The 52995-nt window shown below is 30.3% G+C and carries 51 protein-coding genes and 1 riboswitch; of the genes, 1 reads left to right on the top strand and 50 read right to left on the bottom strand.

What is annotated here, in order from left to right:
* The coding region (locus ACRDBA_RS06150) for a CHAP domain-containing protein (RefSeq protein ID WP_438572050.1) at positions 1-407 on the top strand (407 nt) is incomplete at its 5' end.
* A 71-nt stretch (positions 408-478) separates the two neighbouring features.
* Here ACRDBA_RS06150 and smpB read toward each other — a convergent pair.
* The 50 genes from smpB to eutA all read right to left on the bottom strand — a co-directional run.
* Complete coding sequence (gene smpB / locus ACRDBA_RS06145) at positions 479-949, bottom strand: SsrA-binding protein SmpB (protein ID WP_438572049.1); 471 nt, start codon at positions 947-949, stop codon at positions 479-481.
* A 132-nt stretch (positions 950-1081) separates the two neighbouring features.
* Positions 1082-3400: a ribonuclease R gene (gene rnr / locus ACRDBA_RS06140; protein ID WP_438572048.1), complete on the bottom strand. Its 2319-nt coding sequence runs from the start codon at positions 3398-3400 to the stop codon at positions 1082-1084.
* Between the two features lie 204 nt (positions 3401-3604).
* Entirely contained in the window at positions 3605-3982 is a 378-nt protein-coding gene (locus ACRDBA_RS06135) for a PH domain-containing protein (RefSeq protein ID WP_438572047.1), read from the bottom strand.
* Between the two features lie 104 nt (positions 3983-4086).
* The gene (secG, locus tag ACRDBA_RS06130; RefSeq protein ID WP_438572046.1) at positions 4087-4317 is read right to left on the bottom strand and encodes a preprotein translocase subunit SecG; all 231 of its coding nucleotides are present in this window, start codon (positions 4315-4317) and stop codon (positions 4087-4089) included.
* A gap of 206 nt (positions 4318-4523) precedes the next feature.
* Positions 4524-5819: a phosphopyruvate hydratase gene (gene eno / locus ACRDBA_RS06125; protein ID WP_438572045.1), complete on the bottom strand. Its 1296-nt coding sequence runs from the start codon at positions 5817-5819 to the stop codon at positions 4524-4526.
* Positions 5820-6037: 218 nt separating this feature from the next.
* Entirely contained in the window at positions 6038-6628 is a 591-nt protein-coding gene (locus ACRDBA_RS06120) for a protein kinase (RefSeq protein WP_438572044.1), read from the bottom strand.
* 311 nt (positions 6629-6939) lie between these two features.
* A complete protein-coding gene (locus ACRDBA_RS06115) occupies positions 6940-7995 on the bottom strand; it encodes a LacI family DNA-binding transcriptional regulator (RefSeq protein WP_438572043.1) in 1056 nt (351 codons plus the stop codon).
* A gap of 59 nt (positions 7996-8054) precedes the next feature.
* Complete coding sequence (locus ACRDBA_RS06110) at positions 8055-10079, bottom strand: heparinase II/III family protein (protein WP_438572042.1); 2025 nt, start codon at positions 10077-10079, stop codon at positions 8055-8057.
* Between the two features lie 138 nt (positions 10080-10217).
* On the bottom strand, positions 10218-11234 hold the full coding sequence (locus tag ACRDBA_RS06105) for a sugar kinase (protein WP_438572041.1): 1017 nt from the start codon (positions 11232-11234) through the stop codon (positions 10218-10220).
* Positions 11235-11244: 10 nt separating this feature from the next.
* The gene (locus tag ACRDBA_RS06100) at positions 11245-11877 is read right to left on the bottom strand and encodes a bifunctional 2-keto-4-hydroxyglutarate aldolase/2-keto-3-deoxy-6-phosphogluconate aldolase (RefSeq protein WP_438572040.1); all 633 of its coding nucleotides are present in this window, start codon (positions 11875-11877) and stop codon (positions 11245-11247) included.
* Positions 11878-12651 (bottom strand): 2-dehydro-3-deoxy-D-gluconate 5-dehydrogenase KduD, encoded by a 774-nt coding sequence (gene kduD / locus ACRDBA_RS06095; protein WP_438572039.1) that lies wholly within the window; start codon positions 12649-12651, stop codon positions 11878-11880.
* Positions 12652-12667: 16 nt separating this feature from the next.
* Entirely contained in the window at positions 12668-12943 is a 276-nt protein-coding gene (locus tag ACRDBA_RS06090) for a preprotein translocase subunit YajC (protein WP_438572038.1), read from the bottom strand.
* A gap of 4 nt (positions 12944-12947) precedes the next feature.
* On the bottom strand, positions 12948-13361 hold the full coding sequence (locus ACRDBA_RS06085; protein WP_438572037.1) for a PTS sugar transporter subunit IIA: 414 nt from the start codon (positions 13359-13361) through the stop codon (positions 12948-12950).
* Positions 13362-13495: 134 nt separating this feature from the next.
* Positions 13496-14326, bottom strand: coding sequence for a PTS system mannose/fructose/sorbose family transporter subunit IID (locus ACRDBA_RS06080; protein WP_438572036.1), 831 nt, complete (start codon positions 14324-14326; stop codon positions 13496-13498).
* Complete coding sequence (locus ACRDBA_RS06075; protein WP_438572035.1) at positions 14316-15119, bottom strand: PTS mannose/fructose/sorbose/N-acetylgalactosamine transporter subunit IIC; 804 nt, start codon at positions 15117-15119, stop codon at positions 14316-14318. Before ACRDBA_RS06075 ends, ACRDBA_RS06080 begins: the two co-directional genes overlap by 11 nt.
* A 65-nt stretch (positions 15120-15184) precedes the next feature.
* Entirely contained in the window at positions 15185-15679 is a 495-nt protein-coding gene (locus ACRDBA_RS06070) for a PTS sugar transporter subunit IIB (protein ID WP_438572034.1), read from the bottom strand.
* A gap of 20 nt (positions 15680-15699) precedes the next feature.
* A complete protein-coding gene (locus tag ACRDBA_RS06065) occupies positions 15700-16890 on the bottom strand; it encodes a glycoside hydrolase family 88 protein (protein ID WP_438572033.1) in 1191 nt (396 codons plus the stop codon).
* 17 nt (positions 16891-16907) lie between these two features.
* Positions 16908-17738, bottom strand: a complete 831-nt coding sequence (kduI, locus tag ACRDBA_RS06060; protein WP_438572032.1) for a 5-dehydro-4-deoxy-D-glucuronate isomerase — start codon at positions 17736-17738, stop codon at positions 16908-16910.
* Positions 17739-18062: 324 nt separating this feature from the next.
* A complete protein-coding gene (locus ACRDBA_RS06055; RefSeq protein WP_438572031.1) occupies positions 18063-18929 on the bottom strand; it encodes a DegV family protein in 867 nt (288 codons plus the stop codon).
* A 220-nt stretch (positions 18930-19149) separates the two neighbouring features.
* Positions 19150-19527 (bottom strand): VOC family protein, encoded by a 378-nt coding sequence (locus ACRDBA_RS06050; protein ID WP_438572030.1) that lies wholly within the window; start codon positions 19525-19527, stop codon positions 19150-19152.
* Between the two features lie 290 nt (positions 19528-19817).
* Positions 19818-21356, bottom strand: a complete 1539-nt coding sequence (gpmI, locus tag ACRDBA_RS06045; RefSeq protein WP_438572029.1) for a 2,3-bisphosphoglycerate-independent phosphoglycerate mutase — start codon at positions 21354-21356, stop codon at positions 19818-19820.
* Positions 21357-21694: 338 nt separating this feature from the next.
* Positions 21695-22441 (bottom strand): triose-phosphate isomerase, encoded by a 747-nt coding sequence (gene tpiA, locus ACRDBA_RS06040; protein WP_438572028.1) that lies wholly within the window; start codon positions 22439-22441, stop codon positions 21695-21697.
* A gap of 122 nt (positions 22442-22563) precedes the next feature.
* On the bottom strand, positions 22564-23742 hold the full coding sequence (locus ACRDBA_RS06035) for a phosphoglycerate kinase (RefSeq protein WP_438572027.1): 1179 nt from the start codon (positions 23740-23742) through the stop codon (positions 22564-22566).
* A 120-nt stretch (positions 23743-23862) separates the two neighbouring features.
* Positions 23863-24861, bottom strand: coding sequence for a type I glyceraldehyde-3-phosphate dehydrogenase (gap, locus tag ACRDBA_RS06030; protein WP_438572026.1), 999 nt, complete (start codon positions 24859-24861; stop codon positions 23863-23865).
* A gap of 50 nt (positions 24862-24911) precedes the next feature.
* Positions 24912-25949 carry a sugar-binding transcriptional regulator gene (locus tag ACRDBA_RS06025; protein WP_438572025.1) on the bottom strand — a complete coding sequence of 346 codons (1038 nt, stop codon included), beginning with the start codon at positions 25947-25949 and terminating at the stop codon, positions 24912-24914.
* A 311-nt stretch (positions 25950-26260) separates the two neighbouring features.
* Entirely contained in the window at positions 26261-31477 is a 5217-nt protein-coding gene (locus tag ACRDBA_RS06020; RefSeq protein ID WP_438572024.1) for a glycoside hydrolase family 2 TIM barrel-domain containing protein, read from the bottom strand.
* A gap of 159 nt (positions 31478-31636) precedes the next feature.
* Positions 31637-32473: a DegV family protein gene (locus tag ACRDBA_RS06015; protein ID WP_438572023.1), complete on the bottom strand. Its 837-nt coding sequence runs from the start codon at positions 32471-32473 to the stop codon at positions 31637-31639.
* Between the two features lie 20 nt (positions 32474-32493).
* Positions 32494-32955, bottom strand: coding sequence for a tRNA (cytidine(34)-2'-O)-methyltransferase (locus ACRDBA_RS06010; protein ID WP_438572022.1), 462 nt, complete (start codon positions 32953-32955; stop codon positions 32494-32496).
* Positions 32956-33083: 128 nt separating this feature from the next.
* Positions 33084-34091, bottom strand: coding sequence for a spore photoproduct lyase (gene splB, locus ACRDBA_RS06005; RefSeq protein ID WP_438572021.1), 1008 nt, complete (start codon positions 34089-34091; stop codon positions 33084-33086).
* Between the two features lie 48 nt (positions 34092-34139).
* Entirely contained in the window at positions 34140-34979 is an 840-nt protein-coding gene (locus tag ACRDBA_RS06000; RefSeq protein WP_438572020.1) for a Cof-type HAD-IIB family hydrolase, read from the bottom strand.
* 156 nt (positions 34980-35135) lie between these two features.
* Positions 35136-36521, bottom strand: coding sequence for a VanW family protein (locus ACRDBA_RS05995; protein WP_438572019.1), 1386 nt, complete (start codon positions 36519-36521; stop codon positions 35136-35138).
* A gap of 177 nt (positions 36522-36698) precedes the next feature.
* Positions 36699-37640, bottom strand: coding sequence for a GH25 family lysozyme (locus tag ACRDBA_RS05990; protein ID WP_438572018.1), 942 nt, complete (start codon positions 37638-37640; stop codon positions 36699-36701).
* A 62-nt stretch (positions 37641-37702) separates the two neighbouring features.
* Positions 37703-39274 (bottom strand): ATP-binding protein, encoded by a 1572-nt coding sequence (locus ACRDBA_RS05985; RefSeq protein WP_438572017.1) that lies wholly within the window; start codon positions 39272-39274, stop codon positions 37703-37705.
* Positions 39264-39980 (bottom strand): response regulator transcription factor, encoded by a 717-nt coding sequence (locus ACRDBA_RS05980; protein WP_438572016.1) that lies wholly within the window; start codon positions 39978-39980, stop codon positions 39264-39266. Before ACRDBA_RS05980 ends, ACRDBA_RS05985 begins: the two co-directional genes overlap by 11 nt.
* Before the next feature lie 202 nt (positions 39981-40182).
* Positions 40183-40701: a hypothetical protein gene (locus ACRDBA_RS05975; protein WP_438572015.1), complete on the bottom strand. Its 519-nt coding sequence runs from the start codon at positions 40699-40701 to the stop codon at positions 40183-40185.
* 1 nt (position 40702) lies between these two features.
* Positions 40703-41101, bottom strand: coding sequence for a DUF4430 domain-containing protein (locus ACRDBA_RS05970; protein ID WP_438572014.1), 399 nt, complete (start codon positions 41099-41101; stop codon positions 40703-40705).
* Between the two features lie 271 nt (positions 41102-41372).
* Positions 41373-41535: riboswitch (cobalamin riboswitch) on the bottom strand.
* A gap of 51 nt (positions 41536-41586) precedes the next feature.
* Entirely contained in the window at positions 41587-42063 is a 477-nt protein-coding gene (locus ACRDBA_RS05965; RefSeq protein WP_438572013.1) for a cupin domain-containing protein, read from the bottom strand.
* A 1-nt stretch (position 42064) separates the two neighbouring features.
* Positions 42065-43156, bottom strand: coding sequence for an ethanolamine utilization protein EutH (gene eutH, locus ACRDBA_RS05960; RefSeq protein WP_438572012.1), 1092 nt, complete (start codon positions 43154-43156; stop codon positions 42065-42067).
* A gap of 18 nt (positions 43157-43174) precedes the next feature.
* Positions 43175-43720 (bottom strand): BMC domain-containing protein, encoded by a 546-nt coding sequence (locus ACRDBA_RS05955; RefSeq protein ID WP_438572011.1) that lies wholly within the window; start codon positions 43718-43720, stop codon positions 43175-43177.
* Positions 43713-43985 (bottom strand): EutN/CcmL family microcompartment protein, encoded by a 273-nt coding sequence (locus ACRDBA_RS05950; protein ID WP_438572010.1) that lies wholly within the window; start codon positions 43983-43985, stop codon positions 43713-43715. The genes ACRDBA_RS05955 and ACRDBA_RS05950 overlap by 8 nt, the downstream gene beginning before the upstream one ends.
* Positions 43986-43998: 13 nt before the next feature.
* Positions 43999-44664 (bottom strand): TIGR02536 family ethanolamine utilization protein, encoded by a 666-nt coding sequence (locus ACRDBA_RS05945; RefSeq protein WP_438572009.1) that lies wholly within the window; start codon positions 44662-44664, stop codon positions 43999-44001.
* A gap of 18 nt (positions 44665-44682) precedes the next feature.
* Positions 44683-45309 carry an ethanolamine utilization phosphate acetyltransferase EutD gene (eutD, locus tag ACRDBA_RS05940; protein WP_438572008.1) on the bottom strand — a complete coding sequence of 209 codons (627 nt, stop codon included), beginning with the start codon at positions 45307-45309 and terminating at the stop codon, positions 44683-44685.
* A 12-nt stretch (positions 45310-45321) separates the two neighbouring features.
* Positions 45322-46080 (bottom strand): cobalamin adenosyltransferase, encoded by a 759-nt coding sequence (locus ACRDBA_RS05935; protein WP_438572007.1) that lies wholly within the window; start codon positions 46078-46080, stop codon positions 45322-45324.
* A gap of 69 nt (positions 46081-46149) precedes the next feature.
* Complete coding sequence (gene eutM / locus ACRDBA_RS05930; RefSeq protein WP_438572006.1) at positions 46150-46434, bottom strand: ethanolamine utilization microcompartment protein EutM; 285 nt, start codon at positions 46432-46434, stop codon at positions 46150-46152.
* 69 nt (positions 46435-46503) lie between these two features.
* Positions 46504-47991, bottom strand: a complete 1488-nt coding sequence (locus ACRDBA_RS05925) for an acetaldehyde dehydrogenase (acetylating) (RefSeq protein ID WP_438572005.1) — start codon at positions 47989-47991, stop codon at positions 46504-46506.
* Positions 47991-48626, bottom strand: coding sequence for a BMC domain-containing protein (locus ACRDBA_RS05920; protein WP_438572004.1), 636 nt, complete (start codon positions 48624-48626; stop codon positions 47991-47993). The genes ACRDBA_RS05925 and ACRDBA_RS05920 overlap by 1 nt, the downstream gene beginning before the upstream one ends.
* A 14-nt stretch (positions 48627-48640) precedes the next feature.
* Entirely contained in the window at positions 48641-49294 is a 654-nt protein-coding gene (gene eutL / locus ACRDBA_RS05915; protein ID WP_438572003.1) for an ethanolamine utilization microcompartment protein EutL, read from the bottom strand.
* Positions 49295-49306: 12 nt separating this feature from the next.
* The gene (gene eutC, locus ACRDBA_RS05910) at positions 49307-50194 is read right to left on the bottom strand and encodes an ethanolamine ammonia-lyase subunit EutC (protein ID WP_438572002.1); all 888 of its coding nucleotides are present in this window, start codon (positions 50192-50194) and stop codon (positions 49307-49309) included.
* A 13-nt stretch (positions 50195-50207) separates the two neighbouring features.
* Complete coding sequence (locus tag ACRDBA_RS05905; RefSeq protein WP_438572001.1) at positions 50208-51572, bottom strand: ethanolamine ammonia-lyase subunit EutB; 1365 nt, start codon at positions 51570-51572, stop codon at positions 50208-50210.
* Positions 51573-51588: 16 nt separating this feature from the next.
* On the bottom strand, positions 51589-52995 hold a 1407-nt coding region (eutA, locus tag ACRDBA_RS05900; RefSeq protein ID WP_438572000.1), incomplete at its 5' end, for an ethanolamine ammonia-lyase reactivating factor EutA.

The raw sequence follows: 52995 nt of genomic DNA, 5'->3' as shown, positions 1-52995 counted from the left end.
AAAATTATAGTAATGATGGATATTACTATGGCTATAAGTGGCAATGCGTCGAATTTGTTAAAAGATTTTATTATGATGCAAAAAATCATAAAATGCCAGATTTATATGGAAATGCTAAAGACTTTATCGATTCTAATTTGAAACAAGGTGAATTAAATAAAAGCAGAGGTTTAGTTCAATATTATAATGGTGGTGATACAAAACCTAAAGTTGATGATTTACTTGTCTTTACTGATTCTGAATATGGTCATGTTGCAATTATAACTAAGGTTTCTGATAACTACATAGAAGTAATCCAACAAAATGTCTTAGGTTATCCTCGCCAAAGATTTTCTCTTACTGAAAAGAATGGAGACTACTTTATTGGTGATGATAAATCTCCTGCTGGTTGGCTTAGAAAAGAGTAGAAAAAAAGCATGCAATATAAACTGCATGCTTTTTATAATAAACTTTAAAACATAATTAACTAAAATTAGTACTAATATCTTCCTGAATTTTTCATTTGTCTTTCTATATCTCTTTTGTGAGCCTTTTCTAACATAGAGTCTCTCTTATCATAATTCTTTTTACCTCTACAAAGACCTAAAGCTACCTTTACTTTTCCTTCTTTAAGATATAGTGATAATGGTACTAAAGTATAACCTTGTTGTGCTACTAATCCTGCAAATCTAGCTATTTGTTCTCTGTGTAACAATAACTTTCTTTCTCTTAATGGATCAACATTAAATATATTTCCTTGCTCATAAGGACTAATATGCATGTTTTTTATAAATATTTCTCCATTATATATGTCTGCGTAACACTCTTTTAAGTTACACTTACCACCTCTAATAGACTTAACTTCTGTACCAACTAAAGCTATTCCTGCTTCCATTGTCTCTTCAACAAAGTAGTCATGTCTAGCCTTTCTATTTTCAGCTAATGTATTACTATTCTTTTTTCTTACCATATATTTCACCACTCATTTTCTATCGTTTTATAAATTACTATAAGTATATCATAGTATAATCTAGCTATGCCACTTTTTAATATAATAAAGCTAAAATAACCACTTCAAAAGAATGAAATGGTTATTTTATATCTATTCTTCTGTATTTTTTACTTCTTCTGCATACTCTTGCTTAGTTCCATAAGTTTCTTTTATTTCTTCTAAGATATTTTTACTATTATCTATTTCTACTTCTGATTCTGAATCTTCACTATAATTAGTTTTCATATCTTCTTTTAATTCTGGTAACTTATCTACTAATTCTTGACTAGCCTTTATTTCTTCTTTACTATATTCATCTTCTACTAAGTCAAAGAATATTTCTCTATTATCTATATCTACTCTACTACATTTAACTTTAACTTCATCACCTAATTTATATACTTTCTTTTTTCTTTCTCCAATTAAGCAAAGATGCGCTTCATCATAAACATAGTAATCATCATCTAAAGCTGTTATGTGAATAAGTCCTTCTATTGTATTAGGAAGCTCTGCAAATAATCCAAATGATGTTACAGATGAAATTATTCCATCGAATTCTTCTCCAATTCTATCTAACATATATTCAGCTTTCTTTAAATCATCAACTTCTCTTTCAGCTTCTTGAGCTAATCTTTCCATTTCTGATGATTGCTTTGATGCTACATCAACTATATTAGTTAATTTTCCTATTCTCTTTTCATCTATCTTTCCATTAATTTGTTCTTTTATTATTCTGTGTATTTGAAGGTCTGGATATCTTCTTATTGGTGAAGTAAAGTGACAATAGTATTTAGCTGCTAACCCAAAGTGTCCTACACATTCTGGTGAATACTTTGCTTGCATCATTGAACGTAATAATAATGTACTTACTACTGTTTCTTCCTTTTTGCCCTTTACTTTTTCTAAGATATCTTGCAGAGCTCTTGGATGTGATTCTTGACCCCACTTTACAACAAATCCTAAGTTATAAACAAATTCCTTGAATTTTTCTAGTTTTTCTTCATCTGGCTCTTCATGTATTCTATATACAAATGGAAGATTAGTCCAGAACATATGCTCAGCAATGGTTTCATTACATACAAGCATAAATTCTTCAATTACTCTGTTAGCTATTTTTCTTTCATAAGGCTTAATATCTACTGGTTTACCTAACTCATTAAGAATAATCTTTGATTCTTCAAAGTTAAAATCAATAGCTCCCCTTTTTAATCTTTTGTTTCTAAGAATCTTACAAAGCTCTTCCATAGCTTTAAAATCATCTACTAAGTAATCATATCTTTTTATTAATTCTTCATCATTATCTTCAAGTATTTTACTTACATCTGTATAAGTCATTCTTTCATCTGTTTTTATAATAGTTTCTTCTATTTCATGACTTAAAACTGTTCCTTTATCGTTTATTACCATAAAACAGCTTAATGCTAATCTATCTACATGAGGATTTAATGAACAAATTCCATTTGAAAGCTTTTTAGGAAGCATTGGTATAACTCTATCTATTAAATAAACTGATGTTGCTCTTTTTAAAGCTTCCTTATCTAAAGGATTTTTTTCTCTAACATAATGAGAAACGTCTGCTATATGAACACCTAATTTATACTTATTATCATCTAATCTTTCTATAGATACAGCATCATCTAAGTCCTTTGCATCTTCCCCATCTATAGTTACCATTCTTACATTTCTTATATCTTTTCTTCTTTTATACTCTTTTTCTTCAATTTCCTCGGAAATATTTTCAGCATAATTTAAGACTTTTTCTGGGAATTCCTCTGGTAATCCATGCTTTTTAATTATTGTAAGTATATCTAAACCTCTTTCTCCCTTTTGTCCTAATACTTCTGTAACTATTCCTTCTGGACTTCTTCTCTTATCAGCCCATTTTATTATTTCACAAACAACTAAATCACCATCATTTGCACCATTTTTATCTTTCTTTGATATAAATATATCTTGATTTAATCTTGAATCTTCTGGAACTACAAAACCAAAGTTACGGCTGCTTTCATAAACACCAATAACCTTATTGTTAGTTCTCTCTAATACATCCCTAACTTCCCCTTCTCTCTTCTTTCCATTTGCATCTTCTCTAGTTACTTGAACTAGTACCTTATCTCCATTCATAGCTCCACCCATAGCTGAGCTTGGGATAAATACATCTTTTTCTCCCTCTGTTTCAGGAATAAGGAATCCAAACCCTTTTTGATGTACTTGAAGCTTTCCTATTATTAATCCCATTCTTTCTGGAAGAGCAAATTGATCCTTTTTAGTTCTAACTATTAATCCTTCTCTTTCCATTGTTTTTAAAGCTTTTTTAAATGGCTTATATTCATCTGGACTAATATCAAATACGGATACTAACTCTTGTATCCCCATTGGTCTATAAGCTTCTTCTCTCATGAAGCTTAGTAATGTTTGTTTTATTCCCATATATATTAAATTCCTCCAAAGTATTATTTCCTATTATAAAGTGTATCCATAATTTTCTTAAGATACTCAATATATAGTAACATATACACTATATTCTATACAATTAATTGCAATAATATATGTAATTTCTAAATTAAATTTATATTATAAAAAAAAGTAGACATGAGTAATTTCTTTTAACCCATGCCCTTAATTTTATATTTTTTATTTTAAGCAGTATTCAGCTAAAACAGCTTGTAACTCATATATGTTTAAGCTACTGTTAAACTGCTTTTGGATAGGCATAGCTACCCCTGATATCCATATTTTTAATTCAGCATCTAAATCAAAGTGACCTGAAGTCTCGATTTTAAAATTAGTTATTGCTCTATATGGAATTGAGTGATATTCTGTTTTCTTTCCTGTTAACCCTTGCTTATCTACTAATATAAGTCTTTTATTTGTAAATATAAACATATCTCTTATTAGCTTATATGCTCTTTCTACGTTTTCTGATGGTGCTAATATTTTCCCATACTCTTTTTGTACATCTTCAAGTTTTACTTCTGAAGCATTTCCCATTAATCCATTAAATAATCCCATTTTTAAATTTCCTCTCTTTATATCTATTTTTTTATTTTTAACTATTAAATGATTTTCAATATATAAACAAAGCTACTATACATTGTATAGCAGCCTTAATCAACTTATACTAAATTTAAAACAACAGTGTTTATAGCAAATAAAAGTGATGATATAACAGTTAATCTTATAAGCATTGATTCTTTAGTTCTTGCCTTGTTTTTAGCAAAGAAAGTTTCTTGCTTACTTCCTTGAATTAATCCACTTAATGCGTCAGCTTTACTAGGTTGTAATAAAACTGATACTATTACTGTTACCCCTAAAATTGCTTCTAAAACTAATAAAAAAGTATTCATAGTTTACCTCCCACGATATCTTCAAACGGTCACATTTACATAAGTCAATATTATCATATCAAGGGCTAAAAAACAAGTGTTTTAATTACAATAATAGCCAAATAGAAATCAATTTGTTGAATATATAGAAATTTCTTGAAATCTATTGCAAATAAAATGTCGATTATGACTAAAACTCATAATCGACACCTAGTATTTATATAAAATTATTTTTTTATGTTAAAGAATGCTTTTTTACCTCTGTATTCAGCAACATCATCTAATTCTTCTTCTATTCTAATTAATTGATTATATTTAGCAACTCTTTCTGATCTTGCTGGAGCTCCAGTTTTAATTTGCCCAGCATTAACAGCAACAACTAAGTCAGCAATAGTTGTATCTTCTGTTTCCCCTGATCTATGTGAAATTACTGCAGTATATCCTGCTCTATTTGCCATTTCTATAGCATTTAAAGTTTCAGTTAAAGTACCTATTTGGTTTAACTTAATAAGAATTGAGTTACCAACACCCATGTCGATTCCTCTTTCTAATCTTTCTGTATTAGTTACAAATAAATCATCTCCAACTAATTGTACTTTTTTACCTAATCTTTCAGTAATCAGCTTCCAACCTTCCCAGTCTTCTTCTGCCATACCATCTTCAATAGATATAATTGGATATTTATTTACCCAATCTTCAAAGAAATCAACCATTTCTGCTGGTGTTAAAGTCTTTCCTTCGTTTTCTAATACATATTTACCATCTTTATAGTATTCTGAAGATGCTGCATCAATGGCAATAAATACATCTTCTCCAGCTTTATATCCTGCATTAGTTATAGCTTCTATAATTACATCAATTGCTTCTGCATTTGATTTTAAGTTTGGTGCAAATCCACCTTCATCTCCAATTGCTGTTGAATATCCTTTATCATGTAAAGTTTTCTTTAATGTATGATAAACTTCTGCACACATTCTTAATGCTTCGCTAAAGCTTGATGCTCCAACTGGCATAACCATAAATTCTTGTAAATCTACAGAGTTATCAGCATGTGATCCACCATTAATTATATTCATCATAGGTACAGGTAACACTTTTGCATTTACTCCACCTACATATTGATATAAAGGCATGCCTAATGAATTAGCTGCTGCATTTGCAACTGCTAATGATACTCCTAAAATTGCATTTGCACCTAACTTACCTTTATTAGGTGTTCCATCTAATTCTAAAAGTAATTTATCTATATATGGTTGATCATAAACATTACATCCAATTAATTCTTCTGCAATTGTATCATTCACATTTTGAACTGCTTTTAATACACCTTTTCCTAAGTATTTATCCTTTTCACCATCTCTTAATTCTACTGCTTCATACATACCAGTTGAAGCTCCTGATGGAACTGCTGCTCTTCCCATTGTACCATCCTCTAAGTAAACCTCTACCTCAACAGTTGGAAAACATCTTGAATCAATAATTTGTCTTGCAACAATATCTACTATTTCGCAATAATCTTTCATTTTTGTTCCTCCTTTATATTTAAAGCATTACGCATAATACTTTTTTATTATTTTCAAATTAAAGTAATTATATTATTAGTAATCACTTCCTTCTTTATTTATTGTTTCCCTGTAAAAACAAATTATTCATAAAAATTCTATGTATAATAGCCAAAAAATATGCTTTTTTAATTAATTTTTTCTCCTTAAAAGTTAAAAAAGACACCTATTTGGTGCCTTTAATTTAAATCCTCATTATAAAAGTATTGTCTTATTTTCTTTTCCCATTCAATCCCTGTTTTTTCATCTACTTTTTTTACTTTTTCTATAAACTCTTCTAGTACATTGATTTTTTCTAACCCTTTCATTAAATGTCTAGGATAATTCACCTTTCTTTTATAACATTCCTTAGGGTCTATAATTCTAACTCTTTCATCTTCTATTACATATATGTCTCTACATCTTGCATCTAGCTTAGTAAATTTTAATTTTTTAAATTCTTTAATTAAATAATATATGTTTTTTACTAACCTTTCGCTTAGTCCATTATCTTTTATGTAATGGTCAAGCCTTCTTCCTTCCACAACATCTCTAACTATATAATAATCTCCATTGCTATATAATCTTGGAAAGTATTTTGATTTTTCTACTTTTTTTAATATTTCCCACTCTTCTCTGCAACATTTACTTTCTTGAAAAATTTTTACTGCCTTTTTTTCTGGTAGCTCGTACACTATTCCATTATGCCCTTCCCCTAAAAAAACTGCATTCCTAAATAAAGCTTCTGTTTTTTTATCAAAATCTGCAGAGTAAGCATATGTTCTTACCATATCCAAAACCTCACATATAATTCTATTATTATATACTATTCACTAATAACTTATTTAATGATTTTATAGGGCTTTTATTATAATAAAAATAAAAAATAGGAAGTTAAGATTAAATCTTAACTTCCTATTCTAGCTATTTTAACTTATTCTAGAAATAAACAGAATCCTTAGCTTCAGGTAGAGTTAAAACTCCACCTGAAGGTTAGACGTCGTTATCTAGGGGCGTATCAGTTGTTAGCTCCCTCCTAAAGAAACAGAAGTTTTACAACTGATAGCCATCAGATAAAATCTAAAATAAACGGTGGTAAACTTTAAAAATTAAATTTTCTTTCTATTAAATCTTCATTATTAATATTTGTAGATTCAGCCCAATTTATACTACAATTTACTATTGCAGATTCTTCCACTTCTCTACCTTCTATCATTTCTATTAATATTTCAGCTGCGTGCTTTCCTTCATCATAGGTAGGCTGATCAATAGTAGTCACTGATGGGCTTGCATATATTGTCCAATCCCAATTATCAAAACCTATTATCCCTACTTCATTTGGAACATTCCATTCCTTAGTTTTTGATGCCATAAATACCTTTTGTAGAGTTTTACCATTAATTGCAAATATAAGAGTCTTTTTAAAGATTTTCTTATTTTCCTCTACTTTATCCTTTAAAATTTCTGAAAGCTCTAAATAGTCTATATCATCTTCTACAATAATTGTTGTAGCTCCTATATTACTATCTTTTAAGGCATCTTCAAATCCTCTTTTTCTTTCTGTTCTAGCCATTAGTAGCTCTGGATCACTTGTTACTAATATAAATTCCTCATAACCCTTTTCTACTAATTTTTTCATTGCTTCATAAGTAACTTCATAGTTGTTAGTTTTAACCCATTTTCCTTTAAAGTCATTGCTAACACTATCTAAAAATACTAATTTCTTTCCTCTTTCTTCTATCTTACTTACTATATTATTAAATTTAAGAGTTGGCTGAACTATAAATCCATCTACTCCCATATCTAGCATACTATCTATATATTTTTCTTCATTTATATAATTAAAATTACTACTCCCAATAAGTATTTGGTAACCTGCACTTTTAACAACTTCCTCTATCCCTTTTACTACATTATTACTAAATGGGTTAGTTATATCTGCAACAACTACTCCTATAAGACTTGATTTTTTTAACTTTAAACTTCTTGCCATTATACTAGGACTATAATTAGTTTCTTCAATAGCCTGCTCAATTCTCCTTTTAGTATCTGGCGACATCTTTTCAAATTTACCATTTAAATAAAAAGATACAGTTGTTTTAGAAGTATTGGCTTTTTCAGCTATATCATTTATTGTTACTTTACTATTCTTTCTCATTTATAAATTGCCTCGTCTTTCAAACCTTTATTATCAACCTAATCATATCTAAACTAAAATTATCCTCTTAATCTTATAACCTTTTGATTTCCTTCTTTTTTATGAATTACAACTACTTTTCCGTACACAGCTGTTTCTTCACAAGAGTATATTTTAGCTCCTTTATATGTTTCTTCATTAAATATAATTATAGTATAGCTTTCATTTTCTCCTATATTAATAGTTTTTACTATTACCTTATCTTTATTAACTTTATCTAAACTATTAAACTGATTTATTCCACTATCTTTAATAACTATATCTTCGTTAGTATTCTCTCCAATAATTATATCATAATTTCTAATTAAATCTTTAAAGTTAGTCTTAGTTTCTATTCTTTTACTATTATTAATTTCATTATAATTTTTAGATATATATGAATTTTTAATTTCTATTTCATCTATATTGTAATTATATAACCTTAATTTGCTATTTTCGTTTTCTAATGATAGATACTCACTATTTTCTTTAACCTTAACATCTGAATCTAAATTGTAATAATTTGTAATAGAGTGATTTCCATTACATCTAATATCATTTACTATTACCCATATATTAGGTGATATAAATAATACCCTTCTTACCGCTATATAACTACTTCCATCATTAAGCTTTGCTATATATGGTGTTTCAGCATAACTTATATTTTCCTTACATGAGAAATAGTTTTTTAATGTATCTGGGAATTTTTCATACCCCCAAGACTTTACCGGAACTCCAAATGGATCATTATCTATTACTGAAACATTATGAGCCTTAGCTGATTTAAAATATTCTCTCATTTTATCATCTTCTACATAAGTATATCTTCCACTATCAACAAAAAAAGGCTTTCCATCAAAATACAATGAAAAATGTCCTAAGTCAATATGGCCATGTCCACTTCCTAATGTTCCATTCTTTACATATGTAAAGCTAGATTTTTCATTAAAGTCACTTCTCATATAAATATTTCCTGAGTCATCAAAGGATTTATTTATTTCTTTTGGCTTTTCACCTTCTATATTAATAAATACATCATATCCTTTTTTACCATGCATAAATATACTATTTAAATCAAGATTATCAAATGCAGCCCATTTAAGTTCTTTATCTTTAAATAATATTACTGCCTTTACTAAAACATCTCTTATATCTGTTCTATCACTATCAGCTTGTGCTTCTTGAGTCCATTTAGGTGCTGCACAATACATTAGGTATTTTGCCATAGATAATACCTTTGATTTATATTCTTCTTTTAAATCAAAACCTAATTTTTCACATGTAGAAATTACTTTCATTGAGCAATTTAATACTTCTACATGATACATTGCTGATTGTTCCCAATGTGACCCATCATCAAAAACTTGTAATTCTATTTGTGCATAAGTTTGTGCTAGTGCCCACTCAAAAAGTTCACTATCATCAATAAATTCTCTAAGCCATAAAAGGCAAGAAATTATTGATGTTGTTTGTAACACCCCCCAATTGCTTAATATATACTTATCTGTATATGAGTTTTTAAGATAATATATTTGCTCTTTTATACTATTTATAATTTTTAGTAAATCCTTATCATCTATCTTATCTATTGCAATTAAGTGTATTAATCCATTTAACCAACTTTGACATCTAATACCTGTATCAATAGTTCTTATAGTTTTTCCACCCTTAAGAGTTATTTTATTTTTTTCTATCCAATCTAATACTAACCCTTTCCACTTTTCTATATAAATATCTTTTTCTTCTAAATAATAGGCTAATATTAATTTATTTAAATATTCATGTCTATTTAACATAAATATCCACTCTTCATCTCCATTAGGAGTAAAATTCCAATCTACTGGATTATTTACATATGGAACCCTACATTGCTCCATATCCCAAGTTTCATCAAAAATAAAGGAGTTATTTAATAAAAGGTTTGCTCCAAGGAGCTTAGTTCTATATTCCTTACTACACTCACCTTTAATGTAATTTTTAACAAAATCAATATCATATGTTTTAATATACTCTTTTACTCGCTCTTTTAATAATGCTAATTCACCATTTAGTATATGATCCATACTATCAACCCCTTCAATATTCAATTACTAATAATAGATATTTTGTATGTGAAATATCTATTATTAATAATCAATAATCTAAAATGTTTATAGAAACTATTTGAATATAAAATGTCAAATAGCTTCTATATTTATATATTATCTATTTACACTTCCTAGATTTTTATTATCCATTAAACCATATACATCTTCAACAGTAGATAAACTTACATCTCCAACTTGAGTTTGCTTTAATACTGCACTTGCTGTTCCAAATTCGATTATATTTTGCATATCATTTTCATTTGTAAGTAATCCTCTTATTACTCCAGCTGCAAAGGCATCTCCGCCACCAATTCTTGAAATCATACTAAATTCATATTTATATGATCTATATAGCTTATCTCCATCAAATAACACACCTGCTAATGAATGATAATTATAAGGTGACCCTGTTCTTAAAGTAGTTGATACATTTTTTACATTTAAGTCTTCTGTCATATACTTAAATTCATTAATTAGTCTTTCATCAGTTATTTCTTCTACAGAAGCATCTAAAACCTTAAAATTTTCAACATCTCTGCTTAACCAACCAAAGCATAAATAACTATCTTTAACTATTGGCATTAGCCTTTCAACAAACTCTCCATAACTATTAAATAGCTTAGCTCTATAATTTAAGTCTACACTTATTTTTATTCCTCTAGATTTAGCTTCATTTATAATTCTTGTTGCTACTTCTCTTATTTCATCAGTTAAACCAAATGTTATTCCTGACACATGTAATAATGTAACATCTTCTAAAGCTTTATCCAAATCAATATCTTCATATCTTAGTTCATTTATTGAAGAATATTTTCTGTCATAAACTACATTAGCCTTTCTTGCTGAACAGCCTTCTTCGTAGTAATATAATCCTAGTCTTTCACCCTTTGACACAATGCTATCACAATCAACACCATGTGATCTTAAAAAAGTTTTAGCAGCATTTCCTATTTCATTTGGAGGTAAGCTTGTTATAATTCTAGTATTAACACCTAAGTTACTTAACCCAACTGCAACATTTGCTTCAGCTCCCCCAAAACAAACATCAAATCTGCTTGTTTGGCCTATTTTTAAATTATCTGGTGGAGTTAATCTTAATAATACTTCTCCTAATACTAAAACCTTACTCATATTTACCTCGCTATTTTAAAATTTCTTTTACTCTATCTATATATTTTCTAGTTTCTTCTTGAATAACTACTGGATCTTTTAAATTAACAATAGCGCTACCAATGCTTACAACATCGCAACCATTCTTAAACCATTCACCCATATTGTCAAAGCTTACTCCTCCAGAAACCATAACTCCAATTCCTTTAATAGGAGCTTTGATATCTTTTATAATTGAAGGTTTAAATGCTGAACCTGGGAATAGTTTCACAACATCTACTCCTGATTCTCTAGCTTCAACAATTTCTCTTATAGTAAAACATCCTGGTATATACGGAACTCCATATCTATTACAAAGTATTGCCGTATCCTTATTAAAGCTTGGACTAACTATAAACTCAGCTCCAGCAAGAATTGCGGCTCTTGCTGTTTCTGAATCTAAAACTGTTCCTGCTCCAATAAGTACATCACTTTTCTTGTCCTTGCAAAGATCTGAAATTACTCCAGTAGCATTTGGAATTGTAAATGTAACCTCAATAACATTACATCCACCATTTATTGCTGCATTTGCTACTGTAACGCCCTCTTCTTTTGTATCAGTTCTTAATACTAATACAAATGCATCTTTTTCAATTCTTTTTAAAGTTTCTACTTTATTTATCATCTATCTTACTAACCATCCTCCATCAACAGCTAAAACGTGGCCATTGATATAGTCTGATGCACTACTTGATAAGAATACTACTGCTCCCATTAAATCTGAAGTTTTACCCCATCTTTCAGCTGGAATTCTTGATAAGATTTCCTTGTTTCTATTTTCGTCAGCTCTTATAGGAGCTGTGTTAGCTGTTTCTATATATCCAGGTGCTATAGCATTAATTTGAACATTGTGAAGTGCTAATTCATTAGCAAATGCCTTTGTAATCCCAACTACACCATGCTTACTAGCTGTATAAGGAGGAACGAACTTTCCACCTTGGAATGATAACATTGATGCAATGTTTATGATCTTACCGCTTTTTTGCTCAACCATTATTTTTGCAACTTTTTGTGATAAATAATAAACTGCATTTAAGTTTATGTTCATTACAGCTTCCCAATCTTGATCTGGGTATTCTAATAAAGGATTTCTTCTTATAGTTCCTGCATTATTAACTAATATATCTATCTTTCCAAACTCTTTCATACAAGTATCTACTACTTCATCTCTAAAGTCAGCTTTAGTTAAATCACCTTTAACAAAAACTATTTTCTTTCCTGCTGCTTCAACCTTTTCTTTAACCTCTTGTACATTGTCATCAAAAGTTGTTACTAATATATCTGCTCCTGCTGCTGATAAAGCTTCTGCATAAGCCATACCTATTCCAGTGTTACCTCCAGTTACGATTGCAACCTTACCTTCTAAATTAAAAAAATCTAATGAAAAATTCTTGTTCATATTATACACTCCTTCTCTATTTTATTGTTCCGATTATACTTTCTTTAGCTACTTCGATTTCTAAGCCTTTTGCTATTTCTAATTTAACTATATTTTCTTCTATGCCCTTTATGTTTCCATAAATTCCTGACATAGTAACTACTTTATTGTTTACTTTAAGAGTTTTTAGATACTCATCTCTTAAAGCTTCTTGTTTTTTCATTTTGTTTTTGTTTAGTATAGGCATAAATAGCATTAACACTACTGGATATGATGCTAAACAAAGTATTATCCACATCATTGTCTTGTCCATAATATTAACCCATTATATCCTTTCTACACATAACTGATGCCATATCAGGTAATGAAGATATTGCTGTATCAATTATCTTTCTAGTTCCTTCTTCTGAACCAATAACTAAAGTATTCATTACTACTTCTAAGATACAAGCTACTGAAACTCCACCTATTACATATTGATCTTCTGAGTTTTCATTTAATAATATTTCTCTTGATGATATTTGGAATGGTGCTCCACCTGTTATATCTGCAAATACGATTAATTCCTTGTTTTCTGCTACGTACTTTTGAAGCATAACTGTAAAATCATCATGAGTAAGTTCATTATTAAGATTTATAGCATCTATATTTTCATCTACTCCAGTTAATAATTTCACCGTTGATTTTATTCCTGTTGCATATTCACCATGTCCTACTATTAATATTTTCATATCTTTCATCCCCTTGTTAATGTTAAACTTTTAAAAAATAATGACCCCCTATACTTAGATTAGTAATAAGGATCATTATTTTTTATCTTTATTGCTTTATTAATCTATTACTTATTGTTTGACTTATCTTTTTACTAAACTAAAATTCCTAAAACTGATCCGATTATACCTATTATAATTGTTAATATTACAAGTTGGTAAGTTGTCCATTTACGTTTCTTTATTAAATAGAATACTCCAATTGTATATAATGCTGGTAATAATGCTGGTGCTATTTTATCTAGCATTTCTTGTACTGATACAACTTTTTCAGCGCCATCTGGCATTGAAGCAACATATTGAATTCCTATTTTAATTTTAACGAATGATACTGCTAATCCTGAGATTACAGTTACACCAATCATACTTGCAACTGATGATATTTGAGACATTTTTTCACTTAATGTTTCAATTATGCTTGTTCCTAATTTATAACCATATATACCTGTTAATAATTTTATTGTTAATAATATTGCATTCATTGCTACGAAGAATAATATTGGTCCTGCAATCATACCATCTTGTGCTAAACTTGCAGCAATTGTTGATAATAATGGAGCTAAACAGAATTGAGCTAATGAATCTCCAATTCCTGATAAAGGTCCCATTAAAGCTAATTTAATTGAACGAGCTTCTTGTAATGAACTTCCTGAATCAAGCATTACTAAGTTCATGCTTGTTATAAATGGTAGGAAGTGAGGGTTTGAGTTAAAGAACTCAAGGTTTGATGTTAATGCTTCTTGTAATCCATCTTCATCATTTTTATAGATCTTTTTTAATGATGGATATAAAATATTTGCATATCCTATCCCTTGATAATTTCCGTAGTTGAATCCATTTTGTAAGTAATAAGCTCTTAGTGACGCTTTTACGTAATCACTTTTTTCTAAAACTGGTTGACGTTTTGTTAAATTATTAGATTCCATCTTCGAACACTACCTCCTCACTATCATCATTACCGTTATCTGAACTATTCTTGTTTCCGTTTCCTTTAATAAAGAATACTAGTAAAGCAAATGCTGTTCCTACAAAAGCTACTCCCATTACTGGTAATCCTAAATATCCAATACAAATATATCCTATTAATACGAATGGAATTAATTCTACCTTAGCCATTACTGATAATATCATTGCGAAACCAATTGCTGGTAACATTGTACCTGCTACTGTAAATCCTGTAATTAACCATTGTGGTATGTATGAAATAACTGTTTCTAATCCTGTTGTACTTATTGCTCCTGCAAAACCTATTAAGAAACCTACTATAGCAAATATCCATACAGTTGCATTTGCACCAATTTTAAATTTAAAATAATTTCTTTCTTTTATTCCTTTAGTAGCATATTGACTTAATCCTGTTGCAAAAGTATAAGTTGCAGTGATTAAGAATTGGAATGCTACTGCAAATGGGAATGATAAAGCTAAAGCTGACTCTGGAGTCATACCTTGATTTTTCATTGTTATTGCCATTAACGTACCTATAATACCAGGTCCCATTGGGTTTGGAGGAACTGTTCCACCTGCACCAACACCGAATCCCATAAATGCTATTTCACTAATAGCTCCCATTGCTAAAGCAGTAGGAATATCCCCTAAAATTACACCTACACCTATTGATAAAACTATACAACGGTTTGAGTAAATACCAAGTAACATACCTGATAAACAAAAAGCAGTCCATAATCCAATCAATACAGCTTGAATCATTGTAATTTCCATTATAATTGCCTCCTATATATTAATATTTTTTTATTTTCCCCAGGATTTAACCTGGGGATTATTAATTAGTCTAAGTATTTAGTAATATCTACTTGAACAGCTCCATCGTTTCCTGATGGTGTTGTTTTAGTGTTAAATTTCATTGAATACTTTTCTGAAAGCTCTTTTAATGCAGCCTTGTCTTCTTTTCCTAAGAAAATTGATCTTGTTACTGGTGACTTACCTTCTGCATTATGAATGTTTCCAATGTTTATTTCCTTAACTGGAACTCCACCTGCTATTAGCTTTAAAGCATTTTCTGGTGTCTTACAAACTATAAATATTTTTTGCTTTGGTGATGCTTTGTGAATTAACTCACAAGTCTTTTCTATTGAGAAAAATCTCATTGCTACTGATTTTGGTACTACAGTTTTCATTAATGTTTGTTGTATAACATCTGTGCTTGCTGCATCGTCAGCTACTATTACAGTATTAACTCCTAATGCATTTAACCACATTTGTCCTTGTCCATGTATTAGTCTTTCGTCAATTCTCATCATTTCAATATTAACATTACTCATAATAGTTCTCTCCTTTACTTTTACCAGTATAATTCCCAATCTTTATAGAATCTAATTAATGCTTCTAGGTAGTAATAATCTCCCCAGATGTTTCCTTCATCTACACCTTTACCTGAGTGCCATGAATATACACCGTGTAGTAAAACCGGTTTTCCTGGTTGTACATCATCATGTGTATAGTTTTTAATTAATGATCTTAATATGTTGTGCATTGCATATTTATATACTTCCTTATCAGTATCTACTTCTGGTAAGAATTTATTCATTTCATGCATACCACATACAGCTACTGCTGCTGCTGAAGAATCTCTTGAATGTCCACTTCCATCTCCAAATATTAAATCCCAATAACAAATATTATCTTCTGGTAATCTATTTAAGAAGTAATTTGTCATACCTTTATATAAGTTAAAGCTATATGGGTTCTTTGAATTTTTGTAGTTTAGTGGAATACCATACATTCCCCAAGCTTGTCCTCTAGCCCAAGCTGAATCATCATTGTAGCCTTGTCTAGTTACTCCCTTTAATGGTTCACCTGTTTCATTATTCATATAGAATGTGTGGAAAGCAGAAGCATCATCTCTTATAACGTTGTTGCATGATGTTACAAAATGCTTTTCTGCTATTTCTCTATATTTATTGTCTCCAGTTACATCTGTTGTCCAATATAATAGAGGAATGTTTAATAAACAATCTATTATAAATCTGTAATGATCCTTACTTCCTAACTCACCCCAAGCTTGGATAAACTCACCCTTTTCTTGGTATCTAGAAATTAACTTATCAGCTGCTTTTATTGAAGCTTCCTTAGCTACTTCTGAACCTGTTAGTTTATATCCACTTACGCATGATAATGAGTAAAGGAATCCTAAATCGTGATGATCTATTTCAATGTCTTTATCTACTCTATTTTTAAAAGATGCTACGTTCTTTTCAGCTAACTCTCTGTACTTTTCATCATTAGTGTACTCGTAAGCCAACCATAGTAATCCTGTCCAGAAACCATCTGTCCATTCAATGTTTTCTATAATTCCATACATATTATCTTTCGTTGCTGATGATGGGAACTTATCTTTAAAGTATTCCATATTAGCTTCTACTTGTTTAATTGCATTTTCTATAGCTTGTTCAACTTCTGCCTTTGTTAAAAGCTCAGTATTTAAAAACTCTTCTCTCTTTTTTATATCTTCTACATTAATTGTCTTAATCATATACTCCCCCGTAATGCTTATCTTAATGTATCCATTGATACTGCATCCATGTCATCAAATGTTTGGTTTTCTCCGCACATTCCCCATATGAATGTATAATTACTAGTTCCTACACCTGAATGTATTGACCAACTTGGTGAAATAACAGCTTGTTCATTTTCTATTACTAAGTGTCTAGTTTCACTTGGTTCACCCATGAAGTGGAATACTCTTGTATCTTGAGCCATATCAAAGTAGAAGTAAACTTCCATTCTTCTTTCATGTGTGTGACAAGGCATTGTGTTCCAAGCATTTCCTGGTTCTAACATTGTTAATCCCATTAATAATTGACAACTTTCACATACATTTGGATGAACATATTGATATATAGTTCTTTTATTTAATGTTGAGTTATCTCCTAATCTAACTGGATTAGCTTTTTCTATTTCAATCTTAACTGTCTTGTACTCTTTATGAGCTGGAACTGAATTAATATAAAGCTTAGCAGGATTTTCTGAATCTACTGATTTAAAGCTAATTTCTTTATTTCCTTTTCCTATGTATAATCCGTCTTTTGATTGTAGTAAATATTCTTCACCATCTATAGTAACTACAGCAGGTCCACCAACATTAATTATTCCCATTTCTCTTCTTTCTAAGAAGTAATTAACTCCCATTTCTTTTCCTGCTTCTAATTTAAGTTCATTGTAAACCGGTTTTACTCCACCGAAAATTATTCTATCTACATGACTATAAGTAAGTTCTATTCTATCGTTAACAAATATTTCTTCAACTAAATAATGTTCTCTTAACTCACTTGTATCATATTTCTTTGAATCACTTGGATGATTTGCATATCTATTATTCATAATACCCTCCTAAATATTTACTTGTAAACCTATTTAGTAAACTGGTTTACTCGTTATCATGTTTTTATTATACTCATTGATGTAAATGTTGTCAACTTTTTTTCGTATTATTTTAAAAATTATTTTAATAGTATATTATTCGCTATACTTTTTCAAATTTATTCCAATTTTTGCATTTTAAATATTAAATAATATCACTAATAATCAATATATTACATATATCAACATATCTCCTATTTATTTTACCTAATACTCTAAATATAATACAAAACCGCATATGTAAACTTCTTTTACATACGCGGTTTCTAATCCTTATATTTAAAACTATCTCTTTTCTCCAATGAATACAGCTGCTAATGTTCCAGGCCCACCATGTGTACCTATAACTGCTCCTATTGAATTTATAATTACATTTTTAACTTCTATACTTTCTAAAATCATTCTTTTCAATTCTTCTGCATCCTTTTCTGAATCTGCATGACAAATGAAAAGAGTTTGTTCCTTAAGGTTTACCCCTTTAGTTTTAACTTCATCTGCAATGTATTTAAGCGCCTTTTTTCTTCCCTTTATCTTTGCACCAGGTAAAACCCTTCCTTCATCATCGATTAATAAAGTTGGCTTAATTCCAAGTAAACTTCCTACTGCTGCTGTAGCTCCTGAAATACGCCCACCTCTTTTTAAATGGTTTAAATCATCAACAGTTATTGCATGTATTATTTTTCTTTTATTTTCTTCTACCCATGCTACTGCTTCTCCTTTTGAACACCCACTCTTTAACATTTCACATAGATAATAAACTAAAGCTCCTTCACCCAATGAAACACTTAATGAATCTATAACTGTTATGTCTGCATTAGGGTTTTCCTCAAGTATTCCCATTCTTGCAATGTTTGCACTATTAAAGGTACCACTTAAAGCTGATGATAATCCTATATATATTATAGAATGTCCTTGTTTTGTAAGATCTCTAAATATTTCTTCAAAAGTTCCTACATTTACTTGAGCTGTTGAAGGCATAGCTCCTTCTCTTATTTGTCTATAAAAATCTTCATATTTTAAAGTCTGTCCTAAATCATCTATTAAAAACTCACCATTCATGTTAACTGTTAATGAAACTAATTCTATATTATTTTGTTTTACATATTGAATTGGTAAATCACATGCTGAATCTGTAATTATTTTAATTGACATAATATCACTCCTAAATTAAGTTAATATATCTCTTTTATTTATTGTCATTATACATAGTTTTATTTTAATTGTCAAATGTTTTGACTATCAAAATATTTGATTGGAAATCTATTTCCATATTTACCATAATAAAAAAGCATCTATTACAAAGCTTCTTTTTCCATTAAAAATTAGCTTTAAATAGACACTTTAAAATATAGTTATTTAATAATATACTTTATTAATCTTGACGTAGTAAGTATTGATTACCATCTACATCAAAAAATTCAAACATTTTTCCATAAGGCATATCCATAAGCTGCCCCACCCTTACTTCATTTTTCTTCATACCTTCATATGCTAAATTAATATCTGATGTACTTAATATAATTGAAGGATGCTCTACATTTGCTGATGGATTGAATGTTTTCATTTGCTCCTTATTATATAAAACAAAAGTAGTAAATTCACTTTCACTTGGCCCTACTTCTAACCATTTCATTCCTGCTCCCATTTGTTGCTCAAACTTTACTACAAAACCTATCTTTTCAGTCCAGAATTTTTTAGCTTCATCTTGATCATTTACGTAAATAGTAATCTTACCTATTTTATTTATCATTTTTTCTCCTCCTAATTCAAGCTTTTATTAAAATTTTCTCCAACTATAATCATAATAATACTTTTCTTTTTTTATTTTATAAATTAATTCCTTAACTACTACTAATTTTTCCTCAATTAATAGAACATAAGTTCTTGTAATGATATATTATCATCGTTGAATTTCATTGTCAACTAATATCATATTATAAGTTATACATCATTCTTTACTAAAGTTACGTTAAACAAATGACTATAACAAAAAATGCCTAATAAGATCTTGCAATCTTATTAGGCATTTTAAAGCTTATATTATTTATTTGCTATTAAGTTTTCTCCAGTCATTTCTGATGGAACTTCTAATCCCATTTCACCTAACATAGTTGGAGCTATATCAGCAAGTTTTCCTTCTTTTAAACTCTTTCCTTCTGTGTGGTTTGATACCCATACAAATGGAACTGGCTCAGTTGTATGAGCTGTAAATGGATTTCCTGTTGAGAAATCTATCATAGTTTCAGCATTTCCGTGATCAGCAGTTATAAATACTGATCCATCTTTTTCCAAAACTTTATTTACTATTTTACCAAGACAAGTATCTACAGTTTCAACAGCTTTTATAGCAGCTTCAACAACACCTGTATGTCCAACCATATCTGGGTTAGCATAGTTTAGTATTATCATATCATACTTATCTGAATCTAATCTATTGATTAATTCTTCTGTAACTTCAAAAGCACTCATTTCAGGTTTTAAATCATAAGTTGCAACCTTAGGTGATGCTATTAACGCTCTATCTTCACCTTCGTTTTCCTTTTCAACTCCACCATTGAAGAAGAAAGTAACGTGTGCATATTTTTCAGTTTCAGCTATTCTTAATTGGTTTAATCCCTTACTAGCTACATATTCACCTAAAGTATTAGTTATACCTTCTGGTCTGTAAGCAACTTCAACACCTTCTAAAGTCTTGTCATATTGAGTCATTGTTACAAATGTTAAGTTTAATGTTTCTCTATTGAATCCACTAAATTCTTTATCATTTATAGCTCTAGTTATTTCTCTAGCTCTATCTGGTCTAAAGTTAAAGAATATTACTGAATCTCCATTGCTTATTTTTGCAACTGGTCTGTCTTCATTCATTATTACTGTTGGTAATACGAACTCATCTGTCTTGTTATCATGGTATGATTTTTCCATAGCTTCAACAGCTGATGTAGCAGTTTCACCATTACCTAAAACCATTGCGTTATAAGCAAGTTCAACTCTTTCCCATCTGTTATCTCTGTCCATAGCATAGTATCTACCTGATATTGTAGCTATTTCACCTACTCCAATTTCTTTCATATAGTTTTCTAATTCAACTACGAAATCTTTACCTGAACCTGGAGCAACGTCTCTTCCGTCCATAAAGCAGTGAACATAAACTTTTTGTAATTCAGCTTTTTTAGCTAAATCTAATAATCCTTTTAAATGGTCTATATGTGAGTGAACTCCCCCATCTGATAATAATCCCATTAAGTGAAGAGCTGTATTCTTTTCCTTAGCATTGTTTATAGCTAAGTTTAATGATTCATTTGTAAAGAATCCACCTTCTTTTATTTCCTTAGTTATTCTTGTTAACTCTTGATATATAATTCTTCCAGCACCGATATTTAAGTGTCCAACTTCTGAATTCCCCATTTGTCCTTCTGGTAATCCAACTGATAAACCACTTGCTTGTAATTCAGTGTGAGGATATTTTGCTAATATTGCATCATAGTTTGGTTTTTGAGCTGCTTCTACAGCATTTCCGTCTGATTTTGGAGCAATTCCAAATCCATCTAATATCATTAACATTACAGGTTTCTTCGCCATAAGTCCCTCCAAATTATAAATAATCTATATTTGACAATATATTAACTTAATATTATCTTTCTTTAAATTCTACTTAATTATACTATATTTATACTATTCTAACAACCAAATCGAATTTTATGTAAACATTTGTATAAGATTATTTTGAAAATTTATTCAATACATTTCAGTGTCATTATTCCAATAAAGTAAACTTCTTATCATACTTCTAAAATAAGAAGCATTTCTATTTTTCACACTTTAATTTTGAATAACATCTATCATTCTAATATTAAAAATATAAGTACAATTTTCTATATAAAAAATAGAAACTCAGACTAATCTGAGTTTCTTATTAATTAAAAGTTAACGATTTGTGAGAAGTCTGCAGCTACTAAGCTAGCTCCACCAACTAAAGCACCATCGATGTCTGACATTTCCATTTGACCTTTAATTGTGTTTGGTTTAACTGATCCACCGTATTGGATTCTTACTTTATCAGCAACTTCTTTACCGAACATTTCAGCAACAACGCTTCTTACAGCCATTATTGTTTCGTTAGCTTGCTCATCAGTAGCAGTTTTTCCAGTTCCTATAGCCCAGATTGGTTCGTAAGCTATAACTACTTTTTCTGCTAATTCTGGTGATAAACCTTCTAAATCAGCTTTAATTTGAGCTCCAACAACTTCGTTAGTTGTTCCGTTTTCTCTTTGCTCTAATGATTCTCCACAGCAAAGGATTGGAGTCATGTTGTGTGCAAATGCAGCTTTAACTTTTTTGTTTAAAGCTTCATCTGTTTCGTTGAAGTATTCTCTTCTTTCACTATGTCCTAAAACAACATAGCTAACACCCATAGCTTCTAACATTCCTGGAGCAACTTCACCAGTGAAAGCACCTTTTTCTTCAAAGTGCATGTTTTGAGCAGCTATTTTAATGTTTGATCCAGCAGCAGCTTTTAAAGCAGCATCTAAACAAACGAAAGTTGGGCAGATTACTACGTCACAAGTAGCATCTTTAACTAATGATTTTAATTCTTCTATAACTTTTACAGCTTCATCTGGAGTGTAGTGCATTTTCCAGTTTCCAGCGATTATTGGTTTTCTCATAATATTCACCTCATATTTATTCTCTAAGCCAAGCTTAGGATTTACGACTATTTAAAATTTACTTAATAAAAGTGGCTCTCGCCACCTTTATTAAATTAATATAACTATCTATTAATTAGGAATTACTTGTTGTTTAAAGCTTCTATTCCTGGTAATGCTTTTCCTTCTAAGAATTCTAATGAAGCTCCACCACCTGTTGAGATGTGAGTCATTTTATCTCCGAATCCTAAGATGTTAACAGCAGCAGCTGAGTCTCCTCCACCGATAACTGTTGTAGCATCTGCATCAGCCATAGCTTTAGCAACTGCAATTGTTCCTTTGTTGAAGTTTTCGAATTCGAATACTCCCATTGGTCCGTTCCAGATAACAGTCTTAGCATCTTTTATAGCATCAGCGTATATAGCTTCAGTCTTAGGTCCGATATCTAATCCCATGCTTCCAGCAACAATGTTTTGATCTTCAGTAACTACAGCTTCAACATCTTTGAATTCAGCAGCAATTCTGTGGTCAACTGGTAATAAGAAGTTAACTCCCTTAGCAGCAGCCTTTTCGATCATTTCTTTAGCGTAGTCTATTCTGTCAGCTTCAACTAATGATGAACCAACTTCGTATCCTTGAGCTTTTAAGAATGTATAAGCCATTCCCCCACCGATTATTAATGTATCAACTTTTTCTAATAAGTTGTTGATAACAGCTATTTTATCTGAAACCTTAGCTCCACCTAATATAGCAACGAATGGTCTAACTGGAGTGTTTACAGCTTCTCCTAAGAACTTTAATTCTTTTTGAATTAAGTATCCACATACAGCAGTGTCAACGAATTCTGTAACACCAACTGTTGAACAGTGAGCTCTGTGAGCAGTTCCGAATGCATCGTTAACAAATACGTCTGCTAATGAAGCTAATTCTTTTGAGAAATCTTCTATGTTCTTAGTTTCTTCTTTTCTGCATCTTGTATTTTCTAATAATACAACATCTCCGTCTTTCATGTCTGCTACAGCTTTTTTAGCGTTTGCTCCAACTACTTCTTCATCTCTAGCAAATACTACTTCTTGACCTAACATCTCGCTTAATCTTACAGCAACTGGTGCTAATGATTTTGAAGCGTCTTTTCCTAAGTGTGAACAAAGTATAACCTTAGCTCCGTTTTTAACTAAGTATTGGATTGTTGGTAAAGCACCATTTAATCTATTTTCATCAGTTATAACTCCATCTTTTAGTGGAACGTTAAAATCGCATCTTACTAATACTCTTTTACCTTGAACGTTTATATCTTCGATAGTCTTCTTATTAAAGCTCATTCCAATTCACCTCATAAATTTATTTTATAATTTAAAATTGGCCTGGCCTCATAGCCTTAACTATAAAACCAGACCAATAACTATGTCTATCTCTAAGTATTAATTACTTATAATATTAAATTATCTAGTAACGAAGTACTTTAAAGTTCTGATTAATTGGTTAGTGTATGACATTTCGTTATCGTACCATGAAGCAACTTTAACTAATTGCTCTCCACCAACTTCCATAACTCTTGTTTGAGTAGCATCGAATAATGAACCGAAACTAATTCCGATTATATCTCCTGATACTAATTCTTCTTCAGTGTAACCGAATGATTCGTTAGCAGCTTCTTTCATAGCAGCGTTAATTTCTTCAACAGTTACTTTCTTGTTTAAGTTACATACTAATTCAGTTAATGAACCAGTTATAACAGGAACTCTTTGAGCACCACCATCTAATTTTCCTTTTAATTCAGGAATAACTAAACCAATTGCTTTTGCAGCTCCAGTTGAGTTTGGAACTATGTTAGCAGCAGCAGCTCTAGCTCTTCTTAAATCACCCTTAGCGTGAGGACCATCTAAAGTGTTTTGGTCATTAGTGTAAGCGTGGATAGTTGTCATGAATCCTTTTTCGATTCCGAACTTATCGTTTAATACTTTAGCCATTGGAGCTAAACAGTTTGTAGTACATGAAGCACCTGATATAACTGTTTCAGTACCATCTAATATTTCTTGGTTAGTGTTGAATACAACTGTTTTGATATCTCCAGTTGCAGGAGCTGAGATAACAACCTTCTTAGCACCAGCTTCTAAATGTAAACCAGCTTTTTCTTGTGAAGTGAAGAATCCAGTACATTCTAAAACTACATCAACGTTTAATTCTTTCCAAGGTAAATCTGCTGGATTTCTTTCAGCAGTAACTTTTATTTCTCTTCCATTAACTACGAAAGCACCTTCTTTAACTTCGATTTCTCCGTTAAATCTTCCTTGTGCTGAGTCATATTTGAATAAGTGAGCTAAAGTTTTAGCATCTGTTAAGTCATTGATTGCTACCACGTTGAACTCTGGGTTTTCAATCATTAATCTTAATGCTAATCTTCCTATTCTTCCAAAACCATTAATTGCTACATTTACCATTTGCAATTACCTCCTAAAAATAGTTATATTTAAAATTTTAAATTTTAAGCTTATTCAGTGTGTTCCTTGATAAACTCTAATATCTTCAAACCAGCGGCTTCATCTGTAACTAACACAGCATTATTATTATTCATCATAGTTGCTAAAATAGATTCTACTTTATCTTCTCCAGCTGCTACTGCTATATGTGTGTTAATTTTTCGTGCTTCATTAATATTAATTCCAATAGTGTTATTTTCATAAACTACTTTTGAATGTTTATTGAAATAACATCCAAATGCTTCGCCTACAGCTCCAAGCTCTTTTAACTTAGCTTTTTCTTCTTCAGAGATATCTCTCTTTTCAGCCATAACCTGTGCATTACCGATACCATAAATCATGATATCTGCTTTTCTAATATTATCTATTACTTCTTTTATTTCCTTTTCTTTAAGTAATGTATCTAATAATTCTAAACTTAAATTTTCTGGTATATGAAGTAACTTATATGAACCATTTAGCTTTTTTGCTAAAGATGCAGCTAATGTACTAGCTTGACTTTCAACTTTTCTTCCCATTCCACCTCTTGCTGGAACAACAAGTACGTTTGAAATATTATTTATCTTTGGAAATGCTTCTACAAATTCTTTTATTGTACTACCACCTGTAATACCTATAATTACATTATCTTTTATTATAGATTTTAAATAATTAGCTGTAGCCTTTCCTAGTTCTTTATATATACTAGGGTTTGCTTCTACATCTCCTGGAACAATTATTACTTCTCTCAAACCTAAGAATGATTTTATACTTTCCTCGATATCAGATAATCCTTTTATCTCATGAATAAAATCTTTTAACTTATCAACTACTTCTTGTCCCTCTCCAGTAACATTCATTCCTGGAGTATTTATTTCAATTAGGTTTTGAGCTTTTAAAAAACTTATTTCAGTTCTTACTATTCTCTCACCAAGGTTAAGTTGATTTGCTAAACCTCTTCTTCCAATTGGTTGATTGTAATATATAGTCCTTAATATGTTGTATCTTTTTTCTAGAACATCTACAAGTTCAGGAACTACTTTTTTTTGCAAACATAATATTTCCTGCACTTCAAACACTCCTTTGGTCTTTATATGTCCCACACATTAATTATGTGTCCCACATTTATTATTATAAAACACTTCTTAACATTTTAAAAGGGTTTTATAACATTTTTTCTAAAACTTTCTTCTTTTTTTACTAAGTTGCCTTTATATACCTTTATATAAATTGATTTATGTAGTGCACTAGTTAATTATTATTTTACTAATTTTCATCTCTTTAAGAACAATTTATTTCCTTTGATATTTTGCCACAAACATATATATTTATACCTGAATTTTTTAAAAGGAGCCGACAAGCAGCTCCCTTTTAGTCTATTTTATTTATTTAATACTTTATAAGTTACGAAGTTTAAGTCGTACTCATCAATTTTTCCATCCTTATTTAAATCGTATTCTTTTACTAGCTTCCAATTTGAATCTTCACTAGTTTTTCCATAAGCTTTTGATATTAAAGAAACATCTCCTATATCAAATCCACCATTTTTATTTAAATCACCAGTTGTTTTAGTAATTACTAATGAATTAAATCTTTCTATAGCAGTATTTAGTTCTACCTTTATAGCATCAAAATCAGCTCCACTTTCTACTGATTCTTTTGTTGCTTTTTCTATAGCAGTATCTAACTCTGCCTTTGCTCCCTTATGGTATTGACCTGCTTCAATACCCTCAACAGCTGAATCATGAAGCTCTTGTGCTGATTTTATTAATTCAACTACTCCATTATCAACTTGCTGCTTAGCTTCCTTAACAAACATTGCATCTGCCCAGTCAGCATGATCATTTCCATTACTATTAACTTTATCAACTACTAATTTAACTTCTTTCTTTCCTTCAATATCAATGTTTACAAACTTAGCTGGATCTTTAGTCATCATAGTACCACTTTCAAATGCTAATTCATTATCTACATAAACAAAGAATTTCATACCATCAGTATTTGCTCCTTCTTCTTCCCTATCATATCCAAGATAAGTTTGGAAATACTTATAGTCTTTTCCTGTAACATCATAGATAATTGTTGAATCAGCATGAGTTCCTATACCCTTTTTAATAGTTTCAATATCATCTCCAATTCTTAATCTTAATGGATTACCATCTATTGATTTATCTTTTTTAATTGTTGACCAACCAACTGTTGCACTCTTCCAATCTAAATCACTTATATAATCACCAGCTGCTACATTTATTGTTGCATCTACCTCTATATCTGCTCCAAATAATGTAACTATACCTTTAACTTTATAAATACCTTCTTTTTCAAATATAGATTCATCTACATTCCACACTACAGGAACTGTTACTTTTATTCCATCTGTGTAAGTTGCATCAATAGTTCTAGGTAATACAACTTTACTTCCTAATTTTGCACTTATTGATTGACTTACTGGATTTAACTCTCTTACATTAATAGTTGCAATAACTTTGCTTGATGTTCCATTAACTGAGCCTTCAACTGTAAATACTCCCGTTTTATTATAATCTTCTTCATTTAATACATTCCAATTTACTCCTACTGTTTTAATTACTCCATCAGTAGTTTCTGCTTGAATTGTTGCTGGAAGATTTGGCTTAACTCCTTTTATAGTATCTAAAGTTATAGCTTGATTTTCTTTTAATTCAAATGGCAATGCAAGTTTATTTACTTCCATAGGGTTTTGAGTTTTAGTATCTATAGCTCTAAATCTCATTCTATAAGTGTATTCTTTATTAGGTTTTATTTGGAACTCATCATGTGGTCTAGCTCCCCATGCATCATCTCCACCAAGACCCATTTGTTTGTAGTTAACTTTAACATTAACATCATCTTGTTTTACTAACTCATATGGATGTTTAGCAGCTTCTATTGATTCTTCTGTATAATGAAGAGCTGATGCTTCAACAAAATCATCACCTGTCATCATTAAACCAACACCTTCATCGTTAGTTAATGTCATCCATCTTATATCTGTTTTATTACCCATTTGTTGAGGTTCTATATAATCAAAATATTGCTCTTCAACTGTGCTCTTATAAACACCTACATCTGTACTCATATTTCTATCCCAGTAGTTTTCATATGGTCCTCTACCAAACCATTCTAAGTTTTCAAATTCTGCTGGCATATTAAATTCCATACCTATAGCAGGTATTTCTGGTAAGTTTGATGCTCCTGGCTTTAAGTTTGATGTTACTACAACATCCCCACTTCCATAAACCTTAATAATATTCTTATATGCTGATTGAGTAGTTGTTGGAAGAGTTGAATCCACCTCAATTGTAACTACCTTATCACTTTCATCAACATTAATATTTGTTATGGCTCTATTAGCTCCTGCATTTTTCCATGTTTTTGTTCTATTAGGCATTCCATTTTCTCTATCATTATCATTTGGAGTTCTCCAGAAATCTGGAACTATTGGAGTACTTAATAATTCTTTTCCATTTGCAACAAATGAATCTATATTTCCTGTAGCTTTATCAAGATTTAATTCAAATCCAGTACCTTTAACTTTCACAGTTGCATCTGTATTTTCAACTGCTAAATTATCCATAGATGATACATCTATAAAATCTTTTCCGTCTTCTGTAAAGCTTACTTTTAATTGTTGCTTAGCTACTTCATGACCTGCCTTAGCCCACTTAGTATCTTCTTTTTCTTTAAAGCTTATATTTACAAAGTATTCTGATCCATTATCCACATTTTCAGGTGTAGTAAATGGAACTATTACTTCTCCAGTAGCTAATGGCTCTATAGATACATCTAAATTACCATTTTGAATAACTACACCATCTTGTACTAACTCCCAAGATGCATCATACTTATTTAAATTAGTAAATAAAGTTTCATTTTCTATTGATATCTTTCCATTATTAATATCTACATCTTTAATTTCAATATCTTGATAATGATATTTTACATCTACTAATTGAGGTTTTATTGTTCTATCCGCATTAATTAATCCATTAGCACAGAAGTTATCATCATTTGGCTTATCACCCCAGTCTCCTCCATATGCAATATACTTGTCTCCGCCTCCTGGGTTTGTAGTTTCTTTCTTATCAAAATCCACCCAAAGTACTGTATTTTCATCTGGTGTTCTTGTATCATCATTTAATTCTTCTAATGATAAAGCTTTATTATAAATTCTTACGTTATCTATAGCTGAATCACTTCTTCTATTTTCTTGAGTATCACCACCGATACCTACAGCATAATTTGATGCTGTAATACTTCCAGTGTAAGGAGTGGATGCTACTTCTTTTCCATCAATAAATAATTTTACATTTTGCCCATCAAATGTACCTGCAACTTGATGCCATTCATCCACCCAATTTTCAGGTAAATTTTCTGTTTTTGCTGAAATCCATTGTGTGTAACTTCCTGGATTATTTGCATCATAAATAAAGAACTCTAAAACTCTTTTCCCTGTATTTTGGAAATTTGCTGTTTCTTTAATTGCAAACTGAGTATCACCTTTTGATACAAATACATTATGTCCTGATGTTGAACTTTCAGGTTTAACCCAAGCTTCTACTGTTAAACCTTTTCCAGTTACATTTAACGCTTCTGAATTTGGTAATGTAGCAAAGCCTTTAAGCCCTTTACCTGTTTCACCATCTACTAATTCTCCTGAGTTAATATCAACACTAAAATTATTTTTACTTGAATCTTTTATAACAATTTCTTCTTCTATATCTTTATATAACCCTTGATCTACAAAATCCCATATAAATCCACCTTGAAGATTATCATATTTTTCAAAGGTTTCCATATAGCTATTTAAATCACCTATACTATTCCCCATGCCATGTGCATATTCACAAAGGATTACTGGCTTATTTCTACTTGAATATGTTGCAAGTGTACTTGGATGTGAATACATCATACTATATACATCAGATGCCCTTGTATTCGGATTATAATCACCTTCATAATGAACTGGTCTTGTTGGGTCATTTTCTCTTATCCAATCAGCCATATCTACAAAATTCTGACCATCTCCAGCTTCATTTCCTAATGACCACATAGTAACTGATGCATGATTTTTATCTCTTTCAACCATATTTTTAATTCTATCTAAAGACATTCCTGCCCATTCTTTTTTACCACTAGGTATAAGATCTGCTGTTCCTCTTGTAGCATGTGATTCTATATTAGCTTCATCTACAACATATAAACCATATTCATCACAAAGTTCAAGCCAAGCTGGATTATTAGGATAGTGAGAAGTTCTAACAGAATTTATATTATATGATTTCATTATTTCTATATCTTGAATCATGCTTTCTAATGAAACTGATCTACCATCATTAGGATCTGTTTCATGTCTATTGGCACCTTTAAAGTAAATAGGCTGGCCATTTATTAATATTTGTCTATCTACAATCTCCATTTTCTTAAATCCAATTTTAGTACTTACAGCTTCTTTTTCATTTCCATTTTTATCTTTTAATGTAACTATTAATGTATAAAGATATGGATCTTCTGCTGACCACTTTCTTGGATTCTCTATATTAGTATTTAAATTTACTATTTTACTATTTGCACTATCATTTAAAGGAGTAGATCCTTCAAAATTTGTTGAAGTAGTTAACGGCTCACCTAAAACTTCATTAAATTCTTCATCATAAAGTCTAGCTTCAACAGTATATTCATCTCCAGCTTTAACATAATCTGATAAATCAACTTCAACATTTAGTTCTGAGTTTTGGAAGTTTTCATCTAGGTTAGCTGTGGCTGTAAAATCTCTTATTCTAACATCTGGTGTAGAATATATTGCAACATCTCTAAATATACCACTTAATCTAATAAAATCTTGATCTTCCATCCAGCTAGCATCTGACCATCTAAACACTTGGACAGATATTACATTTTCCCCTTCTCTTAAGTAATCAGTAATATCAAAATCTTTAGCAGTATAACTATCTTCTGAATAACCTACTTGCTCACCATTTATCCATAGGTAAAATGCTGATTCTACCCCTTGGAAGGAAACATAAATTCTTCTATCTGCTTCCCATCCTTCTGGAACTGTAAATGTTCTTTGATAAGTTCCTACTGGGTTATATTGAGTTGGTGCTGTTCCTACTGGAGGTGTTTCTCTTCCAGTCCATGGCATTGTAATATTTGTATATATAGGATAATCAAATCCTTCAGTTTGCCAATTGCTTGGAACTTTTATATCAGTCCATCCCGTTGTATTAAAACCGTTTTCATTTAATTCAGTTGGTCTTAAGTCTGGTTTGTCCACAATATTAAAATCCCATTGACCATTTAAAAGCTGATGGTATTCTGAATCAATTCTTATTCCTCTTTCTCCCACTGGTTTCTTTTCATAGGATAATGCTGTTTCTGTATCTTTATATGAAACAAATGTAGCATGTGCTTTTTCTCTATTAATTTCATATACATCTGGTTGGTTTTTCCACTCCATTCCTGCTCTAGGAATTGCTTCAACAAAATTTTTAGCTCCCCAAAGAACTCCTTCACTTGCAGAAATAAATAATGTTGATACCATAATAAGTGAAATTATCTTCTTATTTCTTTTTAACATAATATACCTCTCTCCTACTCTCTAATATTCATTCCACTTATTACTATTCTATACATTTAATGTAAATCCTTTGAAAATTTTATTTATTTTTTAAATCTTGGTATTTTTTTACACAAAAAAATAAGTTATACATAAAATGTATAACTTATTTAAATAGATTTATTTAGTTATAAAGAATAAACCTGATGCCCCTGGACCAGAATGTATTCCTACAGCACATCCAACTGTCGTATCGAAATGTTCTATATTGTTTTCTATTAAGTATTCCTTTAATGCAGAATATATTTCTGGACTTCTATACTCTATCAATGCAACTGGTTCAGTTCTATCAACATCTGCAGCTTCAAAATCTGCAATTATTTTCTTTATAGCTTTTTTATTTCCTCTTACTTTATCTTTAACAGACATTATTCCATCTTTAACTTCTAATATTATTCTTAAACCTAAAGCTGTTCCTATTACGCCTGCAGTTTTAGATATTCTGCCACCTCTTACAAGGTTATTTAATGATTCAAAAGCTAATGATTCCTTTACCTTTGGAACTGTATCTAAGATTTCTTTTTCAATTTCATTAATTGAAAGACCTTGATCTCTTAATTTACAAGCTTTTAAGACTAATAAGCCTTGCCCAACAGTAATAGTTTGAGCATCAATAATTACTATGTCATCTGATTCAATCATGTTTTTTGCTAAACATGCAGACTGATACGTTCCACTCATATTTGAAGACATTATAATAGCTACTACTTTATTTCCTTCTTCTAAGTTTCTTTTAAAGCATTCTTCAAATCTTATAGGTGTAATTTGAGCTGTTGTAGGTAGTACATTTTCTCTATCTATTCTTTCTTGCATTTGTGTTAAATTTATTTCTTCCCTATCTACAAAACTTTCTTCACCAAAGTTAATTAAAACAGGTAATATTTCTATATTATTTTTATCTATCATCTCTTGTGGAATATCTAAACAACTATCTGTTATTATTTTAATTTTTTCCATAACTCTACCCCCTGATGTTTCTATTTCATACCTGGAAAACCTATTTGTCTTAGTGCTTCGTAAGCAATAATTGCTGCAGTATTTGAAACATTTAAGCTTCTAGTACTGCTTTTTATCATAGGAATTCTTATTCCATTATGAGCATTATGTACATCAGCTGGTACACCTGCTGATTCTTTTCCAAACATTATAAAATCACCTTGTTTAAATTCTGCCTCATCATAATGAACACCACCATGAGTAGTAGCTAAAAATATTCTTCTATCTCCATACTTACTCATAAAATCTTCATAGCTTTCATGTATTTCTAGTTTAAGATCTTTCCAATAATCCATTCCAGCTCTTTTTATTTGTTTATCGTCTATAGTAAAGCTCATTGGCTTTATTAAATGCAAAGTCGAATCCGTTAATACACAAGTTCTTGCTATATTTCCTGTGTTCTGTGGTATTTCAGGTTGATATAAAACTATATTTAAATTCACAAAAATCATCCTCCAATTAACAAAAAAGTAAGATGACTATCATCTTACTCAATTAAACTATGTATATAAAATCATACTATATCCTAATATAATAGTCAAAGTTTTTAGTGACAATTAACTTCTTGTTCTTATATTATATATTTTATAGACTTTTCTCCAAAATCTTTAGTAATTTTATCCTTAAAAAAGATCTTCATATCTTTTAATTCATCATCTCTATATAAATACTTTCCATATCCAAATTGGCCATATTTAAATTTCCTCTCCTCCTCATTCATAGGAAGATTACTGTTGGGATAAATAGTTAAAATATTATTCTTTGCTCTTTCTGTAAATCTATGAGATATTACTTCAAACTCAATATCATCATCTTTAAATAATTCATATATTTTATCTAGTAAATCTTTATATTCTTCTTTCCAATTATCATAAATAAAAATTGGTGCTATTATAAATCCAAGCTTATATCCAGCTTCTTTAACTTTTTTTGCTGCCTTTAGCCTTTCATTTATTGAATCTGTTCCGTGCTCATATTTTCTTATTACAGTATCAGTATTTATGCTAAACCTTATAGTTGTATGTCCATTATGATTTAAATTTAATAGGTTATCTACATCTGAAAACTTCGTAACAAATCTAAATCTAGTATTTTCATTTTCTCCAAATACTTCTATGCTTCTTTTTAATGCATTAGTATAGTGTTCAACAGGTAGTGGATCTGATGTAGCCGATCCTTCAAATATTGTATTTTCAGGTAACCTTTCATTTGCATACTCAAGAGCTTTATTTAATATATTATCTATATCTACATAAATCTTTACATACGGTCTTTTCCCTAATTGAGTATTTAAATAACAATACTCACACATTCCCTTACATCCACTTACAAGTGGAAGTTGATAGTGCGCTGAAGGTTTACATGTTTGAAATTTAGCATTTCCTTTTACTCCTACAACTAAGGTTCTTTTTCCATCAAAGTACTTCTTTACATCATCATCTAATGCACTTCCTGTTACTCTACCAGTTTTATTTACTTCAACCGCTATATTATGCTTTTTAAATCTCACTAAAATATCATTACCTAATGAAAATTTTAGTGCCTTCTCATCAAACACTACTCTTTCTGGTATAAACATAAACTCACCTCAATATTAGTATGCTTATATTCATCCATTAAATACATTTTACTGTGCTAAAATAAACTTTTCTATAGCCTTTGCTACCCCATCATTTTTATTATTATCAGTAATATAATCTGCAACTTTCTTTACATCTTCTATTGCATTTTCCATTGCTATTCCTAACCCTGCATATTCTATCATCGAAACATCATTTTCATTATCTCCTATGCAAATTATCTCATCTCTATTAAATCCATAATGTTTTGCTAACTGTCGTACTGCTTCACCCTTAGATGCATCCTTATAGTTAATTTCTAAACTATGGCTTCCTGACCCAAAACAGACTATTGATTTTATTTCATTTATTTTATCTTTAAACCTAGCTAGCTTTTGTGGGCTAACAGAAAAGACAATGCATTTAGTTATCTTTCTATGATTTTCTTCAAATAGTATTTTCCATTCTTCTATATCTCTTATTATATCGTATTTTATTTTTAAACTTTCATATCCTATTTGTTTAGTCATATATATTTTAGTCCCAAACTCAACAAACTTATTACTTGAATAAATCATATCATTAGTATAGAAATGAAACTGCATTTTGTTTTTATAAAGTATTTCTATAAGTCTTATACAATCATCCTTTGGTATTGGACTTTCATATATAACTCTATCAGTATGTTTTTCTCTTACTATTGCTCCATTAGCAGCTATTACAGGTGATTCAACTCCTAAAATGTGTGAAAAATAAGCCGCGTTATTATATATTCTCCCAGTTGTAACTACTATCTCAACGCCTTTATCATGAGCATTTTTTATTACTTCTTTACTTTTGTTAGATATTTGTCTTCTTTTTCCTAACAAAGTCCCATCCATATCAATGCAAACCATTTTATACTTCATAAAAACTCCTTTGTAACCATATCTTCTGTTATATATTATATGATATCATTTACCTTCTAGTGATACAATAAAATAAAGGTATAGAATAGTATTTTAACAAAACACAAATATTCCATACCTTATTCTTTATACTATTATAGTTACTTTTTTAAACTTCTATTGCGGCTTCTTAGTTCCTCTTTTTACAATTGTATTTAATGTTAAATAATTATCCGTTGATATATGCTCTCTATTCACTTCAACACCATTTTCATAAGTAACTTGATAAGCTTTTGCTTTATATCCTGTCATACCGCTTGATTTTATCTCTTCTTGTCCTTCAAGCAAGTTAGCATCATCTACATATTCTTTTTCAGGTGGGTATGTTTCTAATACTTCATTAACTAACTCATAAGTTTTACCACCTAAACCTGCTGGATCACCATAAATATTAAATGTTACAGCTCCTCCACCAACATATCCTTCTATATATACAGGGAAGTCATAGGTATTTACAAACTTATAGTCTATAACTCCATTTGCAACAGTAGCATCTAACCCAGGTTCTGAATAAGATACTATCATAGAATGATTCATTCTTTCTGTTGATCTTAAATTTGATCTCATAACAGCTCTATATAATGTAGTAGATACTTGGCAAATTCCTCCGCCATAATCTGGAACAATTTCTCCTCCAACATATGTATTAGCTATTTTATACCCTTTATCAGGAGTGGTGTCACCTATTAATCCATTGTAGCTAAATTCATCTCCTGGCATTAATAAAGTACCATTTATTATATCTGACGCTATTCTCATATTAGTAGTTCTTCCATCTCCATTATCTACATATGAACTGCTATAACTACTCATTCTTCCTGTTATTTTCTTTAAATCACTTTCTTTTATTCTTGCTAATGATTCTACTAAATCAAATTTTAATTCAATAATATCTGTTGGATCTCCATTAATATTTTCAACTAACTTATTGTGAAGTTCTTCTTCATTTATTTTTTTCCCAACTACATCAGGTGTAATAGATATATTTCCACTACTAATTGATATTTGTGCATCTTGTGGCTCAACATTTACTTCACTTTTTACTCTATCTTCAAATTCCTTTAATTTTCCTTCATCATAAACTAATTTTGCACTTATTTCATGCTCTTGTGCTTTATTTATCATCTTATTTTTAGCTGAAGTTTTTTCGTTCTTACCATAAGCTACTGCTTCTTCTGAAATAGCATTATAATCGTAGCTTGGTGTTATATCTGAGTATTTTAACTCAAGTTTTTTATCTTCTACTAAAACATCCAACTTCTTGTCCATAATTACACTAGGCAATTCTTTATTTAATTTTTCTGTTGCTTCTTCTTTTGTAAGTTCCCCAATATCAATTCCATATACACTTACACCTGGATAAACTTTACTTTCCCAACTTTTAACCTTGTTGCTTATTGTTATATTATATCCAATAATAGAAACTAAAATCACTGCTATAATTGCTGATATTATTATAATTGCTCTTTTATTTGTTGAATTTGTAGATTTATCATTTCCCATTTCATTTCCCTCCTATTTTGTACTTTTTGTAATTTCGCATTAACATTATTATAGTACTATTATATTATATTGTACCCATAAATTTAAGATTATTGTATAAATAAAATTGTAATTTTTTGTGACTTTTTGGTCTTATATTATAAATTAAAAAATCCAGCTTTCGCTGAATTTTTTAATTTATACTGTAACCTTTGTTCTCTTTTGAGAAGTTTCTCCATCATGATCAAAAGCTTCTATTGAAATAGTAATTGGACCTTTAGGAACAAATGGTAAATTAGTAGTTTTAACAGTAAATGACGTTGCATCTTTCTCTACTGTTCCTAAGTAATATCCATTTGCAAATAAATTATATCCTAATAAATCTACATCTGTGTTTTTACTCCATGTAATATCGATTTTATTTCCTACCTTAACAGCCTTTAATCCAGTTACTGCACGAGGTTGTACTAATAAATCTATACTATTTGGACCCCAGTTTGCATCAACTGGATTTCCAGTACCATTTACCTTTGCACCCTCACTATATTGCCATATTCTCCATTTCTTCCATCCGCCTACATTTGGTGGATATGGTGGATTAACAGGAACATTTGTATACATAGCTATCCATAAAGGCATATTTTTTAAAGGTTGACTTCCATCCGGCAACTTAAAATCATTATATAGCTCAACAAAAAATAATCCTGTATATAGCATTAACCTTCTTCTAGTTTTCTTTTCAAATCTCTTTCTAAACCTTTCAATCCAATCTATTAAAGCCTTTGTACTAATTTTATTATCTACTGGAGTTTCAACATCCACTACTGGAAATAAATCTCCATAATTTTTTTCCCCAAAGCCTTCTTGCAATATTCTTGCAAAGTCATCAGCTTGTGCATCTGCTGTATTTAAGTCATAAGATGGTACTGCAAAGTGATATGCTCCAACAGGTATTCCATATTGCCTTGAAGCCTTGGCAAACTCTAGAAATTTTTTATCAACTCTAAACTTCCCAGAGCCTGATCCTGAAGACCTTAAATATAGAAAATCTACTGTTTTTGCTAATGTAGGAAAATCAACACCTTGAGTATATTCATTTATGTCTATTCCAAATAAACTTTTAGGATTTTTATCTTGCATTTTGCCTCCAAAAAAAATAATACTCTTTATTAAAGTATTATTTTTTTGTATAAAGGTTACTTCTATTTAATGGTTTTTAATTTAATAAAGAAACTTATATCATTACCTACACATTCTGCCCATATAAGTCCACCATGTAGCTCTACTATGTTCTTAGATATTGCTAATCCTAATCCACTTCCCTTATTGCCAGAATTTCTAGCTTCATCTACTCTGTAGAATCTATCAAATAATCTTTCTATTTTTTCCTTTGGAATATGCTCTCCTCTGTTTCTTATAACAATATTAGCATACCCATTATTTTCATAAGCAGAAATTATTACTTGACCTGGCTTTAAGGAATACTTTATTGCGTTAGAAAATAAGTTTTCAAATACTCTAACAACCTTACCTGCATCCATTTCAACCATACATTTTTCATCAACTATTTTTTGCACAACCTCTAAGTTGTTTTCTTCAAATACAGGAATGTATTCTTCAATTAATTGTGATAAAAACTCTATAACATTAACCTTTGATTTATTTAAAGTTATCCCATTATTATTAAGCTTTGTATATTCAAACAAATCTTCAATTAACTCCTTAAGCTGATTTGATTTATTAAAAGCAATCTCCAAATATTCCCTCATCATTTTATCGTCTTCATATTTTCCATCTTTAACAAGGCCTATATATCCCATAACAGATGTTAAAGGCGTTCTTAAATCATGAGAAACATTGGTTATTAGTTCACTCTTTGTTTTTTCTGACTTTCTTTCATTATATATTCTAAGCTCTATTTCTTCAGCCATAGTATTTATATTTTCTGCTAAGTTTTTAATTTCATCTTTTCCTTTTTCTTCTATTCTGTAAGAAAGATCTCCTCTTGAGATTACTTCTACACCCTTAGCTATCTCATCAATATACTTCATTTTTCTATTTGTAATAATTATAAATGCAGAAATAAACACAAGTACTGATAAAACTAATGCTAAAAATGAATTGCTTATTTCATAGTATTCATAATCTATATAGGGTGTAGGAATCTTAGAATAAACTAAATATGATCTATTTTCACCTATTTTAACTGGATAAATAAGTATTTTTTCACCACCATCTTCAACTGGCGAATTACTTTTGTCTATAACAGCATAAATATCTAGCTTTTCTTTTATATCCCCATTAACACTATAATTAATATTTCCATCTAAATCGGTAATGTAAACCTTGGATTTAGCACTTATTGTTTCCTTAATTATTTTATTAATTTCATCCTTATTGTCACCACTATTTTCAACACGTGCTTCTCCTGTTGGCTGCATCTCCTCATATTCGTTAATACTATTTAAATTTTCAACTATTCTTTCCACATCTGATTGCATGCTACCGTAATCATACTGTAATATAGTTCTTGTTTCATTTCTTGCTAATAAATTATTAGCAAAACCGTAAAACATAAATGCTATAAGAAAACAAATTCCAAATACAACCATAAGCTCAAATCTTATGCTCTTTTCTATCTTTTTAAATATCCAATCTAATAATTCTTTAATTTTTAATCCTAGCCTTGAATTACTTATCTTATTTAATATTCTTATTAAAAAGTTATCTATTCTCTTTATAAAACTAACTTTTTCTTTTTTCTTACCTATCAATTTTATATCCTACTCCCCACACTGTTTTAATATACTTTGGCTTTCTAGGATCATCTTCAACCTTTTCTCTAACCTTTCTAATATGAACCATTACAGTATTATCAGATTGCATAAATTCCTGTTTCCAAACGCTGCTATATATATTTTCTATACTAAATACCTTTCCCCTATTTTGTCCTAATAACACTAATATATCGAATTCCGTTGGAGTAAGCTTTATTTCATTTCCATCTTTATAAACTTCGTGAGTATCTAGATTTATTGTTATTTCATCTATTTCTAATATGTTACTATTAAAAGTTTCCTCTTTCTTTTCAACATTAGCAACTTGATTAAATCTTTTATATCTTCTCAATTGTGATTTTACTCGTGCTACAAGCTCTAATGGATTGAATGGCTTAGTTAAATAATCATCAGCCCCTGTATTAAGACCTAATATCTTATCCATATCTTCAGACTTAGCTGATAACATTATTATAGGCATTTCTCTTTCTTCCCTTATCTTTAAACATGCCTCAATTCCATTCATCTTTGGCATCATTATATCTAAAACTATTAAATCTACCTCATTTGTTTTAAGAAGTAATAATGCTTCTTCTCCGTTTTCAGCTTTTAATGTTTCAAAACCTTCACTTTTTAAATATATCTCTACTAAATCCCTAATTTCTTTTTCATCATCTACAACTAAAATTCTTTCTCTACTCATTATTAACCCTCCTAACTTTTACAAACTAATTTTAACATATTTCTCAAACTACTTACCTTATTCTAAACATAAAATCTTAATTTTATCTCTCTTTAAATCTTAAAAATTCCTTAATAGATTATATATTTCTATTATTGACTTTATTTTATATAAAAAAGCACTATGATATCCAATAAAAACAGATTATCACAGTGCCTTCTTATTATGTTTTACTTAATCCAAAATAAGACTTATTCATTTTAACTATAATATTATAAATAGTTTCACCTAATATTATCATAACAAAATAATTTCCTAGCATATGAACTAAATCAAAAGGAATTCCCCTTAACCAATAAGTAAATGCAAAACCAAAATCTCCCATAATGGCATATGGCAGAGCATATAGTATTCCAAATAAAACCCCAAATGCTGCTGAGAAAATAGATAATGCTAAAAACTTTCTATTTATCCATCTTTTAAATATTAAAGTTAATAAAACTAGTGATGGCCATATCAATACATATCCCATCCACCAAGTTCCAAATCCATAAAATATTCCTTCCTCCAAAATAAATATTCCTATACTAAATACACTCTTTTTCCCATAAATCAATGTATATAGTATTACTAAAAGACTTACTATCTCTATATTAGGAAGAAAACTTAATGAAATTTGACTTATAAATAAAATAGACCCTAGTATTGAAAAGAGTACTATTTCCTTCGAATTTAATTTCATATTACCACCCATTTTTAAGTATTAATTCAAATTTATCTCCGTCTTTTATTATAATATCATCTACACCAACTTGAGCATTTTCTCCATCAACAGTAATATTCCACCACTGCTGTTTTTCACTATCTGCCTTAATATTATCTACTGTATGAATAAATCTAGCTCCTTGAGATTTATCATACAATATTAATCCTTGTTCATCTAATGCATCTCCTAAATTTCCTGTATCAGTTGTAAAAACATGTTCCTTTGAATAATTAGTCGCTTCATTATTAACAGTAACACTTATTTTCTTACTTCCCTCTACAGCTTTTTCTTTTAAAAGACTATTGTATGAAAATATTCCAACTACACATACTAATAAAACTATTATTGAAACAATTATTGTTTTTTTATTTTTCATTTTTAATTCCCCCCGATAATATTATTTATCAAAAATTAAATTTATTTCTCACCTACTTTCTCTTTACTTAAACCTCATTAATAAATCATTTGTATCCTAATCAATTGCTTTTAATATTTAATTTAAATACTTTGTAAAATAAAAAAACTACTCTGAGAAAATCAGAATAGCTATATGCATAAATTTAATCTTTTAGATTATTACTTACTTAATAATAACCTATATAAATTAACTTAATGATTATATAACATCTTCCCCATATCCTCGTAGATAAGATATTATAATATAAGTAGGTCTTCTGACTTAAAACTTAATCATATTTTACACCTTCCCAATTAACTCAGTGGTATACGTAAAACACTAATTTATTACAGCGGCGAGTACCGTGTGAGATTTTCACTCAACTTCCCTAGCCTTATATTATTAATATTTAATTATGTATTATTTTATACAATTTTTTTAAAATAGAAGTGTATTATAAAATTTTATTGTGATGCCCAATCTGCTGGATAAGTTACATATATAAATCTAGCATGATTAGGTACTGAGAACTTTATCTTACTTCCTTTTGGAATTAATATTAATTCCCCTGGGTCTGCTGATACTTTTCTCCCATCTACTACAATATCTAAATGTCCTTCAATTACATAATCTATTTCATCATAATTAAGTGTCCAATCAAAAGTAGTTTCTCTCATTTCCATTATACCACATCCAAGTCTTGGACTTTCCTCTAATGAAAATAAATCTTTAGTATAAACTTCATCAGTAACTACACCAGTATCTAATCTATTAGATTGATCTACCTTTACTGTTGGCACTTGAACAGACGTTATTCCACTTATATCTCTATGCTTTTTAAAATCTTCTGCTGAAACTGAAGTTGTTCCACCTAATTTTTCTTCAATAATTTGTCTTACTAGTTTTTCTAAAACAGATTTATCTAAGTCTTTCTTATCCATATTATGCTTTTTCCTTTCCTAATGTTTTTTTAGCAATAAACATAGCAACTATAACAGCTGTTATTCCACCAACTAATTTTCCTACTATCATAGGGAAAATCATAGTTGAATTAAATCCTGCGGTAAATCCCAAGTGATCACCAAATACAAAGGCTGCTGAAACTGCAAATGCAACATTTAGTATTTTACCTTTATCATCCATATCCTTCATCATTCCAAACATTGGAATACTATTAGCTAAGCTTGCAACCATTCCTGCTGCTGCAACATCATTCATTCCAAGTACTTTTCCTAATGCCATTAAAGGTTTCTTAAATACTTTAGTAATTACTAAAACTAATGGGAATGCTCCCGCTAAAACTATTGCAATGTCTCCAACTATAGCAATTCCGTCATGTATTGGATTCATTCCAGGTATTACAACAATTCCTGTTAATGCTTCAATAATTGCTGCTGCTAATCCAATAGTAATAACTACTACTACTCCTTTTCCAAACCAAGTAAATCCAGTTATCATGGCTTTTTCAAAAAATGCTAACCCAAGGGATATTAATATAGCAAAAAGTATTATAGGTACTAAGTTTTTAATAACCATCATAAATGGAAAACCTGCTACTAATCCTCCTGCTAAACATCCTAAAGGTATTGTGATAACACCTGCTAATATTCCAGTTGCTAAGAACTTTTGATCTTTAGGTTGAATTATTCCTAAGGCAACAGGAATAGTAAATACTATTGTTGGTCCCATCATTGCACCTACAATTAATCCACCAAATAAACCAGCATCTGCTGTAAGTGCTAATTCTGCTGCTAATGGTGCTCCACCCATATCATTTGCAAGTAAAGAACCTGCAAACATAGCTGGGTCTGCACCTAACATATTGAATAGTGGTACTACTACCGGTTTCAATATTACAGCTAATACAGGTGCTAAACTAATAACTCCAACCATAGCAAGTGCTAAGGACCCCATTGCCATAATACCTTCTTCAAATTTTTCTCCTAAGCCAAACTTATTGCCAATAATTTTATCTATAGCTCCTAACGCCATAAAAATTACCATAATATATATAATAATTTCATTTATTCCCATAATTATAACTCCTTTCTATCAAGTTAACATTGATATAAGTTGCAAGTCCGGTGAAGGTATTACAGATATATTAATAATCTTTTTTGTATTTATAGAGTTATTTAATATAATAAATCCATTTTCTATATCACTTACGTCACCAGAAATAATAAAAATTAATTTACCGCCTACCCCAAAAGCTAATTTTAATCTTATAACATCTACACTAGCTTCTTTTAAAACTTTATCTAAAGCTCTAATTCCACTACATACACTTGATGTTTCAACTATACCAATTGCATTACTTTCATATTTTTTACATTTATTTTTTAAAGCATCTATTATTTGTATATGAACAGCATTTAAAACAAAGCTATCTATTATAGTTCCCTCACCTTCTTCTAATCCAGCTTCTATTGCTTCTTTAACTTCTCCTTCATTTCCACAAACTATTGTTAGAAGTCTTCCTGGACAAATACTCTTGAAGTATATTAACTCTACGCTAGCTTTTTTTAATACTGTATCTGTTACTTTTATTCCATTTCCAATGCTTTTGAATTCTATAGCCCCTATACTTCTATTCATCTTGCACCTCTATTGAATCTATAATTCCTACAATAGCAGAATCAATAGGTACTTCCCGATTTCCTATGGACTGCCTCGCAGAGCCTCCTTGGGTTATTAATACTAGATCACCAGTCCCAGCTCCAACTATGTCAGCTGCAACAAAAAAACCTTCTAATTCTTGATTATTTTCCTTTATAAGCCTAACTACAAGGAATTTTTGCCCATTTAGCTTTTCATCTTTTCTAGTAGACCACAACCTTCCCACTACTTTTCCAATAACCATTTAATACCCTCCATTAATTTTTAATAATATTTATATTGTTTATTCTTATAAAATCATTAGCTAAAGGCGTAATTATGCTTTTTTTATCTACAAAAATTACTCGTGATCCACTCATATATATTTTTCTTAAGTCAGCTTCTGAAATTAATTTTTTATTTCTAATTTCACCGCTTTTTTCACTTTCACCAACATTATTAACCAAAGGTAATCTTTCTAAAGAACTACTATTTAATAATTTATTTTCTATATTTGATGATTGTATTATTTCCACTCCAAAGTTAATTAGCTTATCTTCAAATTCTAAATATTTATTATATAATGCTTTTGGAGCTGTATTTTTATATTTTCTATAATGTAATCCATCTTCTAATACATATACTTTTTTACCACTCATCAACATTTTAATAATGAAATATTCACTTTTTGTTGTTGTAGTTAAATTAGCTAAATTAGCCATTCCTTTTATACAAAGAAATGGAACTATTACTACATCACAATCTTTTATATTTTCATTATATTGAACTATAGAATACGTATTATCAACTATGTTAAAAGAGTTATTATCTTTATTTTCTCCAATAACAACAGCTAATTTATTCTTCCCACTATTCTTAGGAGATTCTTTTATTTTCTTATAAACTTCTTCAACAATCAAATCTACAATATTATCAAAGTTCATGCCATTACCTCCTAAGATTTATTTTAGTATTTTACACATAGTACCTTTACCATATCCACAAGCATTAGCTTCATCATAGTCTATATGCATATATGTTTTAAAATTAGGACTTACTCTCATTACTACATCATCAAATATAAGTGGTCTAGCTCCCATAACTTCAACCTTAACTATTTCTTTATCTCTAACATTGAACTTTTCTGCATCTTCTGGAGTTATATGTATATGTCTCTTAGCTACTATTACTCCCTTTTCTAATACAATAGATTCATTTCCATTGCTAATACTTATACCTGGTGTATTATCTATAAAACCACTTTCTTTCACTGGTGCTTTTATACCTAAAATTAATCCATCTGTTAATGATACTTCCACTTGTGTTTCTTTTCTTGGAGGTCCTAATACTACAACATTTGATATTGTTCCTTTTGGCCCTGTTATATTTACACGCTCTTTACAAGCATATTGTCCTGGTTGAGATAAATCTTTGATTTTAGTTAAAACATGACCTTTTCCAAAAAGAATATCAATATGTTCTTGGCATAAATGAATATGTCTACCTGATGCCTCTACTTCAATATATAATTCTTTTTTTATTCTTTTTACTACTTCTTCAACAATACTATCTAATACTGCTATGCTCATGATATCCTCCTTTTAGTTATATTCCCCAGTTCTAAACTTAAATATCATTATCCATAATAAGGATGATAATCTATTCAAAGCCTTAATAATATCATTTCTACTTACAGATCCATATTCATCTTTAAATGCTTTATATGCTAAAAGTTCTGTTTCTCTTATTTGTGTTCTAATACTATTTAATGCAACTACTACTTCACCCATTTTATAAGTTGGCATTTCATGACCAATTCCAAAATATTTCTGTGGATGATGTGATTTTTCTCTAAGCTCTGCTGCATTCATTCCTTGCAAGAAGAATTCTTTCACAGGTTCTTCTAAAACTTCACATCTTACTAAATTTCCAACGAAATCTAAAACTTCTTGTAATGCATCAACTAGTTTATGTATGTTTAATTTATGAGCTAGTATTTGTACTTCTAAAATTTTAGCTTCTAAAGAATCTAAACGCCCTCTTAAAACTATCCTTTTATGATCTTTAAAAACTAATAAATTACCGTATAAATGCGTCATATATTCAGGCTTTTCATTTAAGTTAACTCCAAATACAGTTTCATACTTAAAGTTACTATTATTAGCTTCATTATTAATATTTTTATTTTCCATACTATCACTTAAGGAATTAACATACTTTAATGAAATATTATGCTCTGTTAAATACGACTTAGCAGATGGCGTAATTATGCATCCTTTTAAGATTTCAAATTCTTTAATATCTGTTAATTCCTTGTCCTTTAACTTCTTTCTAATTTCATTTTCAGTTATTAACGACATCCATTCACATCCCTTTTAGATATGCAAGATGTACTGCTATTTACAGTACATCTTTTTTATCTAACCTTCCTATTGTGCACCCTTTGGTAGAATTGCATCTACTTCAAAATGTGGTCTTGGAATAACGTGTACTGAAATAAGTTCTCCAACTCTTTCAGCAGCAGCTGCTCCAGCATCTGTTGCTGCTTTAACTGCACCAACGTCGCCTCTTACCATTACAGTAACTAATCCTCCACCAACTTGTTCTTTACCTACTAGTTGAACATTAGCTGCCTTAACCATTGCATCTGCAGCTTCAATAGCTCCAACTAATCCTTTTGTTTCAATCATTCCTAATGCATTTGCTGTTACCATTTTAAATTCCTCCTTATTTTTTGTTTTTACTCAATAATTAGTAATAAAAAGATAATTCCAAAATAAATTCTATTTCAATTCATCTATTATTCTCTTTACTAAATAATCAATTAATACAGCTTCATTTCCGGAACCTGTGCTAGTAAATATTGAATCTGATCCACATGAATTACATGTTCCTGTTCCTCTAAGTTCTTCTAATTCTCTTATTCCATAAGCCACTTTTTTAATATTAATTAAGTTTAATGGGCCTACATTTTCTGAAGTTGCACTACCACCAATAGCACCACAGCCTAATGTTAATGCTGGAGCTAGATTAACTGTTGCTCCTATTCCTCCTAATGCTCCTGGACTATTTACTGGTATTCTAGATACAGGCATTCTTAATGCAAACTTCTTAACAACTTCTTTATCTGCAGCATGAATCATAAAACTATGTCCTGCTCCCTCATTTAATAATATTTTTCTACACTTTTCACATGCAGCATCAAGGCTATCTTCAACATAAAAAGCAAGTATAGGCGCTAGTTTTTCTCTTGAATATGGTACATTGTGCCCAACTTCAGTTTCTCTAGCAATAAGTACTTTAGCACTTGATGGAATATTATTTAAGTTAGCTAATTTAGCAATATGTTCAACGCTCTTTCCTACAATTTGAGGATTCATAGAGCCATTTGCTCTCATTATAAATTTAGATAATTGCTTACTTTCTTCTTCATTTAAGAAATATCCACCTTGTTTCTTAAATTCTTCTACAACTTGGTTTTCAATTGACTTTTCTATAACTACAGATTGCTCTGATGCACAAATTGTTCCATTATCAAAAGTCTTTGAATCTATTATTCTCTTTACAGCTAAGCTAATATTTGCACTCTTATCTATAAATCCTGGACCATTTCCTGCTCCAACACCAAGTGCTGGGTTTCCTGATGAATATGCAGCTTTAACCATAGCTGCTCCTCCAGTAGCAAGAATTATAGCAGTATCATTATTCTTCATTAAAGCTTCTGTAGCTTGAAGTGTCGGCACTGATATACAACCAATTGCCCCTTCTGGACATCCTGCTCTATGTGCTGCCTCAGATATTACTTTTACTGTTTCTAATATACAGTTTTTAGCTCCTGGATGTGGTGAAAATACTATTGAATTTGCTCCCTTTAAGGAAATCATAGCTTTATATATTACTGTAGATGTTGGATTAGTTGAAGGAACTATACCTGCAACAACTCCCATAGGAACTCCAATATCCATTGTTTGTAACTCAGCATTTTCAGATATTATCCCAACAGTTTTAATATCCTTTAAACTTTCATAAACGCTTCTTGCAGCAAAAGTATTTTTTAATATTTTATCTTGCCATTTTCCAAATCCAGTTTCTTCACTTGCCATTTTTGCAAGCTTTTCTGCATTGTCAAATCCAGCATCTGATATTGCTTTTACTATTTTATCTATTTGCTCTTGAGTCATTTCAGCAAGTTTCTCTTGAGCTTCCTTTGCTTTTTTTATTAAGTTTCTAACCTCTTGAATAGAAACTAAATCCTTATCATTAAGTTGCACTATTTTTCACCCTCTTCTTTATACTGTAATAATATGTTTATTAATTCATCCTTACGTGCAAACTTTATTTGTTTATTGGTCATTGTTGCAATATTCAATTTTCTTACAAGGCTTCTTAATTCATCTACCTTTAATAAATTATAATATTCACTTGTTTTTTCACTTAATGACCTTTCTACTTTTTCATCTTCTTCCTCTTTCGTTATGCCCGTATTTTCTTCTTTTTTAATTTCTTCATTAGAAATATTTTCTTGTATTTCTATAACTTCATCTTTTTCAACATCTGTATTTAAATTATTAGAACTATAAATTAATAAATCTTGCTCACTTTCTTCTTCTCCAACTACTGAAGGAGGGTTTTCTTTATTCATTGTAGGGAATAACTTTGCAACTTCATTATTAAGCCTTGGAATGACATGAGCTGCCCTTAAAAGACCTAATTTTTCTGCCGCCATTTTACCAGCATCTACTGAAGCCTTTACAGCTCCAACATCTCCTGTTATTTGAACATTTGTTATTCCTGCATTTACTATTTCTAACCCAATCAATTTAACATTTGCAGCCTTTAATGCAGCATCAGCAGCTTCTATTGCTGCAAGATAACCATTTACTTCTATTAATCCTAAAGCATTCATCTAATATTGCCTTATTAATAGCTTCTTGGTTCGTTAGCAACTGATTTAACAGCTTCTGCAAATGCATCGCATGCAGCCTTACATGCTGATTGAGAACCTGAAAGTAGTGCTCCACCAAAATTTGTTTCAGTTGGTGGTCCAAAGAATTGTTTTAATTGTACATCTGCTGCCTTTAATGCTGCATCTAATCCATACATTGCTTCTAATGGAGGTGCTACAAGATAAGCAATAGCTTCACCTTCTGCTACTCCTGCTACCTTTGATAAATATGTACCTGTTCTTGAAACACAGTATGCATAGTAAGCAATTGAATTATCTTCATTAGCACTAGTAAAATGAGCTCCATTTTCCATGAAATCAAGTGCTGCATTTAATCCACTTCTAACTTCAGCAGGACTAGGTCCTCCAATTATTCCGATTACCTCACCAGCTAACTTTGTTGAAGCATTTGCTGATCCTGCATACATTGATTTTGCATAAACAACTTCTACTTCTGAAGCCTTCGTTGCTTCATCTAAAGCTGTATATGTAACATCATCGATATCTGCTGTAATTAATCCTAAACTTTTATGCTCTGGACCAAGTTCTAGTACTTTAGCCAATTCTGGACTTACATTTGAAATTATTTTTACACTCAACACCGTTGGGCGAATTGCTTCATTAATCACAACTAACTCCTCCTATGATTTTAAATCTATTCCTGATGCTTTCTTATCTAACATTGTCTTAATTAATTCTGCTATATGTGCACCTGCTTCAACCGGAGGTGTTCCACCTCTATGAATATTAGATATAACTGTTCTCCTAGCTTCAGGCATATTTGCTGTTGGTTTATATGCTATATACGCACTCATAGATTCTGCTGTTACAAGCCCTGGTCTTTCACCTACTAATAAGCATACAACCTCTGCACCTGTAGCATCTCCTATAGCATCCATTGATGCAACTCTACAATGTTTTATAAATAAGATATCTCCAATTTCAACACCAAACATTTTTAATCCCTGTTTTATTGATGGTACAATATCTCTTAAATTAGCTTCTATAGCTGCTGAACTTAATCCATCTCCTACAGCTAATATTACCTTTGGATTTCCTCCAAATTTTTCTTTTATTAATTTTAAAGTTTGTTCATCAAATTTTCTTCCTAAGTCTGGACGTGTTATATACTCATCCTTATCTTTACATAATGTATTTACAGCAATAAGATTGTTTGCCTTTATAAAATCTTCTGATACATATGAGAATACTGAATCCTGTGCAGCTGCATGGTCTGCTCTTACTCTTAAAGCCGTAATAGTTCTATATCTTGCTCCTGTTCTTCCTATACCTAATCTAGCAGGAGTTCTTTCCTTCATTTTTAGGTATCCTTCTACATCCTTAGGATTTTCTACTAATAATTGTTTCTTAAGATCTATTTGTGTAACATCATCTATACATCCATCTTCATCTACTAATGTTCCACTTATAGGGCTAAGAACTTTATCTTGCTTTGTATCTACAGTTCCTTTACTAACCATTTCCACTAATAATTTTTCGACCATTGATTTTAATTCTTGTTCATTCATAACTCATTCCCCCCTATCCTAAAAATATTGAGGCGTCGCCTGCTAATTTAGTTAATTTTCCATTTTCCATGAATCCCATCTTTTCCATCCATTGTTCGAATTCCTTTATTGGTTTTAATCCAAACATTTCTCTTAAAGATGCTGTTTCATGGTATCCTGTTGTTTGATAATTAAGCATTATATCGTCTCCATGTGGAATACCCATAAAGTATGTGCATCCAGCAGTAGTTAATAATACTGATAAATCTTCTATATCATTTTGGTCAGCCTTCATATGATTTGTGTAACATGCATCACAGCCCATTGGTAATCCTGAAAGTTTACCCATGAAGTGGTCTTCTAATCCTGCTCTAATTACTTGTTTAGAGTTATATAAATATTCTGGTCCTATAAAACCAACAACTGTATTTACTAAGAATGGTTCATACTTCTTTGCAAATCCATAACATCTTGCTTCCATAGTTACCTGGTCAGTGTCATAGTGTGCTTCTGAAGAAAGTTCTGAACCTTGCCCTGTTTCAAAGTACATAACATTTGGTCCTGTAGCAGTTCCTTGAGATAATGCTAATTGTCTAGCTTCCTCAATAGTAGCTCCATTAAATCCAAATGCTTCATTTCCCTTTTCAGAACCTGCAATTGATTGGAATATAAGGTCTGTTGGAGCCCCTTTTCTTATTGCTTCCATTTGTGTTGTAACATGAGCTAAAACACAGTTTTGAGTTGGAATTTCCCATTTTTGCTTAAACTCTTCAAATCTTTTTAATACCTTCGTAACACTTTCTACTGAGTCATCAACTGGGTTTAATCCAAGCACAGCATCTCCTATTCCATACGTTAAACCTTCCATTAATGATGCTGTTATTCCATCTGGGTCATCAGTTGGATGGTTTGGTTGAAGTCTTGCTGATAAAGTTCCAGCTTCTCCTATTGTAGTGTTACAATGAGCTGTAACCTTTATCTTTCTAGCTCCATAAATTAAATCCATATTAGACATAATCTTAGCTACCGCTGCAACCATTTCTGATGTTAATCCCCTAGATATCCTTCTTAAATCCACCCCTGTAGTGCTATCAGATAATATCCATTCTCTCAACTCTGATACAGTCCAGTTTTTTATTTCTTCATATATCTTTTCATTAACCCCATCTTGAATTATTCTTGTTACTTCATCTATTTCATAAGGAACAGCTGGATTATTTCTTAAATCAGATAATATAAAGTTTGATAATACCACCTTTGCTGCAACTCTTTCTTCTGCTGATGTAGCAGCCACTCCTGCAAGTCTATCTCCTGATTTCTCTTCATTAGCTTTTGCCATTACATCTTTAACAGATTTAAATTGATATACTTTTCCAAATAGTTTTGTTTTTAATATCACAATAATCCTCCTTCCATTAGTTAAATACTAATGTCTTTATCACTACTGGTAATACTTTTCCTGTGGCTAATGGTTTTCCTATATCTATGTAATCTCCATTTTCAACCTTAATGCCATCAATACAAACAATATCTTTTTTGTATTCCATTAAGGCATATATTGCCTGACCTAATACCTTAGCCATATCATTTTCTACTATTACTATTAAAGGTAATTCTTTATTTATTAACTCCTCCATTCCTTTTACAAGTCCTTTCGCGACTTCTTGAACTTCTAAAAATGAAGGATTTTTATTTCCATTTATAGCTATTGCAACTCTTTGCAAGTCACTTTCTAACTTAAACCAGTCAATTTTACTTCTTACTGCATTAGCTAATACTTCCGCTCCATTACTTTCATCTTCATAAGATAGCTTAAGAACTGGAAGATTTTTTATAGGAAAGTTTTCTTGTGTATATGTAATAGTACTTCCACTTATTTCAGTGGTATGTGAACCTGCTCCTACAACTGTAGCCCTTATGGTTTCTACAGATTTTATAAGTTTTAAAGACGTACATAAATTTGAACTTTTTATTTCTTGGCCTAATAAAATTCCTATATCACCATATTTAAAATAATCATCAATAATACCGTCATAGTATATATAATCAGCTACCCCTCCTGAGAAAGAGATACACTTTATTTCTTCATTTAGTTCTATGGATTTATTAGTTACTATAATATTAAATAAATTACTTTTTGGCTTTACGCCTACACTTTCTTCTAGCAAGGTTACCATTTCCCTTACTATTGGCTTAAGACTATTTACAGTTGCCTTATCTCCTAAAGATATATTTAGCCCCTTTTCATCAATAACTTTTTTAATTTTAGGTGCTATATAAATAATTTCCTTGCTTTGTGGATCTAATTTTATTAACCGCCCACCTATATCTAAGCAACCTGTTTCTTTAAGATCACCTCTAGTAAATAAAGCTAAGTTCGAAGTACCACCTCCAATATCTATGTTTACAACACTTGTTGAGTGCTCTTTAGAATAAGTATGTGCGCCAGCACCTTTTGCAGATATAATACTTTCTAAATCTGGACCAGCTGTAGCAACAACAAAGTCTCCTGCAAATCCACTTAAACTATGTAGTACATCATTTGCATTTTCCTTACGAGCTGTTTCACCTGTAATAATTACTGCTCCAGTTTTTATATTTTCCTTCTTTATGCCTGCTTTTATGTATTCTTTTTCAACAATATCTTTTACTCCTTGAGCATCAATTTCTGTTAATGACATTAATGGTGTAAAATATATTTCACTGCGATAAATAATTTCTTTATCTACAATAGATATTCTTGGTATAGTAAAGTTTGAAGCAGTATTTTCTACTATTAGCTTTGAAAATACTAATTGGGTGGTACTTGTTCCAATATCAAT

It is taken from the genome of Clostridium sp., from assembly GCF_051654825.1.
In the GTDB taxonomy this organism is placed as follows: Bacteria; Bacillota; Clostridia; order Clostridiales; family Clostridiaceae; genus Clostridium.
This window is presented reverse-complemented; position numbering and strand designations above follow the sequence as displayed.

Excerpts from the sequence above, each read along its gene's own strand:
- ACRDBA_RS06050 (WP_438572030.1), bottom strand. The coding sequence starts at position 19,527 with ATGATAAATAAAATAGGTAAGATTACTATTTACGTAAATGATCAAGAT.
- rnr (WP_438572048.1), bottom strand. The coding sequence starts at position 3,400 with ATGGGAATAAAACAAACATTACTAAGCTTCATGAGAGAAGAAGCTTAT.
- ACRDBA_RS06065 (WP_438572033.1), bottom strand. The coding sequence starts at position 16,890 with ATGATTAAGACAATTAATGTAGAAGATATAAAAAAGAGAGAAGAGTTT.
- ACRDBA_RS06120 (WP_438572044.1), bottom strand. The coding sequence starts at position 6,628 with ATGGTAAGAACATATGCTTACTCTGCAGATTTTGATAAAAAAACAGAA.
- ACRDBA_RS06110 (WP_438572042.1), bottom strand. The coding sequence starts at position 10,079 with ATGGATCATATACTAAATGGTGAATTAGCATTATTAAAAGAGCGAGTA.
- ACRDBA_RS06070 (WP_438572034.1), bottom strand. The coding sequence starts at position 15,679 with ATGAGTAATGTTAATATTGAAATGATGAGAATTGACGAAAGACTAATA.
- ACRDBA_RS06035 (WP_438572027.1), bottom strand. The coding sequence starts at position 23,742 with ATGAGCTTTAATAAGAAGACTATCGAAGATATAAACGTTCAAGGTAAA.
- ACRDBA_RS05955 (WP_438572011.1), bottom strand. The coding sequence starts at position 43,720 with ATGAATAGAAGTATAGGGGCTATAGAATTCAAAAGCATTGGAAATGGA.
- ACRDBA_RS06015 (WP_438572023.1), bottom strand. The coding sequence starts at position 32,473 with ATGGAAAAAATTAAAATAATAACAGATAGTTGTTTAGATATTCCACAA.
- ACRDBA_RS05990 (WP_438572018.1), bottom strand. The coding sequence starts at position 37,640 with ATGCAAGATAAAAATCCTAAAAGTTTATTTGGAATAGACATAAATGAA.
- ACRDBA_RS06020 (WP_438572024.1), bottom strand. The coding sequence starts at position 31,477 with ATGTTAAAAAGAAATAAGAAGATAATTTCACTTATTATGGTATCAACA.
- eutC (WP_438572002.1), bottom strand. The coding sequence starts at position 50,194 with ATGAATGAACAAGAATTAAAATCAATGGTCGAAAAATTATTAGTGGAA.
- eutD (WP_438572008.1), bottom strand. The coding sequence starts at position 45,309 with ATGAGCATAGCAGTATTAGATAGTATTGTTGAAGAAGTAGTAAAAAGA.
- ACRDBA_RS06090 (WP_438572038.1), bottom strand. The coding sequence starts at position 12,943 with ATGGACAAGACAATGATGTGGATAATACTTTGTTTAGCATCATATCCA.
- ACRDBA_RS05950 (WP_438572010.1), bottom strand. The coding sequence starts at position 43,985 with ATGGTTATTGGAAAAGTAGTGGGAAGGTTGTGGTCTACTAGAAAAGAT.
- ACRDBA_RS06000 (WP_438572020.1), bottom strand. The coding sequence starts at position 34,979 with ATGAAGTATAAAATGGTTTGCATTGATATGGATGGGACTTTGTTAGGA.
- ACRDBA_RS05970 (WP_438572014.1), bottom strand. The coding sequence starts at position 41,101 with ATGAAAAATAAAAAAACAATAATTGTTTCAATAATAGTTTTATTAGTA.
- ACRDBA_RS05995 (WP_438572019.1), bottom strand. The coding sequence starts at position 36,521 with ATGGGAAATGATAAATCTACAAATTCAACAAATAAAAGAGCAATTATA.
- secG (WP_438572046.1), bottom strand. The coding sequence starts at position 4,317 with ATGAATACTTTTTTATTAGTTTTAGAAGCAATTTTAGGGGTAACAGTA.
- ACRDBA_RS06100 (WP_438572040.1), bottom strand. The coding sequence starts at position 11,877 with ATGATAAATAAAGTAGAAACTTTAAAAAGAATTGAAAAAGATGCATTT.
- ACRDBA_RS05935 (WP_438572007.1), bottom strand. The coding sequence starts at position 46,080 with ATGTCGTTAATAACTGAAAATGAAATTAGAAAGAAGTTAAAGGACAAG.
- eutH (WP_438572012.1), bottom strand. The coding sequence starts at position 43,156 with ATGGGAATAAATGAAATTATTATATATATTATGGTAATTTTTATGGCG.
- ACRDBA_RS06115 (WP_438572043.1), bottom strand. The coding sequence starts at position 7,995 with ATGAGAAAGAATAGTAAAGTAACAATAAATGATATAGCTGAAAAAGCC.
- ACRDBA_RS06055 (WP_438572031.1), bottom strand. The coding sequence starts at position 18,929 with ATGTCAATTAAAATAATTACAGATTCAGCATGTGATTTACCAATTCAA.
- tpiA (WP_438572028.1), bottom strand. The coding sequence starts at position 22,441 with ATGAGAAAACCAATAATCGCTGGAAACTGGAAAATGCACTACACTCCA.
- smpB (WP_438572049.1), bottom strand. The coding sequence starts at position 949 with ATGGTAAGAAAAAAGAATAGTAATACATTAGCTGAAAATAGAAAGGCT.
- ACRDBA_RS05945 (WP_438572009.1), bottom strand. The coding sequence starts at position 44,664 with ATGAACTTTGATAATATTGTAGATTTGATTGTTGAAGAAGTTTATAAG.
- eutM (WP_438572006.1), bottom strand. The coding sequence starts at position 46,434 with ATGGTAACAGCAAATGCATTAGGAATGATTGAAACAAAAGGATTAGTT.
- kduD (WP_438572039.1), bottom strand. The coding sequence starts at position 12,651 with ATGAACAAGAATTTTTCATTAGATTTTTTTAATTTAGAAGGTAAGGTT.
- ACRDBA_RS05920 (WP_438572004.1), bottom strand. The coding sequence starts at position 48,626 with ATGAATGCTTTAGGATTAATAGAAGTAAATGGTTATCTTGCAGCAATA.
- gap (WP_438572026.1), bottom strand. The coding sequence starts at position 24,861 with ATGGTAAATGTAGCAATTAATGGTTTTGGAAGAATAGGAAGATTAGCA.
- splB (WP_438572021.1), bottom strand. The coding sequence starts at position 34,091 with ATGTTTATACCAGAAAGAGTAGTGTTTGATGAGAAGGCACTAAAATTT.
- ACRDBA_RS06105 (WP_438572041.1), bottom strand. The coding sequence starts at position 11,234 with ATGAGTAAGGTTTTAGTATTAGGAGAAGTATTATTAAGATTAACTCCA.
- ACRDBA_RS06075 (WP_438572035.1), bottom strand. The coding sequence starts at position 15,119 with ATGGAAATTACAATGATTCAAGCTGTATTGATTGGATTATGGACTGCT.
- gpmI (WP_438572029.1), bottom strand. The coding sequence starts at position 21,356 with ATGGCGAAGAAACCTGTAATGTTAATGATATTAGATGGATTTGGAATT.
- ACRDBA_RS05980 (WP_438572016.1), bottom strand. The coding sequence starts at position 39,980 with ATGAGTAGAGAAAGAATTTTAGTTGTAGATGATGAAAAAGAAATTAGG.
- kduI (WP_438572032.1), bottom strand. The coding sequence starts at position 17,738 with ATGAATAATAGATATGCAAATCATCCAAGTGATTCAAAGAAATATGAT.
- ACRDBA_RS06080 (WP_438572036.1), bottom strand. The coding sequence starts at position 14,326 with ATGGAATCTAATAATTTAACAAAACGTCAACCAGTTTTAGAAAAAAGT.
- ACRDBA_RS05965 (WP_438572013.1), bottom strand. The coding sequence starts at position 42,063 with ATGGATAAGAAAGACTTAGATAAATCTGTTTTAGAAAAACTAGTAAGA.
- ACRDBA_RS06135 (WP_438572047.1), bottom strand. The coding sequence starts at position 3,982 with ATGGGATTATTTAATGGATTAATGGGAAATGCTTCAGAAGTAAAACTT.
- ACRDBA_RS05975 (WP_438572015.1), bottom strand. The coding sequence starts at position 40,701 with ATGAAATTAAATTCGAAGGAAATAGTACTCTTTTCAATACTAGGGTCT.
- ACRDBA_RS06085 (WP_438572037.1), bottom strand. The coding sequence starts at position 13,361 with ATGAAAATATTAATAGTAGGACATGGTGAATATGCAACAGGAATAAAA.
- eno (WP_438572045.1), bottom strand. The coding sequence starts at position 5,819 with ATGAAAGATTATTGCGAAATAGTAGATATTGTTGCAAGACAAATTATT.